We start from the raw sequence: 56,112 nt of genomic DNA, 5'->3' as shown, positions 1-56,112 counted from the left end.
CATCGCCCGCTGGGGCGGTGCACAGCGGCAGGCCGCCGCCTGGAAGTTCATCCTCTTCACCCTGCTCGGTTCGGTCGTGATGCTGCTGGGCCTGCTCCTGATCGGAATCAAGGCGGGCACGTTCGACATGGTGGCACTCGCCACTGACAACGGCCGGTCGCTGACCACGTCCGTGCAGGTCATCGCCGTTTTGGCGATCGGTGTCGGGCTCGCGGTCAAGACCCCGATGTGGCCGCTGCACAGCTGGCTGCCGGACGCGCACACCGCCGCGCCCACCGTCGGCTCGGTGCTGCTGGCCGGCGTGCTGCTGAAGATGGGTACGTACGGTTTCGTCCGGATTCTGCTGCCCATCGCGCCGGAGGGCCTCCACACCTTCGCCCCCTACCTCGCCGCCTTCGCCGTGGTCGGGATCATCTACGGGTCCCTGGCCTGCCTGGCCCTCGTCAGACAGGGGGCGAAGGGCGATCTCAAACGGCTCATCGCCTATTCCTCCGTCGGCCACATGGGCTTCGTCCTGCTCGGCATCGCCACGATGACCCCGACCGGCGTCAACGGCGCGCTGTTCGCCAACATCGCCCACGGCCTCATCACCGGCCTGCTCTTCTTCCTCGTCGGGGCGCTGAAGGACCGTACGGGCACGACCGACCTCGACACCCTCGCCGAGGAGACCGGAGCCGCGCTGTACGGCAAGGCCCCGCGTCTCGGCGGGCTGCTCGCCTTCGCCGCCGTCGCCTCGCTCGGACTCCCGGGCCTCGCCGGGTTCTGGGGCGAGATGCTGGCGCTGTTCGGCGCGTTCAAGCCCGCCGACGACCTCAGCCGCCCGGCGTTCCTGACCTTCATGGCCGTCGCCGCCCTCGGCACCCTCCTCACCGCCGCGTACATGCTCCTCGTCGTACGCCGGGTCTGCATGGGCGCGACACCGAGGCCGGAGACCCCGAAGCTCGCCGACGTCCGCAGCTACGAGTTCGCGGCCTGGACACCGCTCGTCGTCCTCACCGTCGTCGCCGGCCTGTGGCCGAAGGCCCTCCTCGGGCTGACCGACCCGGCCGTACAGCAGCTCCTCGCAGGAGGCACCCGATGAGCTCCATGGTCCAGTCCGTCGACTGGCTCGCGATCGCGCCACCCACCATCACCGCGGTCGCCGGACTCGTCGTGCTCGTCGCGGACCTCTTCGTGGGAGCCGCCCGGAAGGCACTCCTCGGCTGGGTCTCGGTCGCCGGCCTCGCCGCGTCCGCGGCCATGCTGCTGCCCCTCCTGGACGGCGACCGGGCCACCTTCTGCCTCACGGGCGACACCGGCCTGTGCAGCTACCGGGCGGACCGCTTCACGCTCGTCGTCCAGCTCCTCGTCCTCGGCGGAGCGCTCCTCGCCGCCCTGCTGTCGGTCACCGCCCTGAAGGACGCGGACAAGGGACTACCCGAAGGGGAGTACTGGTTCCTGCTGCTGTCCTCGGCCGCGGGCGCCGCCCTGCTGCCCGCCTCGCGCGACCTGGCGACCCTCATCGTCGCCCTGGAAGTCGCCTCACTGCCCGCCTTCGCACTCGTCGGCATCAAACACGGCGACAGGAAGTCCTCCGAAGCGGCCCTGAAGTTCTTCCTGTCCTCGGTCACCGCCACCGCCGTGAGCCTCATGGGCGTCAGCTTCGTCTACGCCACGACCGGCACCCTCTACCTGACCCGGATCGCGGACAGGATCCAGCACGTCGACGCGCAGTTCCACACGCTCGCCCAGGCCGGCGTCGTCCTCACCCTCGTCGGCTTCGCCTTCAAGACGGCCGCCGTGCCCTTCCACTTCTGGGTGCCCGACACCTACGTGGGGGCACCCCTGCCGATCGCCGCCTACCTGTCGGTCGTCGGCAAGGCGGTCGGCTTCTCCGGGCTGATCCTCGTCACCGTCGTCGCCTTCCCGTCCTACGCGGACGTCTGGGGCCCGGCACTCGCCGCGCTGGCCGCCCTCACCATGACCGTCGGCAACGTCGGCGCCCTGCGGCAGCGGGCCACGCGCGCGCACAGCGCGGTACGGCTGCTCGCCTGGTCCTCCGTCGGCCAGGCCGGCTACCTCCTGGTGCCGATCGCGTCCGCCGCCTACTCCAAGGACGCCGAGAAGGCCATCGGCTCCACCGTCGCGTACGCCCTGATGTACGCGGCCGTGAACCTCGGCGCCTTCGCCGTGGCCGCCCTCGTCGCCCGCACCAGCCCCCTGAACCGCATCAGCGACTACCGCGCTCTGTACGCGAGGAGCCCCCTCTCGGCCCTGCTCCTCGGTTTCTTCCTGCTCTGCCTCGCAGGACTGCCGCCAGGCGTCATCGGGCTCTTCGCGAAGGTCACCGTCTTCTCGGCGGCCGTCGACGCGGGACTCGGCTGGCTCGCCGTGGTCATGGCGATCAACGTCGTGATCGCGCTCTTCTACTACCTCCAGTGGACGACCCTGCTCTTCCGCTCCCCCGAGGGCGAGACCGAGAGGCATCCGGTACCGGCCCCGCTCACCGCGGCGCTCGCCCTGACGGCGGTCCTGAGCATCGCCCTCTCCGGGGCGCCCCAGCTGATCCTGCGGTTCTCGGCGACCGGCCTGTTCTGACGCCCGCCGGGCACCCGCGCGTGGCCTCCGCGGTCCCCCGCGCGTGGGACGACGCCGCCGGTCACCCGAACGGCCGACACGCGCCGCCGCGCGCACAAGGGAACTAGTGCTCCCCGCCTGGCGTTGACCAGTACGGGAGGGTCCACTGAAGAGTGGAAGCAGAGCATCAGCAGGCAAAGGGTTCCCCTGCCGCACCACTTGGAGGGCGTACCGTGCACCGCCGGCACAACGGGCTCAGGACAGCCGTACTCCTCGGGGGACTGTCCGCGCTCATCATCGTCATCGGCAGCTTCTTCGGGCGTACCGGCCTCGTCGTCGCGCTGTTCATCGCGATCGGCACGAACGCGTACGCGTACTGGAACAGCGACAAACTGGCTCTACGCGCGATGCGCGCGCGCCCCGTGAGCGAGTTCGAGGCCCCGGAGCTGTACCGCATGGTCCGCGAGCTCTCGACGCAGGCCCGCCAGCCCATGCCGCGCCTGTACATCTCGCCGACGGAGGCGCCCAACGCGTTCGCGACGGGCCGCAACCCCCGCAACGCGGCGGTCTGCTGCACCGAAGGGATTCTGCGCCTCCTGGACGAGCGCGAGCTGCGCGGCGTCATCGGCCACGAACTCAGCCACGTCTACAACCGCGACATCCTGATCTCGTCGGTCGCGGGCGCCCTCGCCTCCGTGATCATGTTCCTCGTCAATTTCGCGTGGCTGATCCCCATCGGACGCTCGAACGACGACGAGGGCCCCGGCATCCTCGGCATGCTGCTGATCATGATCCTGGGCCCGCTCGCAGCGTCCCTCATCCAGCTCGCCATCAGCCGCTCCAGGGAGTACGAGGCGGACGCCTCCGGCGCCCAGCTCACCGGTGACCCCCTCGCTCTCGCGAGCGCCCTGCGCAAGCTCGACGCCGGCACGAAGCAACTGCCCCTGCCGCCGGAGCCGCGCATCGAGACCGCGAGCCACATGATGATCGCGAACCCCTTCCGCCCGGGGCAGGGAATGTCGAAGATGTTCTCCACGCACCCGCCCATGGCGGAGCGCATCTCCCGGCTCGAGCAGATGGCAGGTCGCCAGCGATGAAGACAATTCTGAACGTCATTTGGCTCGTCCTGAGCGGCTTCTGGCTGTTCCTCGCCTACCTCGCCGCGGGCGTGCTCCTGTGCATCACGATCATCGGCATCCCCTTCGGCATCGCAGCTTTCCGTATCGGCGTCTACGCCCTGTGGCCCTTCGGCTATACGACGGTGGAGCGCCAGGACGCGGGCGCGCCCTCCTGCGTCGGCAACGTCCTGTGGCTGGTCCTCGCGGGCTGGTGGCTCGCCCTCGCCCACATCGTCACCGGCGTCCTGCTGTGCGTCACGATCATCGGCATCCCCTTCGGCATCGCCAACTTCAAGCTCATCCCCGTGTCGCTGCTCCCCCTGGGACGCGAGATCGTGCGCACGGACCAGCCGTTCGCGACGCGTTAGCCCTCTTTCCGGCGCGCGGCGAGGAGCGCGTCGGCGTCCGGCCCACCCGAAGGCGGTCCGCCCCCGTCCGGGGGTTTTCCACAGGCTGCCCGAATGTCGGTGGGGCGCTGCATCATGAATCCATGACCGAAATCGAGCAGTTGCTGGCGAGCGTCGGCGCGGAGGCCCGCAACACCCGGCCGTGGGGCTGGCCTTCGCTCCCCGAGCCGGTGGACGCGGCGTCGGTCGTCCGTGCCGAGGCCGCTCTGGGCTTCGCGCTGCCACCCTTGCTCGCCACGCTCTATCTGCGGATAGGGGACGGCGGGTTCGGTCCGGAGTACGGCCTGCTGCCGCTGCTCGACGGCTCCCCGTCCGGTGAGCCCGCCGCGGTCCCGCAGTACCTCGCCCACCGCGAGAGCGGCCGCAAGGACCCGGACTGGCCGTGGCCGGAGGGCGTCCTGCCGATATCCCACTGGGGCTGCGGGATGTACGCGTGCGTGGACTGCCGCAGCCCCGAAGGCACGGTCCTGCTCTTCGAGCCGAACGCCGACGAGGCCGACCACGCGTGGTACGTGGACGCGCCCGGCCTCGAGGCCTGGCTCCGTGTCTGGCTGGAGGGCACCGGCTGGTACGAGGAGTCCAACGACGACGCGGACCTGGCCCCCTGGCCCGACTTCCGCACCCGTACGGCGGCGACCCCGGCGGCCCCGTAGCGGACCGCGCCGTCACGAGCCGGGCGTCGCCGTTTCCCAGCCCCGTTCTGTGCCGGAGCCACCTCCGGCCGCCCGGAGCCGGGGGTACCGCACCGGAAGCGGGGCCCCGGACCGGAGCCGGACTGTGGCGTGGGCCGCACCCGTTGATCATTGCAACCACCCGCCCCCGACCAGGCGTCCTTCCTGGCAACGCGCCACGAACACCGGTATCCACCACCGACTGCCCGAACCGGAAGGCATGGACACGGCCAGGCCGGAGCATGAGGACAGCACAGGCACAGCGCGGAGAGGCAGGGGCAGGGCATGAGCATCATCAGCTGGATCATTCTGGGACTGTTGGCCGGAGCCATCGCCAAATTCCTGCTGCCGGGTCGTGACCCGGGCGGTTTCATCGGCACGACCCTCATCGGGGTCACGGGGGCCTTCCTGGGCGGCTGGATATCCGCGCGCTGGCTGGACCACCCGGTCAGCAAACACTTCTACGACGGCGCCACGTGGGCGGCGGCGATCGGCGGCTCGCTCGTCCTGCTGATCCTCTACCGCATCCTGTTCGGCGACTCGCGCCGCTGACCGCGCGGTCCCGGGGCGGCGGCCGACACGCGAGAAGGGCGAGCGCTCGGGGCGCCCGCCCTTCTCACGTGGACACGGTCGTACGCGCCGCAGGCGCAACGGACCGACGGCTACCGGTAGTTCACGTACTGCAGCGCGAAGTCGAAGTCCTTGCCCTTGAGCAGGGCCTGCACGGCCTGGAGGTCGTCACGGCTCTTCGAGCTGACGCGCAGCTCCTCGCCCTGGACCTGAGCCTTCACGCCCTTCGGGCCCTCATCGCGAATGATCTTCGCCACCTTCTTCGCGTTCTCCTGGGAGATGCCCTCCTCGATCGACGCGAAGATCTTGTACTCCTTGCCGGAGAGCTGCGGCTCACCCGCGTCCAGCGACTTCAGCGAGATACCGCGCTTGATCAGCTTGGTCTGGAACACGTCGAGGATGGCCTTCACCCGCTCCTCGGAGTTCGCCTCCATGAGGATCTTCTCGCCGGACCAGGAGATGGCGGCACCGACGTTCTTGAAGTCGTAGCGCTGCGAGATCTCCTTGGCGGTCTGGTTGAGGGCGTTGTCGACCTCCTGCCGCTCGACCTTCGAGACGATGTCGAAACTGGAGTCGGCCATGTCCTGTGGCTCCTTGTATCGGGGTGCGTAGGGGCGGCCGTCGAGCCCGGCATAGGTCCCCGGCCGTATCCGCATAAGCCTAGTCACCCGCTCCCCTTCGAGCGCAGATCAATCGGGTGGCGGAGCACCCCTGGGCATCAGGTATCGTTTACGTCGTTGCCAGAGAGCACCGCCGAAAAGCGGTCTCAGGGCAGCGACCCCGGCGGTGTGCCCGAGCGGCCAAAGGGAGCAGACTGTAAATCTGCCGGCTCAGCCTTCCCAGGTTCGAATCCTGGCGCCGCCACATGAAGGTAAACCCTCTCCGACCTGTCCTAACCGCAGGTCGGAGGGGGTTTCTTCGTTTTGGGCGGGTGGGCTCCGGGGTGGGGCAGCGCAACGACCGGTGAGGGTCTCGTGGGGGAGGTCGGGGCGGGTGCCGTGAGGGCACACTGATCCCATGTCATCGCGTCGCAGGAACTGCCCCGAGTGCCGTCGGGAGATCGCCGTTGTCGCGGGACGCTTCGCCCGGCACGATCCGCCGGGTGCGCGGGGCAGCGGGGAGCTGGTCTCGTGTCCCGGGTCCCGCAGGCAGGCGGAGTTGGGGGCCGCGCAGCCCGCGCTGGACGGGTACGCCGTTCCGGAGTTCCCCGGTCAGCTCCCGCTGTTCTGAGCGGGCTCCGGGCCCCCGCCGACACCACGACGGCGACCTCAGGCGACCCCCGTTGGGCCCCCGCGCCCGGCCCCTTGCAGCCCGCTGCCCCGGCTCCCCGCCTCGCCCTGGTCCCGGTCCCGGTTCTCCGTTCTGATTCCCCGCGTCGCGTCAGTTCCCCGCCACCGACTTGACCGCCACCGAGACGGGGGTCGAACCGCTGATCAGTTCCAAGGTCAGCCCGGCTGTCGCCGAGGTGTCCACCAGCTCCGCGATCACGGCCGCGACGTCGTCGCGCGTGACCGTGCCGCGGCCGGTCGAGGCCTCCAGACGGACGAGGCCGGTTCCGGCGTCGTTGATCAGGCCGCCGGGGCGCAGGATCGTCCAGTCCAGGGCCGTACGCCCGCGTACGTACTCGTCGGCCGCGCCCTTGGCGCGCAGGTACACGTCGAACACGTCGTCGCCCTGGTGGGAGGGGTCCGCGCGCATGGCGGACACGACCACGTAACGCCGTACCCCCGCCTGCTCCGCCGCGTCCGCGAACAGGACCGCGGCGCCCCGGTCCACGGTGTCCTTGCGGGCCGTGCCGCTGCCCGGGCCCGCACCCGCCGCGAAGACGGCCGCGTCCGCACCCCGCAGATGTGCGGCGACCTCCTCCACCGACGCCGACTCCAGATCGCACAGAACCGGTTCGGCACCGGCCGCCCGCAGATCGTCGCCCTGCTCGGCGCGGCGGATGATCCCCGCGACCTCGTCACCGCGTGCGGCGAGCAGGCGCTCCAGCCGCAGCGCGATCTGACCATGACCTCCAGCGATGACAATGCGCATGTTTCCGACCGTACGCCCGGACGCACGCGTTCGCCGCACGACCTGTGGACAACTCGCGGGTCACGAGAGTGATCCTGCGAACGAGTGATCGGAAGAGGCGGCGCGGGAGGAGGAACGAGGGGCGGGGGACGGGAGGGCGGCGAGGCGGCGGACCTTCTTCCGTTTATCGGCTCCCGGCTCCCGGCTCCCGCACCCCGGTTCCGGAATCCCGCATCCCGGTTCCCGACTCCCGGCTCTCAACGTCCCCCGTGCGGACCGCTCCTGAGGGTCATGAAGACGGGAAACCCTCAGGAGGGATCGCCGCTTCCCTGTCGCGGCAGGTCCAGGCCGGCCGCCGCGTCGCAGTACTCACGCACGGCGCTGGTCCGCGCCACCACGCGCCCCCGGTGCACCACGATCCGGCTGTACGCGAGCGACAGTGCTCCCGCGAGCCCGTCCCCGCGCACCGCGAGCAACTCGGCCGGGAATCCCGCCTCCACGCGTACCTCGGGCAGCCCGAGAGCGGACCGTGCCCCGGAACTCACGGCGTAGTACGCGTCCTCGGGGCGCAGTCCGTACCGCGAGGCCAGCAGGTACGCCGCGTCCAGGGGGTCCCCGCGGCCCACCGGGTTCGCCACGTCCCGCAGGGCGCCGCCGCCGGCCACGACCCGTACCCCGGCAGCTCGTAACAGCCGTACCGGGGCCGTCCCGCGACGCTCCGAAGCGCCGCAGCCGCCCTGCGGCAGGCACACCACGGTGACGCCCGCGGCGGCGAGTTGGTCCGCCGCCAGGGCGGCCGCCTCGGCGTGCAGCCGGCCGAGCCCGGCGCACGGGCTCAGCGTCACCCCGGACCGCAGTCCGCCCGCCATCGCGGCGAGCCGCCCGAGCCGGGCGGGGTCGGTGGCGTCCGTGTGCAGGTCGACCGGGCAGCCGTGCTCGGAGGCGAGTTCCAGGACCGCTTCCACGTACCCGGTGGGATCGGGGTCGGCGTCCGGGCAGCCGCCCACCACCGAGGCGCCCATCTTCACGGCGTCCCGCAGCATCGCCAGACCGTCGGCCCCGGCGATCCCGCTGAGCACTCGCGGCATCGCCACCACCGACAGTTCGGTGAGCCCTCGCAGCGCCCGCCGGGCCTGGAGCACCGCGTCCAGTGCGCCGAGCCCCTGTACGTCGCCGACGCGCACGTGAGAGCGCAGTGCGGTCGCCCCGTGCGCGAGCTGCAGCAACGCGGCCTCGGTGGCCCGGCGCTGGATCTCGTGGGGGTCGTACGGGACGGGGCCGTCGTCCTCGGCCGTCAGAGCCGTGTCGCCGTGTGCGTGGGGTTCGGCGGGGGCCGGCAGGAGCAGGTAGCCGCCGAGGTCCACCTTCGGGGTCCGTGCTCCGGAGGACTCCGTCGCCAGGCTGCCCGCCGTGCCGACCGCCTCGATACGCCCACCGCCGAGCCGTACGTCCACGGTCCGGCCGTCGGTGAGCCGCGCCCCGCACAGCAGCAGGGTGGCCGTGTCGGCCCCTCCCGACGGGACGGACGGGACGGACGAGGGGGACGAGGGGGACGAGGGAGACGAGGCGAATGGGGACGAGGGGGAGGACGGGGACGACGGGGACGACGGGGAGTGGGGCGGCTGCGACTCGCTGTCGGGCATCGCGCTCCTGGAGCTCGGGGGCGACTGGGAGGGGAGGGGGAAGTCGGTTGCGGAGAGTGCCGATGCGGACGGTTGAGTGACGGAGAGACAGGTGGTCAAGATCACGCAGCGTGAGTCGAGCCTAGGGTGGCGAGCCGCCCTCGTCGGGGAGGAGCGCAATAGTCGTACTGGTGTGGTCCGTCGCTCGGGAGAGGCCCCGGACCTGCGATGGGTCCGTGGTCCACGGGGTGCGAGCGTCGCGTGTCGCGGCCGGTGCGCACGCTCCCGGAGGGGGGCGGGGAACGGGTGGGAGGCGGGCCGGTGAGCGGCGGGGAAGCGGCCGGGAACAGGCCGGGGCGGGTGCCGCGAAACGGATTTGGGCGATCGGCGGAGGACCGTGTAATGTCTTCATCGCTCGCCCCAATAGCTCAGTCGGTAGAGCGTCTCCATGGTAAGGAGAAGGTCTACGGTTCGATTCCGTATTGGGGCTCTGGTGTGGGAGGTCCCCGTCGCGAGACGGGGTCCGATCACATCAAAGCGGTGTAGCTCAGTCGGTAGAGCAAGCGGCTCATAATCGCTGTGTCACCGGTTCAAGTCCGGTCACCGCTACTGACGGTAGCCGATTGTGGGGTCGGTCCTTCGATCGGCTACTCTTCTATGCGTTAAACGTCTTAATGTCCCATCCGTTCGTCAAGGAGCACTCCTGTGGCTGCCACCGACGTCCGCCCGAAGATCACGCTGGCCTGCGTGGAGTGCAAGGAGCGGAACTACATCACCAAGAAGAACCGGCGTAACGACCCGGACCGACTGGAGATGAAGAAGCACTGCCCGCGTTGCAACGCGCACACCGCGCACCGCGAAACGCGATAATTTCAGGCTCGTACACGAGGCCGTCCCCAGTAACGGGGGCGGCCTCGCGTCGTTCACCGGTCGGGTGCCGCGCGTGTCGATCGCCGGGCGCCGGCCACCGGCCTCCGGCCAGGACCGAGTGCCGCAGCGAGGGCACCGGACCCCGGCCGGGATCCGCTCCACCGCGGCATCCGCCGCACCGGCTGAAGACCAGGAGGTTCCGGGCCCATGGCGCTCGACCAGTCCTTCGTGGGGCGGTCCTACCCGCCCACCGACCCGTATGAGGTGGGCCGGGAGAAGATCCGCGAATTCGCGGAGGCCGTGGGGGACGCCAATCCGGCGTACACCGACCCGGAGGCCGCCAAGGCGCTCGGGCACGCCGATGTGATCGCCCCGCCCACCTTCGTGTTCGCCATCACCTTCAAGGCCGCGGGACAGGTCATCGAGGACCCCCAACTGGGTCTCGACTACAGCCGCGTGGTGCACGGCGACCAGAAGTTCGCCTACACACGCCCGGTGCGCGCGGGCGACCGGCTCACGGTCACCTCGACCATCGAGGCGATCAAGTCCATGGCCGGCAACGACATCCTGGACATCCGCGGCGAGGTCCACGACGAGACGGGCGAGCACGTGGTGACGGCCATCACCAAACTCGTGTCCCGGGCAGGGGGCTGATCATGGCGGCGAAGATTACGTACGGTGATGTCGAGGTCGGTACGGAGCTGCCGACCCAGACCTTTCCCGTGACACGCGCCACACTCGTGCAGTACGCGGGCGCCTCGGGGGACTTCAACCCGATCCACTGGAACGAGAAGTTCGCGGTCGAGGTCGGTCTCCCCGACGTCATCGCGCACGGCATGTTCACCATGGCCGAGGCGATCCGCGTGGTCACCGACTGGGTCGGCGACCCGGGCGCGGTGGTCGAGTACGGGGTGCGGTTCACGAAGCCCGTCATCGTCCCGAACGACGACAAGGGGGCGACCGTCGAGGTCAGCGCCAAGGTCGCGGCCAAGCTGGACGACAACACCGTCCGCGTCGACCTCACCGCCACGAGCGCGGGGCAGAAGGTCCTGGGCATGTCACGAGCGGTCGTGCGACTGGCCTGATCGCGGGCCGTGCGCCGGGCCGACGGTGGACGACGGTCGCACCGCGGGCCGACGGTGGACGACGGGTCGTGCCGCGGGCCGACGGGCGGCTCGTAGGCCCGGTCGGCCGTCGACAGGCGAGCGGCGACCGTCGGCGGTAAGGGGCGCCCGCCCTTGGCGGGCGCCCCTTACCCGTCCTCGCCGGTCCGGTCCCGGGCCTCCTCCTCACGCGCCCCATGCACCTCATGCGACACGCGACGCCCCATTTCCCGGACCCTCTTGACTTAGTTAGTGATTGAGTACTAACTTTCTCGCATGGTCAGGATGAGCGCAGAGGACAGGCGCGAAAGCGTCATCCGCGCGGCGATCGGCGAGTTCGCCCGCGGCGGCTACTACGGCACCTCCACCGAGGCGATCGCCAAGCGCGTGGGCGTCTCGCAGCCGTACCTCTTCCGGCTCTTCCCGGGCAAGAGGGCGATCTTCCTCGCGGCGGCCGAACGCTGCCTGGAGGACATCCGCCGCACCTTCGAGGAGGCCTCCGAGGGGCTGGAGGGCGAGGAAGCCCTGTACGCCATGGCGACCGCGTACGCACGGGTCATCGCGGAGCACCCGGAGCGACTGCTCATGCAGATGCAGACGTACACCGCGGTGGCGGCGGCCGAGGAGGCCGGCGACCGGGAGTTCGGCGAGGCGGTACGGGGCGGCTGGACGCGGATGTGGGACACGGTCCATCTGCCGCTCGGTGCCGACGTGGGGGAGACGACGAACTTCCTGGCGTACGGCATGCTCATCAACTGCTTCGTGGCCATGGGGTTTCCGGCCGGCCACCGGGTCTGGGAAGGGATCTATCCGGAGGTGCGGGTGGCCGGGCGCGCCGGGGTTTCGGGCGGATAGGCGTTCATCGGGAAGGCGGCGGGTGCCGCCTTTTTCATGGGCGTGAAAGTTAGTCATCAATAACTAATCACCATGGGTGAATCACTCATAGGGGGAGCGATGTCACAGCAGACAGCACGGCGCGGGGGAGCCACCTGGGCCCTCGTCATCACCAGCGTCGCCGGATTCATGGCGGCCCTCGACAACCTCGTCGTCACGACCGCCCTGCCCTCCATCCGCAAGGACCTCGGGGGAGCGCTGGACGACCTGGAATGGACCGTGAGCGCGTACACGCTCACCTTCGCCGTCCTGCTGATGTTCGGCGCGGCGCTGGGCGACCGCTTCGGCCGCCGCCGGCTCTTCCTCGTCGGCCTCTCCGTCTTCACCGGCGCCTCCGCGGCCGCGGCCATGGCACCCGGAATCGACTCCCTGATCGCGGCCCGCGCGGTCCAGGGCGTCGGCGCCGCCATCATGATGCCGCTGACGCTGACCCTGCTGACGGCCGCGGTGCCGGCCGCCAGGCGCGGGATGGCGTACGGGATCTGGGGCGCCGTGAACGGACTCGCGGTCGCCTCCGGGCCCCTGATCGGCGGCAGCCTCACCGAACACGTGTCCTGGCACTGGATCTTCTGGCTGAACGTTCCGCTGGGCCTCGCCCTCCTCCCGCTCGCCCGGCTGCGTCTGGCCGAGTCCCACGGCGCCGGTGCCCGGCTCGACATCCCCGGCACCCTGCTCGCCAGCGGCGGCCTCTTCGGAATCGTGTACGGCCTGGTCCGCGGGCCCGCCGACGGCTGGACCAGCCCGGTCGTACTGACCGGCCTGCTCGCCGGCGCCGCGCTGCTCGCCGCCTTCGTCCTGCACGGCATCCGGGCGAAGAACCCGATGCTGCCGATGCGGCTCTTCCGCTCCCGCGCCTTCGCCGGGATCAACGCCGCGAGCCTGCTGATGTTCCTCGGGATGTTCGGCTCGATCTTCCTGCTCAGCCAGTACATGCAGGGCGTCCTCGGCTACTCGCCCACCGAGGCGGGTCTGCGGATGCTGCCCTGGACCGGTATGCCGATGCTCGTCGCGCCGATCGCCGGCTACCTCTCCGACCGCGTCGGCGGACGCCCGGTGGTCGCCACCGGGCTCTTCCTCCAGGCCGTTGGACTCGCCTACTACGCCGTGGTGCTCGCCGCCGACGTCTCGTACGCCGAGCAGTTGCCCGCCCTGATCATCAGCGGTATCGGAATGTCCCTGTACTTCGCCCCGGCGTCCAACCTGGTCATGTCCAGCGTCCGTCCGCAGGAGCAGGGCATCGCCTCCGGAGCCAACAACGCGCTGCGTGAGGTGGGCGGCGCGCTCGGCATCGCGGTGATGTCGTCGATCTTCTCGGCGCAGGGCGGCTACGAGACCGCGAAGACCTTCGTGGACGGTCTGCGGCCCGCGCTGGTGGTGGGCTCCGCGATGGTCGCCCTGGCGGGAGTCGCGGTGCTGCTCATCCCCTCGGCACGGCGTGCGGCGCGGTCGGAGACCGTGGCCGGGGGCCCGGCCCCCGCTCTCACCCCGGTCCCGGCCCTGGAGACGGCCTCCCGCTGAGCCGCCTGACCGCCTCCCGTACGACACGGAACGGCCCCGCCACCGCGGCGGGGCCGTTCGCACGCCGCCGGCCGCCGGCCGCCGACCGCCAGCAGCGAGGGGGCAGTCACCCGCGGTACCGCGGGCCGGGAGCCCCGGGCCTTCTCGTAGTCTTGGGCCCGTGCAGGAACTCCACGACGCCCCGCTCGCCCCGTTGACCACCTTCCGGCTCGGTGGGCCCGCGACCCGGCTGATCACCGCCACGACCGACGCCGAGGTGATCGCCGCCGTCCGCGAGGCCGACGACACCGGTACCCCACTGCTGCTGATCGGCGGCGGATCGAACCTGGTCATCGGCGACAAGGGCTTCGCCGGAACGGCCCTGCGCATCGCGACGAGCGGATTCGCGCTCGACGGGACGAGGCTGGAGCTCGCCGCGGGAGAGGTGTGGAGCGACGCGGTCGCCCGCACCGTCGAGGCGGGACTCGCGGGCATCGAGTGCCTCGCCGGCATCCCGGGTTCCGCGGGCGCGACCCCGATCCAGAACGTGGGCGCGTACGGCCAGGAAGTGTCGTCGACCATCACCGAAGTGGTCGCGTACGACCGGAAGACGCGCGAGACGGTCACGCTCACCAACACCGACTGTGCCTTCTCCTACCGCCACAGCCGCTTCAAGTCCGACCCCGAACGTCATGTCGTGCTGCGCGTCCGTTTCGAGCTGGAGGACGCGGGGGGGCTGTCGGCGCCGGTCAAGTACGCCGAGACGGCCCGCGCGCTGGGCGTGGAGGCCGGGGACCGTGTACCCCTCGCCGCCGCCCGCGAGACCGTCCTGAAGCTGCGCTCCGGCAAGGGCATGGTGCTCGACCCCGAGGACCACGACACCTGGTCCGCAGGCTCGTTCTTCACCAACCCGATCCTCACGGACGAGGAGTTCGCCGCGTTCCACGCGCGCGTGGCGCGGCGGCTCGGCTCCGACGTCGTGCCGCCCGCCTATCCGGCGGGCGAAGGACACACCAAGACGTCCGCGGCCTGGCTGATCGACAAGTCCGGGTTCACCAAGGGGTACGGCTCCGGGCCCGCGCGGATCTCCACCAAGCACACGCTGGCTCTCACCAACCGCGGCCGGGCCACCACCGAGGACCTCCTCGCGCTGGCTCGGGAGGTCGTCACCGGGGTGCGTGACGCCTTCGGGATCACCCTGGTCAACGAACCGGTGACGGTCGGCGTGCGCCTCTAGAGACGCACGCTTCCAGAGGCACGCGCCTCCGCGGCTGCGGCTGCGGGCGCCGAGCCCGGAGAGGACCGGGCGGAATCTCCGTTGCCGACGAGCCCTCGTGACGGTCACCCTGAAGCCATGAGGCTTTCCGCATGACCTTCCCGGAGTGGTGTCCGTGCGACTGAGGTTGACCGAGCACGCACCCCGTGTCGGCCCCCGCACGCACCGGATCGTCCAGCCACGGCCGGCCCTTCGGCACACCACGCTCAGTGACCCGTTCGAGGGCTGGGGCTACCTGGTGGGCGACCACGACGGGCTCTCCCGGCTCGCCGCCCTGTTCTCGTTCGCCGCGTTCTCCCCGCACACGATCGTGTACGTCCCGCTGCGGCGGAGCGTTCCCCGGCAGTACGCGCCCGGAGTGCCCGTCGACCTCGTCCTCGCCCACCGGTCACCCGGCCTGAGGGCCTCCGCCTGGCCGGAGCTGCGCCGTCGGCTGCGTACGGGCAGCCCGCTCACCGTCCGCACGGACGAGCGGCGCGTCGCGGCCCGCGCGGCCGCCTGGGAGGCGCGCTGGGAGCAGCGATGGGACCGCCCGGAGGCCCGGGACCGGATCAGCCCGGCCGTGCACGCGGGGACGCTCTTCCTGCTCGGCGCCCGTGACAGCTTCGCCTCGGCCGCCACGGGGCTGGAGACCGCCGCCGGTTTCGGTCCGCTCGGAAAGCGGGCCGCCAAGGGGCAGGACGTCCTGGTGGCTTCCCTCACCCGGCACCTGTCGCCGCGCGGGGGCGACCGCACGGAGCTGGACATCGGCTTCCAGGCCTATCCGCCCTACGGCCACTTCAGGCGCCCGGGGCGGTCAGCCAGTCGTCGATCCCGGCCAGCAGCTTCCCCTTGACGTCCTGGGGGGCCGCCGAGCCCCGTACGGACTGGCGGGCCAGTTCGGCCAGCTCGGCGTCCGTGAAGCCGTGGTGGTGGCGCGCCAGCTCGTACTGGGCGGCGAGCCGCGAGCCGAACAGGAGCGGGTCGTCGGCGCCGAGCGCCATCGGGACCCCGGCTTCGAAGAGTGTGCGCAGGGGGATGTCCTCCGCCTTCTCGTACACGCCCAGGGCCACGTTCGACGCCGGGCACACCTCACAGGTGATCCCACGCTCAGCGAGCCGCTTGAGCAGCCGCGGGTCCTCGGCTGCCCGCACTCCGTGCCCGACCCGGGTGGCGTGCAGGTCGTCGAGACAGTCGCGGACGGAGGCCGGGCCGGTCAGTTCGCCGCCGTGCGGCGCGGACAGCAGCCCGCCCTCGCGCGCGATCGCGAAGGCCCGGTCGAAGTCGCGCGCCATGCCGCGCCGTTCGTCGTTCGACAGCCCGAAGCCGACGACGCCCCGGTCCGCGTAGCGCACCGCGAGCCGGGCCAGTGTGCGGGCGTCCAGCGGGTGCTTCATACGGTTCGCGGCCACCAGGACCCGCATCCCGATGCCGGTCTCGCGCACGGCGGAGTCCACCGCGTCCAGGATGATCTCCAGCGCCGGGATGAGCCCGCCCAGGCGGGGCGCGTACGACGTCGGGTCGACCTGGATCTCCAGCCACCCGGAGCCGTCCCTGATGTCCTCCTCCGCGGCCTCGCGCACCAGTCGCCGGATGTCGTCGGGCTCTCTGAGGCAGGACCGTGCCGCGTCGTACAGCCGCTGGAAGCGGAACCAGCCGCGCTCGTCGGTGGCCCGCAGTTTCGGCGGTTCGCCGCTGGTCAGGGCGTCGGTCAGGGCTTCGGGCAACCGGACGCCGTACTTGTCGGCCAGTTCCAGCAGGGTGGTCGGCCGCATCGAACCGGTGAAGTGCAGGTGCAGATGGGCTTTCGGCAGTTCAGAGAGATCACGTACGCGCTCCATTCCAGGATCCTGCCGCACGTCCGGGCCGTCCCGGTAGCGCTTTCCCCTTTAGTGGTCTTGCTCGCACGAAGAAGCGGGCCGTCTCCCCGGGGGGAAACGGCCCGCACACGCGCGTGGAGCGCGAAAACTCTGGAACCAGTGGAACAGGCGACGCCGGTGACATCCCTGGAAGCGGCGGTGGCCGCCGCGACGCGCTCGGCGTCCCCGAGGACGCGCGAGAGCGTCCGGGAGGTCAGTCCTGCGCCTCGGCCAGCAGCTTCTGGATCCGGCTGACGCCCTCGACGAGGTCCTCGTCACCCAGGGCGTACGACAGCCGCAGATACCCCGGCGTGCCGAAGGCCTCGCCCGGGACGACCGCGACCTCGGCCTCCTCCAGGATGAGCGCGGCGAGCTCCACCGTGTCCCGGGGGCGCCTGCCGCGGATCTCCTTGCCGAGCACGGCCTTGACCGAGGGGTACGCGTAGAAGGCGCCCTCGGGCTCGGGGCACAGGACGCCCTCGATCTCGTTGAGCATCCGCACGATGGTCTTGCGGCGGCGGTCGAAGGCCTCGCGCATCTCGGCCACGGCCGTCAGGTCGCCGGAGACGGCGGCCAGGGCGGCGACCTGGGCCACGTTGGACACGTTCGAGGTGGCGTGCGACTGGAGGTTGGTCGCGGCCTTGATGACGTCCTTGGGGCCGATGACCCAGCCCACGCGCCAGCCGGTCATGGCGTACGTCTTCGCCACGCCGTTGACGACGATGCACTTGTCGGCGAGCTCGGGCACCACCACGGGCAGGGAGTGGAACTCGGCGTCGCCGTAGACCAGGTGCTCGTAGATCTCGTCGGTCAGGACCCAGAGGCCCTTGCCGGCGGCCCAGCGGCCGATCTCCTCGATCTGCTCGCGGGTGTAGACCGCGCCCGTCGGGTTGGACGGGGACACGAAGAGCAGCACCTTGGTGTGCTCGGTGCGGGCGGCCTCCAGCTGCTCGACCGACACGCGGTAGCCGGTGGTCTCGTCGGCGACCACCTCGACCGGGACACCGCCGGCGAGACGGATGGACTCCGGGTAGGTCGTCCAGTAGGGAGCCGGGACGATGACCTCGTCGCCCGGGTCGAGGATGGCGGCGAAGGCCTCGTAGATGGCCTGCTTGCCGCCGTTGGTCACCAGGACCTGGGCGGCCTCCACCTCGTAGCCGGAGTCGCGCAGGGTCTTGGCGGCGATGGCGGCCTTCAGCTCGGGGAGGCCGCCGGCCGGCGTGTAGCGGTGGTACTTCGGGTTGGAGCAGGCCTCGATGGCGGCCTGGACGATGTAGTCCGGGGTCGGGAAGTCGGGCTCACCGGCGCCGAAGCCGATCACCGGCCGCCCGGCGGCCTTGAGGGCCTTGGCCTTGGCGTCCACGGCGAGAGTGGCGGACTCGGAGATCGCGCCGACTCGGGCGGAGACCCGGCGCTCGGTGGGAGGGGTTGCAGCGCTCATGGGGCCCATCGTTTCAGACCGGAAACGCCCCCGGCACGCGGGTTTCACAGACTGAACAGCGTGGGAACACCAGTCCGGACGCGCGCGGCCCGGCAGTCGATCTCCGACGGACAAAGCCCGTACGGACACTTTCTGTTCGACGACCGGCCCCGGACCACGTACACTCTCACCTCGTTGGCCTTCACGGCCCGCACCCACCGTGCGCACAGCGAGCACTCGGTCGGATGCGGTACGTTGGGGGAAAACCAAAGGGTCGTAGCTCAATTGGTAGAGCACTGGTCTCCAAAACCAGCGGTTGGGGGTTCAAGTCCCTCCGGCCCTGCTACACACTCCTTCGCCAGGATGTGTGCACGCATGTACGTACTGCAATGCACCGCCGTGCGGCTCAACCGGGCGCGACGCGGCCACGACCCGGAATCAGGTGAGGACGAGTGACGGACGCCGTGGGCTCCATCGACATGCCTGATGCCGAGGCGCCTGAGTCCAAGAAGAAGGCTCGCAAGGGTGGTAAGCGTGCCAAGAAGGGCCCGCTGAAGCGCCTCGCCACCTTCTATCGCCAGATCGTCGCGGAGCTCCGCAAGGTCGTCTGGCCGACTCGCAATCAGCTGACGACGTACACCACAGTGGTGATCGTTTTCGTCGTCATCATGATCGGCCTGGTGACCGTGATTGACTACGGGCTCAACCACGCCGCCAAGTACGTCTTCGGCTGAGCCGAGAGCGAAGGGCGCCGTCACCGGCGCCCCTTTCGCGCGTTCCACCCCCATGTATCCAGGAAGAAGCAGCCACCGTGTCTGACCCGAACCTGAACGACGCCAGCGAGTCGGTCGAGTCCGTTGACGACGAGCTCGACATCGTCGAGGGAGCGGACGTCGTGGACGAGTTCGAGGCTGCCGATGCCGCCGCCGGCGAGCCCGCCGAGGAAACGGCCCTGCACGTCGAGGACGAGTCCGGTGAGGACGTCGAGGACGAGGACGTCCCCGAGGACGCTCTCGCCGAGGACGAGGACGCCGATGAGGCGGAGGCCGAGCCGGCCGAGCCCGTCGACCCCGTGCAGGCCCTCCGTGAGGAGCTCCGCACCCTCCCCGGCGAGTGGTACGTCATCCACACCTACGCCGGTTACGAGAACCGCGTGAAGACCAACCTCGAACAGCGTGCCGTCTCGCTGAACGTCGAGGACTTCATCTTCCAGGCCGAGGTGCCGCAGGAAGAGGTCGCGCAGATCAAGAACGGCGAGCGCAAGACCGTTCGCCAGAACAAGCTCCCCGGCTACGTGCTGGTGCGCATGGATCTGACGAACGAGTCCTGGGGCGTCGTCCGCAACACTCCAGGCGTGACCGGCTTCGTGGGCAACGCCTACGACCCGTACCCGCTGACCCTGGACGAGATCGTCAAGATGCTCGCTCCGGAGGCCGAGGAGAAGGCCGCGCGTGAGGCCGCCGAGGCCGAGGGCAAGCCCGCTCCGCAGCGCAAGCTCGAGGTCCAGGTGCTGGACTTCGAGGTCGGCGACTCGGTCACCGTCACCGACGGTCCGTTCGCCACGCTGCAGGCGACCATCAACGAGATCAACGCCGACTCGAAGAAGGTCAAGGGCCTCGTCGAGATCTTCGGCCGCGAGACCCCGGTCGAGCTTTCCTTCGACCAGATCCAGAAGAACTAGCGGCTTCTGGACGTACGTCTTCCGAACAGGTCAGACGGGCTCACGCAGCCCGTCTGACCTGCTCGGTTTTTGGCCCCGCATGGATACCCGTTATCGTTGTGCGGTATGCCTCCATCCGGATGAACCGGACGGAAGCTGAAAACTCTCACTAGGACCCGGAGAGAGCACATGCCTCCCAAGAAGAAGAAGGTCACGGGGCTCATCAAGCTCCAGATCAACGCCGGTGCGGCGAACCCGGCCCCGCCGGTCGGCCCCGCGCTCGGTCAGCACGGCGTCAACATCATGGAGTTCTGCAAGGCCTACAACGCCGCGACCGAGTCGCAGCGTGGCTGGGTGATCCCGGTGGAGATCACGGTCTACGAAGACCGTTCCTTCACCTTCATCACCAAGACTCCGCCGGCCGCCAAGATGATCCTCAAGGCCGCCGGTGTCGAGAAGGGCTCGGGCGAGCCGCACAAGACCAAGGTCGCCAAGATCACCCAGGCGCAGGTCCGTGAGATCGCCACGACCAAGCTTCCCGACCTGAACGCGAACGACCTGGACGCCGCGTCGAAGATCATCGCCGGCACCGCCCGTTCCATGGGCATCACGGTCGAGGGCTGACGCCCACCTTCGTAGGCCGCGCGGCGCGAGCCGCACATCGAGAACGACCGTGGCAGGGCCTGCTCGGCCCGTACCACGACTCCTCAGAACACATCAGGAGCAGTAGTGAGCAAGCGCAGCAAGTCTCTCCGCGCTGCGGACGCCAAGATCGACCGGGAGAAGCTCTACGCCCCGCTCGAGGCCGTCCGTCTCGCCAAGGAGACCTCCACGAGCAAGTACGACGGCACCGTCGAGGTCGCCTTCCGCCTGGGTGTCGACCCGCGCAAGGCCGACCAGATGGTCCGTGGCACCGTGAACCTGCCGCACGGCACCGGCAAGACTGCCCGGGTCCTGGTCTTCGCGACCGGTGACCGTGCTGCGGCCGCGGAGGCCGCGGGCGCCGACATCGTCGGCTCCGACGAACTGATCGACGAGGTCGCGAAGGGCCGTCTGGACTTCGACGCCGTCGTCGCCACCCCGGACCTCATGGGCAAGGTCGGCCGCCTCGGCCGCGTGCTCGGTCCCCGTGGTCTCATGCCGAACCCCAAGACCGGCACCGTGACCCCGGACGTCGCCAAGGCTGTCACCGAGATCAAGGGTGGCAAGATCGAGTTCCGCGTCGACAAGCACTCGAACCTGCACTTCATCATCGGCAAGGTGTCCTTCGACGACACCCAGCTGGTGGAGAACTACGGTGCGGCCCTCGACGAGATCCTCCGTCTGAAGCCGTCGGCCGCCAAGGGTCGCTACATCAAGAAGGCCGCCGTCAGCTCTTCGGTCGGCCCCGGCGTCCCCGTCGACCCCAACCGCACCCGCAACCTCCTCGTCGAGGAGGACCCGGCCGCCGTCTGAGCCCTCCGCTCACCCCGGTGACCGCGTCGCGTACGCGTTCTTGGTACGGGCCCCGCAACCTTTCGAGGTGCGGGGCCCGTCCTCATTCCTGGACACATATTCCGATACGGGTGTCAGTGGGCTGCGCTAGCGTGCAGCTCTCAGGATTCGCATAGGGGTGGGGACAGATGAAGAGCACGACCGTGCGCCGTGTGACCCTCGCGATCGCTCTGGTGAGCGCGCTGACGACAGTGGCCGCCTGCTCGCCGGGCTCGTCGGGGGGATCCGGCAAGGACGACAAGGCCGCTCACAAGAGCCCGACCCGTCTCAGCCCCGTAGCGGCGTTGCAGTCCGCCGAGAAGTCCACCGACGGCGCGGACTCGGCCAGGATCGAGTCGACGACGACCATGGGCACCCTGATGTCCATGAAGTCCGCCGGCGTCATGGGCTGGAGCGACGGCCTCACCGGCAATATGACGATCACCTACACCGGCGGCACGATGGCCGAGACCATGCGCAAGGTGGGCGCGACGTCCATGCAGGCCCGCTATCTGTCCGACGCCTACTACGCGAAGATGGGCGAGACCTTCGCCCGGCAGGCCGGCGGCAAGCACTGGATCAGGTACGCGTACGACGACCTGGCGCAGCTCGGGGGCGGCTCCGGAGCGTTCCTGAAGGACCAGATGCAGAACAACTCGCCGAACCAGTCGGTGAAGCTCCTGCTGGCCTCCGGTGACGTGAAGAAGGTCGGTGAGGAGAAGGTCCGCGGCAAGCAGACCACGCACTACGCGGGCACGGTGGACGCCTCGGACCTCGCCGCCAGGAGCTCTCACCTCTCCGCGGGCCAACTCGCCGACCTGAAGAAGCAGTTCACGCAGGCCGGCCTCACGACGGAGGACGTCGACATCTGGGTCGACGGCGACGACCTGCTCGTCAAGGCCGTCTCCAAGGGCGACCTCTCGACCGGCAGGATGTCCTCGACCACGTACTACAGCGACTACGGGGTGAAGGTCTCCAGCCAGGCGCCGCCGGCGAGCGACACGGCCGACTTCAAGGACCTGCTGAAGACGCGGGGCGCGGCCGGCTGAGGCAACGGGGATTCAAGAAAGCCAAAAGAATTGGCAAGACCACACGCACCCCCCTGGGCTACGCTCGCACCAAATCTGTAGATCGTTCATATGTTCCCTGGGGGGATCCTGATGCTTTCCGTGCGTGGTTCCGTGCGTCGTGGCGCGACGGGGGCGGCACTCGCCGCGCTCGTCCTCTCGGGCGGCGCCGTCGCCTGTGCGAAGGGTGACGAGTCGCCCGAGATGACGCCCGCGGCGGCCGTGGCCAAGGCGGCGAAGAACACGGAGGCCATCACCTCCGTCACCTACCGGATGACCGGCAAGGTCCCGGAGACCGGCCGCGTCGAGGCCGAGGCGGCGATGAGCATGAAGCCGCCGGCCATGAGCATGAAGATGAACGCTCTCGACAAGGGCGCCGACGGCAAGGTGGAGATCCGGGTCGTCGGCGGGGCGATGTATCTGGGCGGGGGAGAGGCCGCGGCCAAGGAGCTGGACGGCAAGAGCTGGATGAAGTTCGACGTCTCGGGCGCGACCAAGGACGCGTCCGCGGGTCCCGGCGCCGGCGGAGTGCCGAGCCAGGCCAACCAGGACCCGTCCCAGGAATCCACCTACCTGACCGGCTCCAAGGACGTGAAGAAGGTCGGCGCCGAGAAGGTCGACGGCGTACAGACCACGCACTACAAGGGCACGGTCACCCTCGACGCCCTCCGCGCCTCCTTCAAGAACGAGGACAAGGCGACGCGGGAGAAGCGCGAGAACAGCCTGAAGCAGTACGAGGACCTGGGGGCCGACAAGCTCACGATGGACATGTGGATCGGACCGGACGACCACACCAAGCAGGTACGGGTGCGCGCGGCCGCCGAAAAGGGTCCGCTCGACGTGACCGTGACCTTCCTGGACTACAACAAGCCGGTGACGGTGAAGGCCCCGCCGGCCAAGGACACCGTCGACCTGGCCGAGATGATGAAGGAGCTCAAGAAGAGCTGAACCCGGGCGCTGCCGAGCGGATTTGCTTGACAGCGCGCCCTTCACGTACTGTTCCCGAGAAGCCAAAGACCGCTGGTCGTCGCTTTGCGCTCGCAAGAGGGCAGGGCGGCCGAAGGATCCGCTGAAATTGCGGACGACCCGCGTAGGTGACCGTGGATGTGCTCCCGGAGTCCGCTTGCCCAGCTTGCGGACCAGCCGGTCGAGCTACGCCCCGTGCGCCTGCGCCGGGGCGTTTCGTTTGCCCAGCCCCTTCCGAGCGGTCCTCATCACCCGGAAGGAGGCCGACGCTCTATGGCAAGGCCCGACAAGGCTGCCGCGGTAGCCGAGCTCGCGGACCAGTTCCGCAGCTCGAACGCCGCCGTGCTGACCGAGTACCGGGGTCTCACCGTGGCGCAGCTCAAGACGCTGCGCCGTTCGCTCGGTGAAGACGCCCAGTACGCCGTGGTGAAGAACACGCTGACCAAGATTGCGGCCAACGAGGCCGGGATCTCCACGCTCGACGACCTGTTCAACGGTCCGACGGCGGTCGCCTTCATCACCGGTGACCCGGTGGTGTCGGCGAAGGGTCTTCGTGACTTCGCCAAGGACAACCCCAACCTCGTCATCAAGGGCGGTGTCCTTGACGGCAAGGCGCTGTCCGCCGACGAGATCAAGAAGCTTGCGGACCTCGAGTCCCGCGAGGTTCTGCTCGCCAAGCTGGCGGGTGCCTTCAAGGGCAAGCAGACGCAGACTGCTCGTCTCTTCCAGGCGCTGCCCTCGAAGTTCGTCCGCACCGCGGAGGCGCTTCGTGTCAAGCAGGCCGAGCAGGGCGGTGCCGAGTAATTCGGCTCGCGCATTGACCGCCGCCTGAGGCGACGGTCGCAGCGGGCCGAACGTACGCCCGCCTCACCAGTACATCCCGGCACCTGCCGAATGAGTGGAAGGACGCCATCATGGCGAAGCTGTCCCAGGAAGAGCTGCTCGCGCAGTTCGAGAACCTCACCCTCATCGAGCTCTCCGAGTTCGTGAAGGCCTTCGAGGAGAAGTTCGACGTCACCGCCGCCGCCGCGGTCGCCGTTGCCGGTCCGGCCGGCCCCGCCGCCGCTGAGGCCGTCGAGGAGCAGGACGAGTTCGACGTCATCCTCACGGGTGCCGGCGAGAAGAAGATCCAGGTCATCAAGGTCGTGCGTGAGCTCACCTCGCTGGGCCTGAAGGAGGCCAAGGACCTCGTCGACGGCGCTCCGAAGCCCGTCCTCGAGAAGGTCGCCAAGGAGGCCGCCGAGAAGGCCGCCGAGTCCCTCAAGGGCGCCGGCGCCTCCGTCGAGGTCAAGTAGTCCCAGGAGCCCGCTGAGGGCTCCCTCGCGAATCGCCGCAGTCGCCCGCGTGGCGCTGTAACGCTGACGCACCGAAGAGCGATCACCCAACTGGGTGGTCGCTCTTCGGCGTTCAGGGGGTCCGGCAGCGGCTGCCTTGCACTGCGGTTCGCGACGAGTATGGTGATCTTCGTTGTGCCTCCGGCCGAGCCCGTGACGGGCTGCAAGACGGGCTGCAAGACAGGGTGCACGTGACGATCGCGGCACTTGCTCATGGCATGGGGGGCCTTGACGAACCGCACGCAGCGCGCAATTCTCAGGACGCGTCGTCACAACGATCCGGATCCGAGGCATGGATCGGTGACGAAGAGGGCAGTATCGATGTGCATTGAGGGCGTGGCTTGCGGCAGGTGTTGAGAACGACGAAGAGGGTCTCAAGTAACCGGGACTGGACATCAGTGGGCCTAGTGGCTACACTGACCCTTTGCGCTGCCTGTTAGCTGCCTCCTGCCCGTCACCAGGGGCATGCCCTCGCTTGAGCACCGACGACCGGATTATCTCTGACCTGGCCTTTCAGGCCGAGTCGGGAACAGTCTGTCTCTGTGCCCCAGTGGGGGGCCGGTACGCGCGTAGTGAGTCCGAGCCCTCGGAAGGACCCCCTCTTGGCCGCCTCGCGCACTGCCTCGACCGCGAATACGAACAACGGCGCCAGCACCGCCCCGCTGCGCATCTCCTTTGCAAAGATCAAGGAGCCCCTCGAGGTTCCGAACCTTCTTGCGCTGCAAACCGAGAGCTTCGACTGGCTGCTCGGAAACGAAGCGTGGAAGGCTCGTGTCGAGGCGGCTCTGGACAGCGGACAGGACGTCCCCACGAAGTCCGGTCTGGAGGAGATCTTCGAGGAGATCTCCCCGATCGAGGACTTCTCCGGGTCGATGTCCCTGACGTTCCGCGACCACCGCTTCGAGCCCCCGAAGAACTCCATCGACGAGTGCAAGGACCGCGACTTCACGTACGCGGCCCCGCTCTTCGTCACCGCCGAGTTCACCAACAACGAGACCGGCGAGATCAAGTCCCAGACGGTCTTCATGGGCGACTTCCCGCTCATGACCAACAAGGGCACCTTCGTCATCAACGGCACCGAGCGTGTCGTGGTGTCCCAGCTGGTCCGCTCGCCGGGTGTCTACTTCGACTCCTCCATCGACAAGACGTCCGACAAGGACATCTTCTCCGCGAAGGTCATCCCCTCCCGGGGCGCCTGGCTGGAGATGGAGATCGACAAGCGCGACATGGTCGGTGTCCGCATCGACCGCAAGCGCAAGCAGTCCGTCACCGTTCTCCTGAAGGCTCTCGGCTGGACCACCGAGCAGATCCTCGAGGAGTTCGGCGAGTACGAGTCCATGCGCGCCACCCTGGAGAAGGACCACACCCAGGGCCAGGACGACGCGCTGCTCGACATCTACCGCAAGCTGCGTCCGGGTGAGCCCCCGACCCGTGAGGCCGCGCAGACGCTGCTCGAGAACCTCTACTTCAACCCGAAGCGCTACGACCTGGCCAAGGTCGGCCGCTACAAGGTCAACAAGAAGCTGGGCGGCGAGGCCCCGCTGGACGCCGGCATCCTGACCGTCGAGGACATCATCTCGTCGATCAAGTACCTGGTGAAGCTGCACGCCGGTGAGACCGAGACCGTTGGCGACAACGGCACCTCGATCGTCGTCGAGACCGACGACATCGACCACTTCGGCAACCGTCGTCTGCGCAACGTCGGCGAGCTCATCCAGAACCAGGTCCGCACGGGTCTGGCTCGTATGGAGCGCGTCGTGCGCGAGCGCATGACGACCCAGGACGTCGAGGCGATCACGCCGCAGACCCTGATCAACATCCGGCCGGTCGTCGCCTCCATCAAGGAGTTCTTCGGCACCAGCCAGCTGTCGCAGTTCATGGACCAGAACAACCCGCTGTCGGGTCTCACCCACAAGCGCCGTCTGTCGGCTCTTGGCCCGGGTGGTCTCTCCCGTGAGCGGGCCGGCTTCGAGGTCCGTGACGTGCACCCCTCGCACTACGGCCGCATGTGCCCGATCGAGACCCCTGAAGGCCCGAACATCGGTCTGATCGGCTCGCTCGCCTCCTACGGCCGGGTCAACGCGTTCGGTTTCGTCGAGACGCCGTACCGCAAGGTCACGGGCGGCATCGTCACCGACGACGTCGACTACCTGACGGCCGACGAAGAGGACCGGTTCGTCATCGCGCAGGCCAACGCGCCGCTGACCGACGAGCTCCGCTTCGAGGAGTCCCGCGTTCTGGTCCGCCGTCGTGGCGGAGAGGTCGACTACGTCCCCGGTGAGGACGTCGACTACATGGACGTCTCGCCGCGCCAGATGGTGTCGGTCGCGACCGCGATGATCCCGTTCCTGGAGCACGACGACGCCAACCGTGCCCTCATGGGCGCGAACATGATGCGCCAGGCCGTTCCGCTCATCAAGTCCGAGGCACCGCTCGTCGGCACCGGCATGGAGTACCGCTGCGCCGTCGACGCCGGCGACGTGCTCAAGTCGGAGAAGGACGGTGTGGTCCAGGAGGTCTCCGCGGACTACGTCACCACCGCCAACGACGACGGCACGTACACCACGTACCGCCTGCACAAGTTCTCCCGCTCCAACCAGGGCACGTCCGTCAACCAGAAGGTTGTCGTCGACGAGGGCGCCCGGGTCATCGCCGGCCAGGTTCTGGCCGACGGCCCGGCGACCGAGAACGGCGAGATGGCGCTCGGCAAGAACCTGCTCGTGGCGTTCATGCCGTGGGAGGGTCACAACTACGAGGACGCGATCATCCTGTCGCAGCGCCTCGTGCAGGACGACGTCCTCTCCTCGATCCACATCGAGGAGCACGAGGTCGACGCCCGTGACACCAAGCTCGGCCCCGAGGAGATCACCCGGGACATCCCGAACGTCTCCGAGGAGGTCCTCGCCGACCTCGACGAGCGCGGCATCATCCGTATCGGTGCCGAGGTCGTCGCCGGCGACATCCTCGTCGGCAAGGTCACGCCCAAGGGCGAGACCGAGCTGACCCCCGAGGAGCGTCTGCTCCGCGCGATCTTCGGTGAGAAGGCGCGCGAGGTGCGCGACACCTCGCTGAAGGTGCCGCACGGCGAGATCGGCAAGGTCATCGGCGTCCGCGTCTTCGACCGTGAAGAGGGCGACGAGCTGCCGCCGGGCGTGAACCAGCTGGTTCGTGTCTACGTGGCGCAGAAGCGCAAGATCACGGACGGTGACAAGCTCGCCGGCCGCCACGGCAACAAGGGCGTCATCTCGAAGATCCTGCCGATCGAGGACATGCCGTTCCTGGAGGACGGCACCCCGGTCGACATCATCCTCAACCCCCTCGGTGTCCCGTCCCGAATGAACCCGGGACAGGTCCTGGAGATCCACCTCGGCTGGCTCGCCAGCCGCGGCTGGGACGTCTCCGGACTCGGCGAGGAATGGGCGCAGCGCCTGCAGGCCATCGGCGCCGACCAGGTCGTCCCGGGCACCAACGTCGCCACCCCCGTCTTCGACGGTGCGCGTGAGGACGAGCTCGCGGGTCTGCTGCAGCACACGATCCCGAACCGTGACGGCGAGCGCATGGTGCTCCCGACCGGCAAGGCGCCGCTGTTCGACGGCCGCTCCGGCGAGCCGTTCCCGGAGCCGATCTCGGTCGGCTACATGTACATCCTCAAGCTCCACCACCTGGTCGACGACAAGCTGCACGCCCGCTCGACCGGTCCGTACTCGATGATCACCCAGCAGCCGCTGGGTGGTAAGGCCCAGTTCGGTGGCCAGCGCTTCGGTGAGATGGAGGTGTGGGCGCTGGAGGCGTACGGCGCCGCTTACGCCCTCCAGGAACTGCTGACCATCAAGTCCGACGACGTGACCGGCCGCGTGAAGGTCTACGAGGCCATCGTCAAGGGCGAGAACATCCCCGAGCCCGGCATCCCCGAGTCCTTCAAGGTGCTCATCAAGGAGATGCAGTCTCTCTGCCTCAACGTGGAGGTGCTGTCCAGCGACGGTATGTCCATCGAAATGCGTGACACCGACGAGGACGTCTTCCGCGCGGCGGAGGAGCTCGGCATCGACCTGTCCCGGCGCGAGCCGAGCAGCGTCGAAGAGGTCTGACGGGAGTCCGGATCCGGGGGCTCGACGACGAACGTCGATGAGCCCCCGGCCGGCCCCAGGACCCCCGTATCAGACCCCATGACTTACAACCCTGAGAGGGATTGACGCATAGTGCTCGACGTCAACTTCTTCGATGAGCTCCGGATCGGTCTGGCCACCGCTGACGACATCCGTCAGTGGAGCCACGGCGAGGTCAAGAAGCCCGAGACCATCAACTACCGCACCCTCAAGCCCGAAAAGGACGGACTCTTCTGCGAGAAGATCTTCGGTCCGACCCGGGACTGGGAGTGCTACTGCGGCAAGTACAAGCGCGTCCGCTTCAAGGGCATCATCTGTGAGCGCTGTGGCGTCGAGGTCACTCGCGCCAAGGTGCGCCGTGAGCGGATGGGCCACATCGAGCTGGCCGCTCCCGTCACCCACATCTGGTACTTCAAGGGCGTTCCGTCGCGTCTTGGCTACCTGCTCGACCTCGCCCCGAAGGACCTCGAGAAGGTCATCTACTTCGCGGCGTACATGATCACGTACGTCGACGACGAGCGCCGCACCCGCGACCTGCCCTCGCTGGAGGCCCACGTCTCCGTCGAGCGCCAGCAGATCGAGAACCGCCGCGACGCCGACCTCGAAGCCCGCGCCAAGAAGCTCGAGACCGACCTGGCCGAGCTGGAGGCCGAGGGCGCCAAGGCCGACGTGCGCCGCAAGGTGCGCGAGGGTGCCGAGCGTGAGATGAAGCAGCTGCGCGACCGTGCGCAGCGCGAGATCGACCGTCTCGACGAGGTGTGGACCCGCTTCAAGAACCTCAAGGTCCAGGACCTGGAGGGCGACGAGCTCCTCTACCGCGAGCTGCGTGACCGCTTCGGCACGTACTTCGACGGTTCGATGGGTGCCGCGGCGCTGCAGAAGCGCCTGGAGTCCTTCGACCTCGACGAGGAGGCCGAGCGCCTCCGCGAGATCATCCGCACCGGCAAGGGCCAGAAGAAGACCCGTGCGCTCAAGCGCCTCAAGGTCGTCTCCGCGTTCCTGCAGACCAGCAACAGCCCCAAGGGCATGGTGCTCGACTGCGTGCCGGTCATCCCGCCGGACCTGCGTCCGATGGTGCAGCTGGACGGTGGCCGCTTCGCGACCTCCGACCTGAACGACCTGTACCGCCGCGTGATCAACCGCAACAACCGCCTGAAGCGCCTTCTCGACCTCGGTGCCCCCGAGATCATCGTGAACAACGAGAAGCGCATGCTCCAGGAGGCCGTCGACGCGCTCTTCGACAACGGCCGTCGTGGTCGCCCGGTCACGGGCCCCGGCAACCGTCCGCTGAAGTCGCTGTCCGACATGCTCAAGGGCAAGCAGGGTCGATTCCGTCAGAACCTGCTCGGCAAGCGTGTGGACTACTCCGCGCGTTCCGTGATCGTCGTCGGTCCGCAGCTGAAGCTGCACCAGTGCGGTCTGCCGAAGGCCATGGCGCTGGAGCTCTTCAAGCCGTTCGTGATGAAGCGCCTGGTCGACCTGAACCACGCGCAGAACATCAAGAGCGCCAAGCGGATGGTCGAGCGCGGCCGCACGGTCGTGTACGACGTCCTGGAAGAGGTCATCGCCGAGCACCCGGTTCTGCTGAACCGTGCGCCGACGCTGCACCGCCTCGGCATCCAGGCCTTCGAGCCGCAGCTGGTCGAGGGCAAGGCCATCCAGATCCACCCGCTCGTCTGCACCGCGTTCAACGCGGACTTCGACGGTGACCAGATGGCCGTCCACCTGCCCCTGTCCGCAGAGGCGCAGGCCGAGGCCCGCATCCTGATGCTGTCCTCGAACAACATCCTCAAGCCCGCCGACGGCCGCCCGGTCACGATGCCGACCCAGGACATGGTCCTCGGTCTGTTCTTCCTGACCACGGACGGCGAGCTGCGGGACGTCAAGGGCGAGGGGCGCGCGTTCGGCTCCACGGCCGAGGCGACCATGGCGTTCGACGCCGGGGAGCTCGCGCTCCAGTCGGCCGTCGACATCCGCTTCCCGGTGGGCACCATCCCGCCGCGCGGCTGGACCCCGCCGGCGCAGGAGGAGGGCGAGCCCGAGTGGCAGCAGGGTGACACCTTCCGCCTCCGTACGACCCTGGGCCGCGCGCTCTTCAACGAGCTGCTGCCCGAGGACTACCCGTTCGTCGACTACTCGGTGGGCAAGAAGCAGCTCGGAGAGATCGTCAACGACCTCGCCGAGCGCTACCCCAAGGTCATCGTGGCGGCGACGCTCGACAACCTGAAGGCGGCCGGCTTCTACTGGGGCACCCGCTCCGGCGTCACCGTGGCCATCTCCGACATCGTCGTTCCCGAGGCGAAGAAGGAGATCGTCAAGGGCTACGAGGCGCAGGACGAGAAGGTCCAGAAGCAGTACGAGCGCGGTCTGATCACCAAGGACGAGCGCACGCAGGAGCTCATCGCGATCTGGACCAAGGCGACCAACGAGGTCGCCGAGGCGATGAACGCGAACTTCCCGAAGACGAACCCCATCTTCATGATGGTCGACTCGGGTGCCCGCGGAAACATGATGCAGATGCGTCAGATCGCCGGTATGCGTGGTCTGGTGTCGAACGCCAAGAACGAGACGATCCCGCGTCCGATCAAGGCCTCCTTCCGTGAGGGCCTGTCGGTGCTGGAGTACTTCATCTCGACCCACGGTGCTCGTAAGGGTCTGGCGGACACCGCTCTGCGTACCGCCGACTCGGGTTACCTCACCCGTCGTCTGGTCGACGTCTCCCAGGACGTCATCATCCGCGAGGAGGACTGCGGCACCGACCGCGGCCTCAAGCTGCACATCGCGGAGCGCGGCGCGGACGGCGTGCTGCGCAAGGCGGAGAACGTCGAGACCAGCGTGTACGCCCGTGCGCTGGCCGAGGACATCACCGTCGACGGCAAGGTGCTGGCCCCGGCCAACACCGACCTCGGCGACGTCCTCATCGACGAGCTGGTCAAGCACGGCATCGAGGAGGTCAAGACCCGTTCGGTCCTGACCTGCGAGTCCGCCGTCGGTACCTGCGCCATGTGCTACGGCCGTTCGCTGGCCACCGGCAAGCTGGTCGACATCGGTGAGGCGGTCGGCATCATCGCCGCCCAGTCCATCGGTGAGCCCGGTACCCAGCTGACGATGCGTACCTTCCACACCGGTGGTGTGGCCGGTGACGACATCACCCAGGGTCTGCCCCGTGTCGTCGAGCTCTTCGAGGCTCGTACGCCCAAGGGTGTCGCCCCGATCTCGGAGGCGGCCGGCCGCGTCCGTATCGAGGAGACCGAGAAGACCAAGAAGATCGTCGTCACCCCGGACGACGGCAGCGACGAGACGGCGTTCCCGATCTCGAAGCGTGCCAAGGTCATGGTGCGTGAGGGTGACCACGTCGAGGTGGGCCAGAAGCTCACCTTCGGTGCCACCAACCCGCACGACGTGCTGCGGATCCTCGGTCAGCGCGCGGTCCAGGTCCACCTGGTCGGCGAGGTCCAGAAGGTCTACAACTCGCAGGGTGTGTCGATCCACGACAAGCACATCGAGATCATCATCCGGCAGATGCTGCGCCGGGTGACGATCATCGAGTCGGGTGACGCGGAGCTGCTGCCCGGCGAGCTGGTCGAGCGTTCGAAGTTCGAGACCGAGAACCGTCGTGTGGTGCAGGAAGGCGGCCACCCGGCCTCCGGCCGTCCGCAGCTGATGGGTATCACCAAGGCCTCGCTGGCGACCGAGTCGTGGCTGTCGGCGGCGTCCTTCCAGGAGACGACCAGGGTTCTGACGGACGCGGCGATCAACGCCAAGTCCGACTCCCTGATCGGCCTCAAGGAGAACGTCATCATCGGTAAGCTCATCCCGGCCGGTACGGGCCTGTCCCGTTACCGCAACATCCGGGTCGAGCCGACCGAAGAGGCCAAGGCCGCGATGTACTCGGCCGTCGGCTACGACGACATCGACTACTCGCCGTTCGGCACGGGCTCCGGCCAGGCCGTTCCGCTGGAGGACTACGACTACGGTCCGTACAACCAGTAAGGCGTACGTCAACTGACGGGCGGTCACCCTTCGTGGGTGGCCGCCCGTCGGCGTTCTCCGGCCCGGTACGGCGGTACGGACCTCCTGCGGGAACCCGTGCCGGAAATGCCACGTTGGAGGATGATGGAGGGATCCGTCTGGGGGGAGGCATTCCGTGTCGTACCCGACGCCGTGGCAGCCGTGGCAGGGGCAGGGCGGGCCGTCGATGCTCGCGTCGCACGCCGACCGGGAGCGGGCGGTGGATGTACTCAGAGCGGGCTTCGGCGAAGGCCGCCTGGAGCAGGACGAGTTCGAGAAACGCGTCGCGCGGGCGTACGCGGCCCGGACGGTGGGTGAGCTGGCCGTGCTCGTCGGCGACCTGCCGCAGGGTCCCGTACCGCTGACGGCCGGCCCCGGGGTCCTCGTCCCGCAGACGTTCCTGCCGGCGCCGCGTCCGGCGACCAACGGGAAGGCGGTCGGCGCGATGGTCTGCGGGCTGCTCACCGTGGTGACGCTCGGCGCCACCGGCATTCCCGCGGTGGTCCTCGGCCACTCGGCGCGCTCCGAGATGCGCCGAACCGGCGAGAGCGGTGAGGGACTCGCGACGACCGGTCTCGTCCTGGGCTGGCTGTCGGTCGCGGGCTGGGCACTGTTCCTGATGCTTGCCATGATCGCCGCGGTGGCGTCCGGGGGCTGAACGGCGGGCCCCGTCCGCCGGGAGCCGGCGGGCGGGGGATCGGGTCGGACCCGGCGCTGGCGCCCGCCCCGATCCCGGCCGCGACGCTGGACCTGGACCTGGACGTGGTCCCGGTCCCGGTTGCGGTCCCGGCCCCGGTCTCCGCTGCGGCCCCGGACCTGGCTCCCGCTCCGATCTCAATCCCTGCCCCGATCCCTGCCCCGATCCCGGCCACGGGCCGTCAGCCGGGCGGCTGGAGATACGGCTGGCTGGAGGCGGCGCGGGGGCCTGGGTCCGGGGCGGGTGGTGCGGGGCCTTCAGCGGGTCTCCGCTCCGCGACTCCCGGTTCCTCGGGTGCGGGTGGTCGGGCCGGGGCTGTCGTACCCGCGGCGGCCGGCAGGCCCGGGGCCCCGGGCGCGACGGGTCCGGCCGGCGGGCCGGCGGGCCGGGAACGCCCGGGTGAGGGGCCGGAGGCGCCGGTGGGGGCATGAGCGGGGGCTCCGGGGTGTACGGCTGCGGGGACGGCCAGGTGGGGCCTCCAGGAGCCCCGTACGGGCCGCCCACCGGTCTTGGCCGGGGGCAGGTGTACGGAAGCCGTCGCCGGGCCTGTCCGCCCTGTTGTACGTCCCGTACGGCCCGTAGGACCGCGACGCGGCGGAACCTGCTGAGGGAGCGGGTGCCGGAGCGGGTATGGGGGCGGGCGTCGGTGCCGGGTGGCCGTCGGGGCCCGCGGCCCGCGCCGTGGGCTCGTGAAAGCGCAAGACCGCGAAGCCCGAAAGGACGCGATCCGGCCAGGACGCGCGGCCCGTGTCCCGGGTTCCGGCGGTCGCGGCGCGGTCCCCCGTGCGACGCCCGCGGTGCCCCGGACAGGTCGTAGCGGGCGTCGCGGGAGGGCCCGGCCGAGGGGGTGGGAAGTCCGGCGTGTCGCCCTGGACAGCATTTGTTTTGACCGAAGTCCGTGAGGTAGGTACGCTCAGACCTTGTGCCTGGGGTGTGCCCTGGCTCGCGTGCGTGCCTTCAAACCGCAAGGCGAGCCGTAACCGGCCACCGTAATCTGCGCCCTTTTCGCCTCGCGGCGGGAATCTGCAGTATTCGACACACCCGACCGCGTGGGTCGGTGGCGTTCCAGGTTAGCTTCACCATTCGGCACACAGAAACCGGAGAAGTAGTGCCTACGATCCAGCAGCTGGTCCGGAAGGGCCGGCAGGACAAGGTCGAGAAGAACAAGACGCCCGCACTCGAGGGTTCGCCCCAGCGTCGTGGCGTCTGCACGCGCGTGTTCACGACCACCCCGAAGAAGCCGAACTCGGCCCTGCGTAAGGTCGCGCGTGTGCGTCTGACCAGCGGGATCGAAGTCACCGCTTACATTCCGGGTGAGGGACACAACCTGCAGGAGCACTCCATCGTGCTCGTGCGCGGCGGCCGTGTGAAGGACCTGCCGGGTGTTCGCTACAAGATCATCCGAGGTTCGCTTGACACCCAGGGTGTCAAGAACCGCAAGCAGGCCCGCAGCCGCTACGGCGCCAAGAAGGAGAAGTAAGAATGCCTCGTAAGGGCCCCGCCCCGAAGCGCCCGGTCATCATCGACCCGGTCTACGGTTCTCCTCTTGTCACCTCGCTGATCAACAAGGTGCTGCTGAACGGCAAGCGCTCCACCGCCGAGCGCATCGTCTACGGCGCCATGGAGGGTCTGCGTGAGAAGACGGGCAACGACCCGATCATCACGCTGAAGCGCGCGCTTGAGAACATCAAGCCGACCCTCGAGGTCAAGTCCCGCCGCGTCGGTGGTGCGACGTACCAGGTTCCGATCGAGGTCAAGCCCGGTCGTGCCAACACGCTCGCGCTGCGCTGGCTCGTCGGTTACTCCCGCGCCCGTCGCGAGAAGACCATGACCGAGCGTCTGCTCAACGAACTTCTCGACGCGTCCAACGGCCTCGGCGCCGCTGTGAAGAAGCGCGAGGACACCCACAAGATGGCCGAGTCCAACAAGGCCTTCGCGCACTACCGCTGGTAGTCGCTACCCACATCGAGACCGAGAGAAGACCGAAGCCTTATGGCTACCACTTCACTTGACCTGGCCAGGGTCCGCAACATCGGGATCATGGCCCACATCGACGCGGGCAAGACGACCACCACCGAGCGGATCCTCTTCTACACCGGCGTCAGCTACAAGATCGGTGAGGTCCACGACGGCGCCGCCACCATGGACTGGATGGAGCAGGAGCAGGAGCGTGGCATCACGATCACCTCTGCTGCCACCACCTGTCACTGGCCGCTTGAGGACAACGACTACACGATCAACATCATCGACACCCCGGGTCACGTCGACTTCACGGTCGAGGTGGAGCGTTCGCTCCGCGTCCTCGACGGTGCCGTCACGGTGTTCGACGGTGTCGCCGGTGTCGAGCCGCAGTCCGAGACGGTGTGGCGTCAGGCCGACCGTTACGGCGTGCCGCGCATCTGCTTCGTGAACAAGCTGGACCGTACCGGCGCCGAGTTCCACCGCTGCGTGGACATGATCAAGGACCGGCTCGGTGCCGTTCCGATCATCATGCAGCTGCCGATCGGTGCCGAGATGGACTTCAAGGGCGTTGTGGACCTGGTCCGCATGAAGGCGCTCGTGTGGTCCGCCGAGGCTGCCAAGGGCGAGATGTACGACGTCGTCGACATCCCGGCCACGCACGCCGAGGCTGCCGAGGAGTACCGCGGCAAGCTGGTCGAGACCGTCGCCGAGCACGACGACGAGATCATGGAGCTGTTCCTGGAGGGCCAGGAGCCCACCGAGGAGCAGCTGTACGCCGCGATCCGTCGCATCACCATCGCGTCCGGCAAGGGTGACGGCGTCACCGTCACCCCGGTGTTCTGTGGCACCGCGTTCAAGAACAAGGGCGTCCAGCCCCTGCTCGACGCGGTCGTGCGCTACCTGCCGACCCCGCTTGACGTCGAGGCCATCGAGGGCCACGACGTGAAGGACCCCGAGGTCGTTGTCAAGCGCAAGCCGTCCGTGGACGAGCCGCTGTCCGCGCTCGCGTTCAAGATCATGAGCGACCCGCACCTGGGCAAGCTCACCTTCGTCCGGGTCTACTCGGGCCGCCTGGAGACTGGCACCGCGGTGCTGAACTCCGTCAAGGGCAAGAAGGAGCGCATCGGCAAGATCTACCGCATGCACGCGAACAAGCGTGAGGAGATCGAGGCGGTGGGCGCCGGCGACATCGTCGCCGTCATGGGCCTGAAGCAGACCACCACCGGTGAGACGCTGTCGGACGACAAGAACCCGGTCATCCTGGAGTCCATGGACTTCCCGGCGCCGGTCATTCAGGTCGCCATCGAGCCCAAGTCCAAGGGTGACCAGGAGAAGCTGGGTGTCGCCATCCAGCGTCTCGCGGAGGAGGACCCCTCCTTCCACGTTCACTCGGACGAGGAGACGGGCCAGACCATCCTCGGCGGTATGGGCGAGCTGCACCTCGAGGTGCTGGTCGACCGTATGAAGCGTGAGTTCAGGGTCGAGGCCAACGTCGGCAAGCCGCAGGTCGCCTACCGTGAGACGATCCGCAAGACCGTCGAGCGTCACGACTACACCCACAAGAAGCAGACCGGTGGTACCGGTCAGTTCGCCAAGGTGCAGATCGCGATCGAGCCCATCACCGAGACCGATGGTCCGGCGTACGAGTTCGTGAACAAGGTCACCGGTGGCCGTATCCCGCGGGAGTACATCCCCTCGGTGGACGCCGGTGCGCAGGAGGCCATGCAGTTCGGCATCCTGGCCGGCTACGAGATGACGGGCGTCCGCGTCACGCTTCTCGACGGCGGCTACCACGAGGTCGACTCCTCCGAGCTCGCGTTCAAGATCGCCGGTTCGCAGGCGTTCAAGGAGGCCGCGCGCAAGGCGTCCCCCGTGCTTCTCGAGCCGATGATGGCCGTCGAGGTCACCACGCCCGAGGAGTCGATGGGTGATGTCATCGGCGACCTCAACTCCCGCCGTGGCCAGATCCAGGCCATGGAGGAGCGCAGCGGCGCCCGTGTCGTGAAGGGCCTCGTGCCCCTCTCGGAGATGTTCGGCTACGTCGGCGACCTCCGCAGCAAGACGTCGGGTCGCGCAAGCTACTCGATGCAGTTCGACTCCTACGCCGAGGTTCCCCGGAACGTCGCCGAGGAGATCATCGCGAAGGCCAAGGGCGAGTAACACACCCCGTTTACACGCTTTAGGCTTGACACCGACCGCCGGGGCTCACCCGGGAGGGCACAACCCCGGCGGGCGGCATCCCAGCAAAGATCACCTGGCGCCGATGAGTAAGGCGTACCAGAACCACTCCACAGGAGGACCCAGTGGCGAAGGCGAAGTTCGAGCGGACTAAGCCGCACGTCAACATCGGCACCATCGGTCACATCGACCACGGTAAGACGACCCTCACGGCCGCCATTACCAAGGTGCTGCACGACGCGTTTCCGGACCTGAACGAGGCCTCGGCCTTCGACCAGATCGACAAGGCTCCTGAGGAGCGCCAGCGCGGTATCACCATCTCGATCGCGCACGTCGAGTACCAGACGGAGACCCGTCACTACGCCCACGTCGACTGCCCCGGTCACGCGGACTACATCAAGAACATGATCACGGGTGCGGCGCAGATGGACGGCGCCATCCTCGTCGTCGCCGCGACGGACGGCCCGATGCCGCAGACCAAGGAGCACGTGCTCCTGGCCCGCCAGGTCGGCGTTCCGTACATCGTCGTCGCCCTGAACAAGGCCGACATGGTGGACGACGAGGAGATCCTGGAGCTCGTCGAGCTCGAGGTCCGTGAGCTGCTCTCCGAGTACGAGTTCCCGGGCGACGACCTTCCGGTCGTCAAGGTCTCGGCGCTCAAGGCCCTTGAGGGCGACAAGGAGTGGGGCCAGTCCGTCCTCGACCTGATGAAGGCCGTCGACGAGAACATCCCGCAGCCCGAGCGTGACGTCGACAAGCCGTTCCTGATGCCGATCGAGGACGTCTTCACGATCACCGGTCGTGGCACCGTCGTCACCGGTCGTATCGAGCGTGGTGTCCTCAAGGTCAACGAGACCGTTGACATCGTGGGCATCAAGCAGGAGAAGACCACCACCACGGTCACCGGCATCGAGATGTTCCGCAAGCTGCTCGACGAGGGCCAGGCCGGTGAGAACGTCGGTCTGCTCCTCCGTGGCATCAAGCGCGAGGACGTCGAGCGCGGCCAGGTCATCATCAAGCCCGGTTCGGTCACGCCGCACACCGAGTTCGAGGCCCAGGCCTACATCCTGTCCAAGGACGAGGGCGGCCGTCACACGCCGTTCTTCAACAACTACCGTCCCCAGTTCTACTTCCGTACGACGGACGTGACGGGCGTTGTGACCCTCCCCGAGGGCACCGAGATGGTCATGCCGGGCGACAACACCGAGATGACGGTCTCCCTCATCCAGCCCGTCGCCATGGAGGAGGGCCTGAAGTTCGCCATCCGTGAGGGTGGCCGGACCGTGGGCGCCGGCCAGGTCATCAAGATCAACAAGTAGTCTTGTCGATCTGATCTCCTGGTAGCTCCTCGCGAGCTCCTTGAAGGGGCCCGTACGACTTCGGTCGTACGGGCCCTTTCGCGTTCCCGGAGACGGAAAGGGCGCCCCCGGAGACTTCCCGGGAGCGCCCGGCGAGACGTCACCTCGCCCTCACGTCACCTCACCAGGCGACGGGCAACGCCAGCGGGCCGCGGATCATCGTGCGCTGCCGGAAGGAGACCTGATCGGCCGGCACGGCGAGGCGCAGTCCGGGGAGGCGGTCCAGCAGCGTGTCGATCAGCAGCTCGATCTGCATACGGGAGAAGACGGCACCCGTGCAGAAGTGCGGACCGTTGCCGAACGCGACGTGCGCGCCGGCGTCCCGGTCGAGGTCGATCCGGTCGGGGTCGGGGAAGACCGCCGGGTCGCGGTTCGCGGCGAGGTACGAGACGTACACGGCGTCGCCCGCGCTGATACGGACACCCCCGAGGTCGACGTCCTCGGTGGCGATCCGGGGCAGGCCCACGGCAGCCCGGTGCGGGATGTAGCGCAGGAGTTCCTCGATGGCGGCGGGCCGTGACGCGGGGTCGGCGCGGAGGCGCTCCAGCAGGTCGGGACGGGTCAGCAGGAGATAGAACATCTGGCCGGAGTTGTTGGTGACGGCCTCTCCGCCGATCTGGAGCGGCCCGGCGACGCTGATCGCCTCCTCCTCACCGAGCTCGCCCCGCCGCACGGCGGCACCGAGCAGCGACAGGACGTCCTCGCTCTCGCCGTCACCCGCGCCCTCGGTGTCGCGGCGGTCACGGACGGCCTGCCCGATCCACCCGAACAGCCCCTTCTTGGCGAGTTCGGCGGCATCGGCGCCTCCGGCGGTGGAGATGATCTCGCGCGTCCAGGTGTGCAGCTTCCGCCGCTCGTCCAGGGGTACGCCCATGACCTCGCAGACGACCGAGATCGGGAAGGGTTCGAGGACCCGCGCGATGAGATCGGCGGGCGACCCGGCCCGCACCATGTCGTCGACCAGGGCGTCGAGCATCTCCTGAGCGCGGGGACGCAGCCGCTTGACCGCGCTCACCGTGTAGGCGGCCGAGACGGCGTGGCGCAGCCGGTTGTGGTCGGGCTGGTCGGCCCACGCCAGCGCGCCGGGCCTCGGCGCGAAGTGCGGCGCCAGCCGGGTGACCTGACGGACGGAGGCCTCCGCCCGGCTGAACCGGGGATCGTTCGTGATCAGCTTCACGTCGTCGTGACGCGTCGCCAGCCACGCCCAGCCCTCACCGTGCGGCAGCCGGATCCGTGTCAACGGCCCCTCCCGCATCAGCTCCGCGAGCACCGGTTCGAACTCGGTCCCCACCAACGGTCCGGCGGGCCAGTCACGGACGGGGGGAAGGGAGGGTTCGGGAGGGTGAGGTCCGGCCAGGGTGGTGGTCTCGTCTGCCATGGATCCACCTTCTGCCGCGCGGCGGGGGCTGTCGCGCGGGAGTGCTCCAGCCGGAGGGCGGCCTACGGGATCCCCGGCCTCGGGCGGCGCACGGCGCGTCCGAGGCCGGGTGGCACGCGATACCCATGTCGATACCGGTACGTATTCCACGGTGTGTACGTCGGCCGGTGGATCCGCGGTGGCGATCGTCCGCCATCATCCGCTCCGGGGGAGTCGTCCCGCGTCGCGTCGTCCGAGGCGCAGGTCATGGCGCGCGCTCGCCCCACGTCGTCCGTGCCCAGGGCGAGGATCCTCACGCTCACGCTAGGCGGCCTCCCGAGGAGCGTGATCGGTTCGGCGGTCGCGGCAGTCGCCCGGGGCGGGGGCCCTGAAGGCACGGTCGCAGGTAGGAGGGGGTGCCGGCGAGGGCATGGGTACGGGTCTGGAGGGCGAGGCCGGCCTCGGTGCGGAGGCCGGGACGGACTTGCCGCCTGGTACCCCCGGGGGACCGGCTCCGCCGGGGGTGGTCCCTTCGGGTGGTTGTACGACACGGTGTGCGTGACGATCCGGCCGCGCGGCAGACGCCCGCGGGCGCGGGACGGGTAGCCGAACGCCTCCAGCTCCCGCAGGGCCGACGCGATCCGGGTCTCGCCCTCGGAGAAACGGGCGGCGAGCGTCTTGATGTCGACGCGTGCTCCGGCGGGCAGCGACTGGATGTGGGTCGCCAGGCCGATCGCGGTGAGGGACAGTTCGCGATGCTGGGCGAGGTGGTTGCCGATGATCGTGTAGCGGGAGGTGTGCCGGACGTTGACGTGGGGCACACCGCCGGGTCCGGTGCGGGCGCCCGACGGGACCGAAGGGTGTGTCACGGTCGGGTCAATCGCACCGGCCGGTGCCCAGCCGGGTACGGGGCCGGCTGGGGCCAGGGGATCTCGCGCGGGACGGGCTAGGGCGCCACACCCCGGCGGTCGGCGAGGGCGTCCACGAGCAGGCGGACCGCGACCGGCCCGGACGTCGGACACTGCCGCACCGACCCGGGAGAACCAGCCACTCCGGGTGCGCCGACGACGTACAGCGAGAACCGGAAGCCGCTGCCGAGTAGGCGCCCCTGGGTCGCCGCGTCGGCCGCCGCCCCGGCCTACCGCCTCTCCGGCCACCCGCGTCCTCTCACCTGAGTACGCGCACTCATGTGCGGTGTGGGAGCGGGGGGTTGAGTGGAACCGTGCTCCCCGACGACGTCAACGCCCCCGACAGCTCAATGCCCACGAGGATGGCCTGTTGTGATCGCTCCCCGCGATGGAGCGCCTCCGGACTGTCACTGCCGGTAGTTAGAGTTGCTGGTGCGGCTTCGACTGTTTCGGTGTGACGGGGGAGGATGTTGTGCTGCCAGGTGAGAGCGGACCGGCCTCGGGGACGACGTCTTCGTGGGCGACCGGCATGTTGGACGCGGCGCGGGAGGCGGCCGGTGACGTGGTCACCGAGCTGTCGTCGTTCACGAAGTTCCGGAAGCGGGTGGACGACCTGATCCGGGACCTGAGGGGTTCGGCGGCCGGTCCGGGCGAGGTGGGCCAGGAGCAGCTGGTCCGGCACCAGTTCGGCGGTGGAGCGGGCGCGTGGACGGAGGCGTCCGGCCTGTTCAGCTCGTACGAGACGGTGATCACCGAGCTGGAGGGCATGTCGAAGCTGCTGTCCGACTCGATGGAGGGCATGAACATCGCGGTGCTCGCCGCGCACAAGGGCTACCAGAACGTCGACCTGGACATCCGCGACCGCATGCGGGCGATCGCCGTGGAGACCTCGCACCACTACGGCGGGGAGTACGACCCCGCCCTTCCGGAGAAGAGCCACCCCGGCGGCAGCGACGCGCAACCCGACCGGACGGCGGCGGGCGGCGACTCGGGTGGCAGCATCTGATGGATCCGATCGAGGAGTTGTGATGTCCGGCAAGGGGACCGGCAGCACGTCGTTCGAGGACATGAGCCACGAACAGATGCTGGCGTGGCTCGACCAGGCGAACGCCGGTACGGTGCAGGCCGCCGCCACCCGGCTGGCCGCGGCCGCCAAGGAGATCCGCAAGATTGCGGAGGAGCTCAAGGTCCGCCCGCAGTGGGTGGAATGGAAGGGCGAGGGAGCGGACGCGTTCCGCACCTGGACCGGCGACCTCGCCAACGCGACGCTGCGCCTCGGTGACTTCGGCCAGGACTCCGCGACCTGGCTGGGCCATGCCTCCGACGCGATCGCCCAGGCCCAGCTGTCGATCCCCCGCGACAAGGCCGGCGCCCGGGCGAACCTGGACGCGGCGACAGCGGCCCACAACGACCCGGACGCGACGGCGGTGAGCCACAGGTCCACGACCGAACTCGCCGCCCTCGCCGCCGACAAGGAGAAGGTCCGCCAGGAGGCCGCCGCCCAGATGACGAAGCTGGGGCAGGCGTACCGGTTGTCCGCGACGCAGCTGGACGACTTGGAGAGACCGAGGTTTCCTCCACCGCCGAAGGCGATTCAGCCGGCGCCAGGTCATCTCAACGAGAACGAGGTCGTGTCCACTCGTGACAGCCGCGTTCGCTCATCGTCCGGCAGCGGCGCTGCGGCCATTTCGTCCTCTGACGGATCACATCGAACCGTGGCCGGGTCGACGGCCGGCAGCAGCGCGGCCGACGGCGGACACGACTCGGGCGGCCGGACCCGGCGGCTCTTGCCCGACGCCTCGAACAGCGTGAGCGTCCACGTCGACGGGGCGGGCGTGTCGCAGCAAACGCCTTCGGCACCTTCCGTGAGCCCTGCGGGCCCGCCGAACGCGGGCAGGGTCGACGGGGGCGTAGCACTGCCCACGGGGCCGGTCCCGCCGGTGACAAGTGGCGTGCCGCGCCCGGCCGCGAACGCCCAGGGGCGGGGGCGCGCACCGGTCGGAGATCGCCCGTCGGCTCAGCCGGGACGGGGGCAGACAGGTCCGGTTTCCAGAGGCGTGCCGGGCGCCGGTGGTACGACCGGTCCGGAGGGCCCGACAGGTACGGCGCGGCAGGTGATCGGTGGTCGCCCAGCGGTGGCTCCAGGCCAAGGAACCACGGGTGCAGCCCCCGGGCGTGTGCCGGGTGGCAACAACGGCATCGTCGGTGGCCGCCCCATGTCATCGGCCCCGGGATCGCCCGTCGGCCGGCCGGCCAACGGGTTGCCGCGAGGCAATGTCGTCGGCGCTGAAGGCCGCGGCTCGGCCGGTGGTCGTGGCCCGACTGCTCAGAGGACACCTGCCACTACAGGGAGAGCGGGCATCGGGCGGAGCGCGGCACCGGTGGACCGTCGGGGCACGGGCGCAGCCGCGGACCGTGGAGTCGTCGGCGGCCAGCCACAGCAGCGGCAGCGTTCGGGAACCCGGCCGCTCGCCTCCGGTGGCTCGGGACCGGTCCGGAATCAGGGCTTTGCTGAAGGTATGCGCGTCTCAAGCGCCGATGGACGGCCGGGTGGCGGGGGACCGAGCGGTACTCAGCCATCGAATTCGCGACAGAAGAACAAGCCTGGCGGAAGTGCAGGCGACCGAAGCGACGAGTGGGAGACCGAGCAGCGGAACGACGGCCCGACCACCTAGCACCGGCCACCGACGGGCCCCGCACAGACTATGAGGAAGCAGATGCCTGCCGACACGATGAGGAATGCCCGCTACAGGAGCGTTGTCTCCGGAGCCTTGGGGCTGTCATTGGTCGGCATCGCGGCCATTCCCGCGTACGCGGAGTCGATCCGTGAGAGGGAGTGGCACCTCACGGCCATGAAGGCCGAGCAGATGTGGCGGACCAGTACGGGCAAGGGCGTCACCGTGACCGTCATCGACTCGGGGGTGAACGCCGATCTGCCCGATCTCGTGGGGCAGGTACTCCCTGGCAAGGACGAGGCACCGGACGCCCCCGGCGACGAGCGCACGGACCCCAACGGCCATGGCACGCTGATGGCCCTCCTGATCGCCGGTACCGGCAAAACCCACGGAAGCGCCGGTACCTTCGGCCTCGCGCCCGGAGTCAAGATCCTTCCCGTGCGGACACCTGACAGAGGGTTGGACAGCGGCCGCCATATCAAGGAGTTCAGCGAGACCGTGAGCCGTGGGATCCGCTACGCCGTCGATTCCGGTTCACGGGTGATCAACATCTCGATGGGGGTGCCTGAAGGAACGGAACAGCTCAGAGCCGCTGTGAAGTACGCGCTGAACAAGGGATCGCTGGTCTTTGCGGCGGTGGGAAACAGCGGCGGCAAAGACGACGGAAACCCAGTTGAGTACCCCGCGGCCACTCCGGGCGCGGTCGGCGTGGCGGCGGTAGGCAAGAACCTTCGCAGGACCACCGAGTCCGAGTACGGCTCTCAAGTCGACATCGCCGCCCCCGGCGAGGAGATGTACCACGCCTGCCCGCATGGCAGCGGTCTCTGCCGCTCCCACGGCACCAGCGACGCCACCGCCCTCGCCTCCGCCAGCGCCGCCCTGATCTGGTCCGAGCACCCCACCTGGACCAACAACCAGGTCCTCCGGGTCCTGCTCAACACCGCCGGCGGCCCCACGGACGGCTCGAAGCGCAACGACTCCATCGGCTATGGCATCGTCCGTCCCCGCATCGCCTTGTCGAACCCTGGTGCCCCGGGCCCAGCAGGCGAGTACCCGCTCCCGGATCTGGCGGCTGCGGCCCCGGCATCCTCGTCCACGACCGAGCATGCGACCAAGGGCACCGTTACTCCGGCAAGGGGTGGAGAGTCGGCAGCTGACGCATCCCCCAAGGGCGGCGGCCACAGCGTCTTGTGGATCGCGCTGGGTGTGGGCTCCGCCTTGCTGGTGACGGGAGTTGCCGGGGCAGTCGTCGGTATGCGCCGTCGCTCCGCCGCGTAGCCGTCAGCGTCTATGACTCGGGGACCTCGAACTGCCCACCAGGGTGCGTTGTTCGGGGCATCGGCGAGCGCGCAGTGGGGCGTGCGCAGCTCTCTTTTGCGAGTGCCGGTTGGCAGGCGCACCACCTTCCGACGGCCGCAGGAGTGCTGGCGATTGTCGCCCTCCAGGCTGAGGACAAGAGCGTCGCCCAGGTGGCTCCGTCGACCACAGGCGCTGTACGAGTCGCTCTCACGACGCCCGCCGTGCGCGTGGATTCCGCGAACGACTGAGGAGCACACACCCAGGGATGCCCTCGCTGCCTTACCCGTGGCGCCGTCACTGTTGTGGACTGCGAGGTGCGTATCTCGCCGTTTCGTGGCGCCGTGCGAGCCGCCCGAGTGCTGAGGGAGGTGTACTCATCCGATTCGTGTGTACGCGCTCAGGCAGGATGATCCGATGGGCTTCATCGACAGACTGACCGGTACCGTCGGCGACCCGAATGGTTTCGCCGGTTCCAACCGATCGTGTCGCACCCCCTCGCCTTCTGGAAGCTCTGGTCGGCCGCAGGGCACCCTGTGGCACGCCTGACGGCACCGTTGGCCGCAGTCCGCAGTGGCCGGGCCGTACTCCGGCGCGACCCCGTCCATCGGCACTCTCCGCACCGGCGCGAGGCTACGTCCCGCGGAATGCGAAGACAGGCCGGTGCACGGACTGGTCCGTGCGGCGGCCTTGCCGGAGCGGGGGGTGCCCGGCTGCGAGAGCAGAAGCAACAGGCCAGGCGCCTGGGTGAACTGAGTCCGCGCCCATGAGCATTCCAGCGACGAGCGGGTGGGTACCACGGCCATGGCACGGGGATGGCCGGGCTCATCGTCGACACGGGTGCGTACGGAGGGGGAGGCGACGTTCCAGGTTCGTACCCGGGGCGGAGATCCTCCGGGCCCGTATGCCGTTGACGTCAGCTCCTTCACGGTGGTCGAGCGGGGCAAGGGCCTGCGTTTCGTCGTTCAGCCGCCGACGCCAGTCACTCCTAAGCGTCATTTTCCCCGTGGACGAGTGCCGGTACTCAAGGCTTCTGGCCGTTTGCGCGGATGGGGCACTCGATCAGAGCCGCTAGCGTCGGCTCGGTCGCTGCACATGACGGGCGCCATTTCCCTGCGCCACTGCCCTTGCGGGATACGTCTGCCGAGGTAGCGCACAACGCGACACGGGGAGGAGCCACGGATGGCGTGGGCGGAGTGGGAGCAGCTCAAGAGCGCGGCGGCAGGGCAGCACTCAGCCCTGACGCAGCTGAACCACGCGGATCCTGGCGGTGGTGGCGGCACGCTGGTGTCGAACAAACGCGCCTGGGCCAAAGCAGGGGAGGACGTCGGTTCACTCCGTGAGGGCGTGGGCAAGGCGTTGGGGAAGCTGGAGGACGGTCAGAAGGGGGTCGGCGAGGACGCCGGCTGCTTGACCGCGGGGGCCCAGAAGGGTGTCCATGACTCGTGGGAGCGCTACGTCAAGGATGTGAGCGGGCGCTGCGGGAAACTCTCGGGCCTGCTGGAGAAAGTGGGTAGCGACCTGCTGAAGACCGACGAGGCGGTCGGCGCCGAGATCGGCAACCTGGAGGCTGCCTGCTCGGACACTCCTGCTATCGGCGGACAGGACAAGAGGCGGTAACGAGACGTCATGGACCTCGCAACGCTCAAAGCCCTCAAGCCGACGGAGTTCTCGGAAGCGGCTGACGGCTACCGCAGTACCTCTGACATGGGGAGCGCGGCCAAAGACCGTATCGACAACCAGATCGTCGTGGCCATGAGGAACTCCCTCAAGAGCAAGGCCGCGACCGCAGCGATCAAGCAACTGGCCGAACTGGGAAAGAATTTCCACTACATCCAGGTCGAATGTGGCCTCGTGAGCGCGGCTCTCGAAGCCTTCTCCTATGAAGTGGGAGCGGCCAAGAGCAAGCTCGACGCGGCGCTCGAAGGCGCGCGGGCGGCGAAGCTCACCGTGAACGGCGACGGCTCGATCACCTACCCAGCGGGTGGGGAAGAGAGCGAGGACGGCAAGACCCCCGAGGGCGGCACGGTGAGCGGCCTGACGGATGGCACGGCTTCCGCGGTGGGTCGCCAGGCGGCCAACTTCGACCCGAACCCCAACCATCGCCTCGCACAGGACTATGCGGACCAGATCGCCGGCGCGCTCCGAGAGGCGACGGAGGCCGACGAGAAGTGGGCGCCGAAACTGCGCGCGCTGAAGGCGGACGACGATCTGACCGTCTCGGACAAGGACTGGGCCGACGCTTCCTCGGACACGAAGGGTGTGAGCGAGGCAGGCAGGAAGTATCTCGACTCGCTCTCCCAGCCACCCGAGAACGGCAGTCCGAAGGACAACGCGGCGTGGTGGGACGGACTGAGCGCACAGGAGAGGGCAGCGTGGATCTCCCTGCAACCCGACTTCGTGGGCGCGCTCGACGGGCTGCCTGCAGAGGTTCGGGACGAGGCCAACCGCATCGTGTTCGACGAGACGCGCGGCATGATGCAGACGGAGCTGAATTCGCTGCCGGCGCCACCGCCCAACGAGTGGACCTGGACCAGTGCCGGGGGGTACGCGTCGAAGGTGCATACCGATGATTGGATGGAGTGGTACAACAAGTACGGAAATCGGTATGACCATCTCACCGCATCCCTCAAGGGTATGGAGTCGATCCAGACCCGTTTCGACGCGACGGGCAATGGTGGACTGCCCGAGGCGTATCTGTTGGGGTTCAATGCGGACGGCAATGGGCGAGTGATTGTCGCCAACGGGAATCCCGACACCGCTGATCACCAGGCAATTTATGTGCCGGGCACCACAGCGAATCTAGGAAAATCCGACGGCGATATCGGTCGGATGGCCGACTTGTGGCGCGTTGCCAATACCGAGGCGCATGGCGATTCTGTTTCCACGATCACCTGGCTCGGCTACGACGCACCCCAGAATCTCGTCGAAGACTCGCCGTTCGAACACTATGCATATGACGGCGCTCCGGCATTTCGTGGCTTCATGGACGGCCTTGACGCTTCGCATTCCGGCGATTCGGATCCGCACCGAACTGTCATCGCGCACTCCTACGGAACGACCCTTGTCGGTGCTGCGGCCCAGACAGGGCACCTCAACGCTGACGATGTCGTCCTCGCGGGCAGCCCCGGTGTCAAGGTCTCGCATGCAACGGACCTGGACGTCCCCACGGGGCACGTGTGGAACGAGGAGGCGGACGGAGACCCTGTTCCGGACATCGGCCGCTTCGGTCACGGCGGGACTCGCTGGGTCGTCCCCAGTGATCCGAGCTTCGGTGCCCACCAGATGACCACGGACACCGACGGCCACAGCGGCTACTGGGATGCGGGTTCGGACAGCCTGCGGAACCAGGCCCGGGTCGCGGTCGGCAAAGGTGGCAACGTACATCTGAAGCCGCCGCCGGACCCCTGGGCGCATGTGAAGTAGGAAGCGTGGTTTGCCCGACCGGCCGACCGACGATCCGCTCCGTGTCCGGTTCGATCAGACAAGGTCCCCGACTTGAAGACGAAACTGTGCGCCATCGCGTTCACCCTGCCCATCGCCCTCACTACCCTCATCGGATGCGGCATGACTGACAACAAGAAATCCGACGACATGCCGTCTTCCGGCGTCAGCACCTCGAGTGAAGCCGCCGGGGATGCGAAGAGGACTTCCAGTGAGTTGTACAACTTGATCGGCATCAAAGGGAAGGCAACCGACACTGGGCCGGGCGTAAAGGAGTGCGGAAAGAAGGACCCGGAGAAGTACTTCCAGATGTTCCATTCCTGGTCCTTCATCCCAGATTCGTCCGAGCAGCTGAGCGGTGTCATGGAACAACTGAAGGTCAAACTCCCCAGGCACGGCTGGGAGGTCGTCGAGTACGGGCCTGACAGCAGCCGGAACAAGAACCTCAGCCTCACGGCCGACAATGACACGAAGAAATTCAGTGTCAACATCACCTATCAGGCCAAGGACAATCTGCCGAACCTCAACTTCTTCGTCGTATCCGGCTGCTATCAGGTTCCGGACGGCCAGAAGATCGAGCGATTCTGATGCGGTTCGGACAGGTGGCACGGCCGTGGGCGGTTGCCGGGGGAACGCCGCACACACGTGGTGGGTGAACGGTGGTTCATCCAGCGCGTCCGCGGCACCGGAGCGGAGGTGGCGCTCAAGAACCCCCTGAGTGGCACCGTCCTCGGCGCGGGGTGGATCTGGCGCGGCGAGGCCACCGGCAGGCTGTGAAGCCGGGGAGCCCCTGAGCGGAGAGCTTCTTTGAGTACCGACCCGAGTACTCACGCTCACGCGCTCGCACACGTGCCCGCGGCACGCTGTCGCCATGAGCATCACGCAAGGTCCCGTACGCGTCGCCAAGCCCCGCGATCTCGCCGACTGGCCCGTCTTCGTCACGCTCGCCCGGCTCTTCTGGGGATGCGCCGCACTGCTGACGGCCGACATGGCCGGCCTCATCTTCTTCGCGCACGTTCTGGCCTCGGCGGACTCGGGCGGGCGGCGTTCGCCCTGGCCGTCTCTGTGGACACCGGCCCTGCAGATCGCGGTGGGTGCTGTCGTACTGCTCGGGCTCTACTTCGCCCCGGGCTTCCGCCGTCTGTCGCGAATGGCTCGGCTCGCCCTGCTCGGGCCTCTGGCCTGTGCCGTACCCGTCTTCGCCGTCCTGTGGGCCTACGCCACCGCCGCATGACCCGGAGACCGGCTCCTCACGCACCCGTCGTGTGCGGACGTCACTCCACAGTCGGTGCGCGTCCGTACCGATCGCCCCGCCGCCGCCGGCCGGGGAGCGGCCTCCGCCCGGGGGCGCGCGCACCCAGGGTTTGACCCACGTCACCCAAGGGGTACGATCTCCGGCTCGATTGGCCAGCCCCCCGCCCCGTATGGCAGACTAGCGGGGTTGCTCGGTCGAGTGCCGATGCTGCGCGCCTCCCGTCGGGGGGACCGGAAGCGAGTCCCACAGTACTCGTCGCCCCATCTGCCGCGAGGCAGCGCTGGAGCGGACGTACGGGAATCTTCCGGGAAGTGTCAGCGGGGTGCAGACCAGGCGCCCGGTGGGTGTTCAGCCCCCGGTCCCGCGGTTGTCTTTTGGGCTGAGCCGCGTCCCTGAGCAGGGAAATCCATTGCGGATATCTGTGCGGCAGGAGCGCGACACACCCGACCGCGTGGGTCGGAGACAGGAACGCGAACCCCCGGGTTCCAGAGCGTTTCACGAGACAAAGGACTACTGAGTAGCCATGGCGGGACAGAAGATCCGCATCCGGCTCAAGGCCTACGACCACGAGGTCATCGACTCCTCGGCGAAGAAGATCGTCGAGACGGTGACGCGCACTGGTGCGTCGGTCGCGGGCCCGGTGCCGCTGCCCACTGAGAAGAACGTGTACTGCGTCATCAAGTCGCCGCACAAGTACAAGGACTCGCGCGAGCACTTCGAGATGCGCACGCACAAGCGCCTGATCGACATCCTCGATCCCACGCCCAAGACCGTTGACTCTCTGATGCGACTCGACCTCCCGGCCGGTGTCGACATCGAGATCAAGCTCTAAGGGCCGGTGATCTGAGAATGGGTAAGCAGATCAAGGGCATCCTGGGCGAGAAGCTCGGCATGACGCAGGTGTGGGACGAGAACAACCGCGTTGTTCCCGTCACCGTCGTCAAGGCCGGGCCGAATGTCGTGACCCAGGTCCGTACGAATGACTCCGACGGCTACGAGTCGGTCCAGATCGCCTTCGGCGAGATCGACCCGCGCAAGGTGAACAAGCCCCTCAAGGGTCACTTCGCCAAGGCCGACGTCACCCCCCGCCGTCACCTCGTCGAGATCCGCACCGCGGATGCCTCCGAGTACACCCTCGGCCAGGAGATCTCCGCCGAGGTGTTCGAGGCGGGCGTGAAGGTCGACGTCACCGGCAAGAGCAAGGGCAAGGGCTTCGCCGGTGTCATGAAGCGTCACAACTTCAAGGGCCTCGGCGCCGGCCACGGTGTCCAGCGCAAGCACCGCTCTCCCGGCTCCATCGGTGGCTGTGCCACCCCGGGCCGTGTGTTCAAGGGCGTCCGCATGGCGGGCCGCATGGGCAACGAGCGGGTCACCACCCAGAACCTGACCGTTCACGCCGTTGACGCGGAGAAGGGCCTGCTCCTCATCAAGGGAGCGATCCCTGGTCCGAACGGCGGCCTCGTCCTGGTCCGTACCGCGGCCAAGGGGGCCTGAGGACATGAGCACCATTGACATTCTGTCGCCCTCCGGCGACACCGCCGGGACTGTTGAGCTCCCGGCCGAGATCTTCGACGTAGAGAAGATCAGCATCCCGCTGCTTCACCAGGTCGTCGTCGCACAGCTGGCCGCCGCCCGTCAGGGCACGCACAAGGTCAAGCGTCGTGGCGAGGTCCGCGGTGGTGGCCGCAAGCCTTACCGCCAGAAGGGCACCGGCCGCGCGCGCCAGGGTTCGACCCGTGCGCCGCAGTTCGCCGGCGGTGGCGTCGTCCACGGCCCCACGCCGCGTGACTACTCGCAGCGGACCCCGAAGAAGATGAAGGCCGCGGCCCTGCGCCACGCCCTCACCGACCGGGCCCGCAACGCTCGCATCCACGTCATCACCGGCGTGATCGAGGGCGAGACCCCCTCCACCAAGGCCGCGAAGAGCTTCCTCGGCAAGGTCAGCGAGCGCAAGAACGTGCTCCTGGTCATCGAGCGCTCCGACGAGGCCGCGCTGCTTTCCGCGCGCAACCTGCCCCAGGTCCACATCCTGGAGCCGGGCCAGCTGAACACGTACGACGTTCTCGTCTCGGACGACGTGGTCTTCACCCAGGCCGCTTTCGAGTCCTTCGTGTCTGGCCCCCAGGCCGCTGACACCGAAGGGAGCGAAGCCTGATGGCTACGCGTCACCCGAGCATTGCCTCCAAGGCGGCCAAGGCCGCCAAGGCCGCGCGCGTCGCCAAGGCGAAGCGCCACGAGGCCGAGGGCAAGAACACCGTCGAGACGCCGCTGAGCAAGAGCTTCACGGACCCCCGTGACGTTCTCATCAAGCCGGTCGTCTCCGAGAAGAGCTACGCGCTGCTCGACGAGGGCAAGTACACCTTCGTCGTCGCGCCGGGCGCCAACAAGACCCAGATCAAGCAGGCCGTCCAGGCGGTCTTCTCGGTCAAGGTCACCGGGGTCAACACGATCAACCGCCAGGGTAAGCGCAAGCGCACCAAGAGCGGTTTCGGTAAGCGTGCTGACACCAAGCGCGCCATCGTGACCCTCGCTGAGGGCGACCGTATCGACATCTTCGGCCAGGCCTCCTAACGGAGCGCCCTGGTCCGATATCGGACGAGGACTGAGAAATGGGAATCCGCAAGTACAAGCCGACTACGCCGGGCCGTCGTGGCTCCAGCGTCGCCGACTTCGTCGAGGTCACGCGGTCCACGCCGGAGAAGTCGCTGGTCCGCCCGCTGCACAGCAAGGGCGGCCGTAACAATTCCGGTCGTGTGACCGTTCGCCACCAGGGTGGCGGACACAAGCGCGCCTACCGAGTGATCGACTTCCGTCGTCACGACAAGGACGGCGTGCCGGCGAAGGTCGCGCACATCGAGTACGACCCCAACCGCACCGCGCGCATCGCGCTGCTGCACTACGCGGACGGCGAGAAGCGCTACATCCTCGCCCCGCGCAACCTGTCGCAGGGTGACCGCGTCGAGAACGGTCCTGGGGCCGACATCAAGCCGGGCAACAACCTGGCGCTCCGCAACATCCCGGTCGGTACCACGATCCACGCGATCGAGATCCGTCCCGGTGGCGGCGCCAAGTTCGCCCGCTCCGCCGGTGCCTCGGTGCAGCTGCTCGCGAAGGAGGGCACCATGGCCCACCTCCGCATGCCCTCCGGTGAGATCCGCCTGGTCGACCAGCGCTGCCGCGCCACGGTCGGCGAGGTCGGCAACGCCGAGCAGAGCAACATCAACTGGGGTAAGGCCGGCCGTAAGCGCTGGCTGGGCGTTCGCCCGTCCGTCCGCGGTGTGGCGATGAACCCGGTTGACCACCCGCACGGTGGTGGTGAGGGCAAGACCTCCGGTGGTCGCCACCCGGTCTCCCCGTGGGGTCAGAAGGAGGGTCGTACTCGTTCGCCGAAGAAGGCTTCGAACAAGTACATCGTCCGCCGCCGCAAGACGAACAAGAAGCGCTAGGAGCGGGTTTAGATGCCGCGCAGTCTCAAGAAGGGGCCCTTCGTCGACGACCACCTGATCAAGAAGGTGGACGTACAGAACGAAGCCGGCACCAAGAACGTCATCAAGACCTGGTCCCGTCGCTCGATGATCATCCCGGCCATGCTCGGCCACACGATCGCGGTGCACAACGGCAAGACCCACATTCCGGTGTTTGTCACCGAGTCGATGGTCGGCCACAAGCTCGGCGAGTTCTCGCCGACGCGCACCTTCCGGGGTCACGTCAAGGACGACCGGAAGTCGAAGCGCCGCTAACGCGGGGTGGAATGACCATGACAGACACTGGAAGGACAACCATGGAAGCCAGGGCCCAGGCGCGGTACATCCGCGTTACGCCCATGAAGGCCCGCCGCGTGGTGGACCTTATCCGTGGCATGGATGCCACGGAGGCTCAGGCGGTCCTGCGTTTCGCCCCGCAGGCCGCGAGCGTGCCGGTCGGCAAGGTGCTCGACAGCGCCATTGCCAACGCCGCACACAACTACGACCACACCGACGCCGGCAGCCTCGTCATCTCCGAGGCGTATGTCGACGAGGGTCCGACCCTGAAGCGGTTCCGTCCGCGTGCCCAGGGCCGCGCCTACCGGATCCGCAAGCGGACCAGCCACATCACCGTGGTCGTCAGCAGCAAGGAAGGAACCCGGTAATGGGCCAGAAGGTTAACCCGCATGGGTTCCGGCTCGGCATCACCACGGACTTCAAGTCCCGCTGGTACGCCGACAAGCTGTACAAGGACTACGTCAAGGAAGACGTCGCCATCCGTCGGATGATGACGTCCGGCATGGAGCGCGCCGGCATCTCGAAGGTTGAGATCGAGCGCACCCGTGACCGTGTGCGGGTGGACATCCACACCGCGCGTCCGGGCATCGTCATCGGCCGCCGTGGCGCCGAGGCCGACCGCATCCGCGGTGACCTCGAGAAGCTCACGGGCAAGCAGGTCCAGCTGAACATCCTCGAGGTCAAGAGCCCCGAGACCGACGCTCAGCTGGTTGCCCAGGCCGTTGCCGAGCAGCTGTCCTCCCGCGTCTCCTTCCGTCGCGCCATGCGTAAGAGCATGCAGGGCACGATGAAGGCCGGCGCCAAGGGCATCAAGATCCAGTGCGGTGGCCGCCTCGGCGGCGCCGAGATGTCCCGCTCGGAGTTCTACCGCGAGGGCCGTGTGCCCCTGCACACGCTCCGCGCGAACGTCGACTACGGCTTCTTCGAGGCCAAGACGACCTTCGGCCGTATCGGTGTGAAGGTCTGGATCTACAAGGGCGACGTCAAGAACATCGCCGAGGTCCGCGCCGAGAACGCCGCTGCCCGCGCCGGCAACCGCCCGGCCCGTGGCGGCGGCAACGACCGCCCGGCCGGCCGTGGTGGCCGCGGTGGCGAGCGTGGCGGTCGCGGTCGTAAGCCGCAGCAGGCTCCCGCTGCCGAGGCCCCCAAGGCCGAGGCTCCGGCGGCTGCCGCTCCGGCTGAGAGCACCGGAACGGAGGCCTGACCGACATGCTGATCCCCCGTAGGGTCAAGCACCGCAAGCAGCACCACCCGAAGCGTCGTGGTCAGGCCAAGGGCGGCACGCAGGTTTCGTTCGGCGAGTACGGCATTCAGGCCCTCTCGCCGGCGTACGTGACGAACCGCCAGATCGAGGCCGCTCGTATCGCCATGACCCGTCACATCAAGCGTGGCGGCAAGGTCTGGATCAACATCTACCCGGACCGCCCGCTGACCAAGAAGCCTGCCGAGACCCGCATGGGTTCCGGTAAGGGTTCTCCCGAGTGGTGGGTCGCGAACGTGCACCCGGGCCGGGTCATGTTCGAACTGTCCTACCCCAACGAGAAGATCGCTCGTGAGGCCCTCACTCGCGCAGCCCACAAGCTGCCGATGAAGTGCCGGATCGTCAAGCGCGAGGCAGGTGAAGCGTGATGTCGGCCGGTACCAAGGCGTCCGAGCTGCGCGAACTGGGTGACGAGGAGCTTCTCGCGAAGCTTCGCGAAGCCAAGGAAGAGCTGTTCAACCTCCGCTTCCAGGCGGCGACCGGTCAGCTCGAGAACCACGGTCGGCTCAAGGCCGTCCGCAAGGACATCGCGCGGATCTACACCCTGATGCGTGAGCGCGAGCTGGGCATCGAAACGGTGGAGAGCGCCTGATGAGCGAGAGCAACGTGACTGAGACCAACGAGCAGCGCGGTTTCCGCAAGACCCGTGAGGGTCTGGTCGTCAGCGACAAGATGGACAAGACCGTCGTCGTCGCCGTCGAGGACCGCGTCAAGCACGCCCTGTACGGCAAGGTCATCCGCCGTACGAGCAAGCTCAAGGCACACGACGAGCAGAACGCCGCGGGTATCGGCGACCGCGTCCTCCTCATGGAGACGCGTCCGCTGTCCGCGACGAAGCGCTGGCGCATCGTCGAGATCCTCGAGAAGGCCAAGTAATTACCTGAGGGGTTTCCCTCAGGTTCGTTCCGCCAGGCTCGGGGCGGGGCCGCCGTAAGGTCGGCCCCGCCCCGGGAACCGGCAGACAAATCAGGAGATAGACGTGATCCAGCAGGAGTCGCGACTGCGTGTCGCCGACAACACTGGTGCGAAGGAGATCCTTTGCATCCGTGTGCTCGGTGGCTCCGGTCGCCGCTACGCGGGCATCGGTGACGTGATCGTCGCCACCGTCAAGGACGCGATCCCCGGTGGCAACGTGAAGAAGGGTGACGTCATCAAGGCCGTCATCGTTCGCACCGTCAAGGAGCGCCGCCGTCCGGACGGCTCGTACATCCGCTTCGACGAGAACGCCGCCGTCATTCTGAAGAACGACGGCGACCCTCGCGGCACCCGTATCTTCGGCCCTGTCGGCCGTGAGCTGCGCGAGAAGAAGTTCATGAAGATCATCTCGCTCGCGCCGGAGGTGCTGTAAGCATGAAGATCAAGAAGGGTGACACGGTTCAGGTCATCACCGGCAAGGACAAGGGCAAGCAGGGCAAGGTCATTGCCGCTTACCCGCGCGACGAGCGCGTCCTGGTCGAGGGTGTCAACCGGGTCAAGAAGCACACC

The 56,112-nt window shown here is 68.4% G+C and carries 56 protein-coding genes and 4 tRNA genes (2 of these 60 cut by a window edge); 54 read left to right on the top strand and 6 right to left on the bottom strand.

What is annotated here, in order from left to right; genetic code table 11:
* From GFH48_RS17450 to GFH48_RS17425, 6 genes are all read left to right on the top strand, one after another.
* Positions 1-1,081, top strand: partial view of an NADH-quinone oxidoreductase subunit M gene (locus GFH48_RS17450; protein ID WP_153289155.1) — the 3' portion only. Its footprint begins 497 nt before the window's first position; only the last 1,081 of its 1,578 coding nucleotides appear in the window; the start codon falls outside the window, past its left edge; the stop codon is at positions 1,079-1,081.
* Positions 1,078-2,577 carry an NADH-quinone oxidoreductase subunit N gene (locus GFH48_RS17445; protein ID WP_153289154.1) on the top strand — a complete coding sequence of 500 codons (1,500 nt, stop codon included), beginning with the start codon at positions 1,078-1,080 and terminating at the stop codon, positions 2,575-2,577. Before GFH48_RS17450 ends, GFH48_RS17445 begins: the two co-directional genes overlap by 4 nt.
* A gap of 212 nt (positions 2,578-2,789) precedes the next feature.
* On the top strand, positions 2,790-3,653 hold the full coding sequence (htpX, locus tag GFH48_RS17440; RefSeq protein ID WP_153289153.1) for a zinc metalloprotease HtpX: 864 nt from the start codon (positions 2,790-2,792) through the stop codon (positions 3,651-3,653).
* Positions 3,650-4,042, top strand: a complete 393-nt coding sequence (locus GFH48_RS17435; RefSeq protein WP_153289152.1) for a YccF domain-containing protein — start codon at positions 3,650-3,652, stop codon at positions 4,040-4,042. Before htpX ends, GFH48_RS17435 begins: the two co-directional genes overlap by 4 nt.
* Before the next feature lie 122 nt (positions 4,043-4,164).
* Positions 4,165-4,734 carry an SMI1/KNR4 family protein gene (locus GFH48_RS17430; RefSeq protein ID WP_153289151.1) on the top strand — a complete coding sequence of 190 codons (570 nt, stop codon included), beginning with the start codon at positions 4,165-4,167 and terminating at the stop codon, positions 4,732-4,734.
* 303 nt (positions 4,735-5,037) lie between these two features.
* On the top strand, positions 5,038-5,304 hold the full coding sequence (locus tag GFH48_RS17425; RefSeq protein ID WP_153289150.1) for a GlsB/YeaQ/YmgE family stress response membrane protein: 267 nt from the start codon (positions 5,038-5,040) through the stop codon (positions 5,302-5,304).
* Between the two features lie 110 nt (positions 5,305-5,414).
* Here the strand turns inward: GFH48_RS17425 and GFH48_RS17420 are convergent, their stop codons facing one another.
* Positions 5,415-5,903 (bottom strand): YajQ family cyclic di-GMP-binding protein, encoded by a 489-nt coding sequence (locus GFH48_RS17420; protein WP_153289149.1) that lies wholly within the window; start codon positions 5,901-5,903, stop codon positions 5,415-5,417.
* A gap of 201 nt (positions 5,904-6,104) precedes the next feature.
* Between GFH48_RS17420 and GFH48_RS17415 the strand changes: the two genes are divergently transcribed.
* Positions 6,105-6,186, top strand: a tRNA-Tyr gene (locus tag GFH48_RS17415).
* A 153-nt stretch (positions 6,187-6,339) separates the two neighbouring features.
* Positions 6,340-6,552, top strand: coding sequence for a hypothetical protein (locus GFH48_RS17410; protein WP_153289148.1), 213 nt, complete (start codon positions 6,340-6,342; stop codon positions 6,550-6,552).
* A gap of 150 nt (positions 6,553-6,702) precedes the next feature.
* Here the strand turns inward: GFH48_RS17410 and GFH48_RS17405 are convergent, their stop codons facing one another.
* Both GFH48_RS17405 and GFH48_RS17400 read right to left on the bottom strand, forming a co-directional pair.
* Entirely contained in the window at positions 6,703-7,359 is a 657-nt protein-coding gene (locus GFH48_RS17405; protein WP_194280605.1) for an SDR family oxidoreductase, read from the bottom strand.
* 287 nt (positions 7,360-7,646) lie between these two features.
* Complete coding sequence (locus GFH48_RS17400; protein ID WP_153289146.1) at positions 7,647-8,981, bottom strand: amidohydrolase family protein; 1,335 nt, start codon at positions 8,979-8,981, stop codon at positions 7,647-7,649.
* A 396-nt stretch (positions 8,982-9,377) separates the two neighbouring features.
* On the opposite strand from GFH48_RS17400, the gene GFH48_RS17395 reads away from it, so the two are divergent.
* The 9 genes from GFH48_RS17395 (at position 9,378) to GFH48_RS17355 (ending at position 15,435) form a co-directional block, all read left to right on the top strand.
* Positions 9,378-9,450: transfer RNA gene (locus GFH48_RS17395), tRNA-Thr, on the top strand.
* A gap of 46 nt (positions 9,451-9,496) precedes the next feature.
* Positions 9,497-9,569, top strand: a tRNA-Met gene (locus GFH48_RS17390).
* Positions 9,570-9,665: 96 nt separating this feature from the next.
* The gene (gene rpmG, locus GFH48_RS17385; protein WP_004571794.1) at positions 9,666-9,830 is read left to right on the top strand and encodes a 50S ribosomal protein L33; all 165 of its coding nucleotides are present in this window, start codon (positions 9,666-9,668) and stop codon (positions 9,828-9,830) included.
* A 207-nt stretch (positions 9,831-10,037) separates the two neighbouring features.
* Positions 10,038-10,484, top strand: a complete 447-nt coding sequence (locus GFH48_RS17380) for a MaoC family dehydratase N-terminal domain-containing protein (protein WP_153289145.1) — start codon at positions 10,038-10,040, stop codon at positions 10,482-10,484.
* Between the two features lie 2 nt (positions 10,485-10,486).
* Positions 10,487-10,915 (top strand): MaoC family dehydratase, encoded by a 429-nt coding sequence (locus tag GFH48_RS17375; RefSeq protein WP_153289144.1) that lies wholly within the window; start codon positions 10,487-10,489, stop codon positions 10,913-10,915.
* Between the two features lie 294 nt (positions 10,916-11,209).
* On the top strand, positions 11,210-11,788 hold the full coding sequence (locus tag GFH48_RS17370; protein WP_194280604.1) for a TetR/AcrR family transcriptional regulator: 579 nt from the start codon (positions 11,210-11,212) through the stop codon (positions 11,786-11,788).
* Between the two features lie 99 nt (positions 11,789-11,887).
* Positions 11,888-13,345 carry a DHA2 family efflux MFS transporter permease subunit gene (locus GFH48_RS17365; RefSeq protein WP_153289142.1) on the top strand — a complete coding sequence of 486 codons (1,458 nt, stop codon included), beginning with the start codon at positions 11,888-11,890 and terminating at the stop codon, positions 13,343-13,345.
* A gap of 160 nt (positions 13,346-13,505) precedes the next feature.
* Positions 13,506-14,561 carry a UDP-N-acetylmuramate dehydrogenase gene (locus tag GFH48_RS17360; RefSeq protein ID WP_153289141.1) on the top strand — a complete coding sequence of 352 codons (1,056 nt, stop codon included), beginning with the start codon at positions 13,506-13,508 and terminating at the stop codon, positions 14,559-14,561.
* 154 nt (positions 14,562-14,715) lie between these two features.
* Positions 14,716-15,435 carry a hypothetical protein gene (locus tag GFH48_RS17355; RefSeq protein WP_153289140.1) on the top strand — a complete coding sequence of 240 codons (720 nt, stop codon included), beginning with the start codon at positions 14,716-14,718 and terminating at the stop codon, positions 15,433-15,435.
* On the opposite strand, the gene GFH48_RS17350 is transcribed toward GFH48_RS17355, so the two are convergent.
* Both GFH48_RS17350 and GFH48_RS17345 read right to left on the bottom strand, forming a co-directional pair.
* Entirely contained in the window at positions 15,380-16,420 is a 1,041-nt protein-coding gene (locus GFH48_RS17350; protein WP_153289139.1) for an adenosine deaminase, read from the bottom strand. The genes GFH48_RS17355 and GFH48_RS17350 overlap by 56 nt on opposite strands.
* Before the next feature lie 232 nt (positions 16,421-16,652).
* Positions 16,653-17,879: a pyridoxal phosphate-dependent aminotransferase gene (locus tag GFH48_RS17345; RefSeq protein ID WP_153289138.1), complete on the bottom strand. Its 1,227-nt coding sequence runs from the start codon at positions 17,877-17,879 to the stop codon at positions 16,653-16,655.
* A gap of 249 nt (positions 17,880-18,128) precedes the next feature.
* On the opposite strand from GFH48_RS17345, the gene GFH48_RS17340 reads away from it, so the two are divergent.
* The 16 genes from GFH48_RS17340 (at position 18,129) to tuf (ending at position 38,631) form a co-directional block, all read left to right on the top strand.
* A tRNA-Trp gene (locus GFH48_RS17340) sits at positions 18,129-18,201 on the top strand.
* A 109-nt stretch (positions 18,202-18,310) separates the two neighbouring features.
* Complete coding sequence (gene secE / locus GFH48_RS17335; protein WP_153289137.1) at positions 18,311-18,592, top strand: preprotein translocase subunit SecE; 282 nt, start codon at positions 18,311-18,313, stop codon at positions 18,590-18,592.
* 77 nt (positions 18,593-18,669) lie between these two features.
* On the top strand, positions 18,670-19,539 hold the full coding sequence (nusG, locus tag GFH48_RS17330; RefSeq protein ID WP_153289136.1) for a transcription termination/antitermination protein NusG: 870 nt from the start codon (positions 18,670-18,672) through the stop codon (positions 19,537-19,539).
* Positions 19,540-19,707: 168 nt separating this feature from the next.
* A complete protein-coding gene (gene rplK / locus GFH48_RS17325; protein ID WP_006383482.1) occupies positions 19,708-20,142 on the top strand; it encodes a 50S ribosomal protein L11 in 435 nt (144 codons plus the stop codon).
* Positions 20,143-20,247: 105 nt separating this feature from the next.
* Positions 20,248-20,973 carry a 50S ribosomal protein L1 gene (gene rplA, locus GFH48_RS17320; RefSeq protein WP_153289135.1) on the top strand — a complete coding sequence of 242 codons (726 nt, stop codon included), beginning with the start codon at positions 20,248-20,250 and terminating at the stop codon, positions 20,971-20,973.
* A 167-nt stretch (positions 20,974-21,140) separates the two neighbouring features.
* Complete coding sequence (locus GFH48_RS17315; protein WP_153289134.1) at positions 21,141-22,040, top strand: LolA-like protein; 900 nt, start codon at positions 21,141-21,143, stop codon at positions 22,038-22,040.
* A 120-nt stretch (positions 22,041-22,160) separates the two neighbouring features.
* Positions 22,161-23,006, top strand: coding sequence for a LolA-like protein (locus GFH48_RS17310; RefSeq protein WP_194280603.1), 846 nt, complete (start codon positions 22,161-22,163; stop codon positions 23,004-23,006).
* A gap of 291 nt (positions 23,007-23,297) precedes the next feature.
* Positions 23,298-23,828 carry a 50S ribosomal protein L10 gene (rplJ, locus tag GFH48_RS17305; protein WP_153289132.1) on the top strand — a complete coding sequence of 177 codons (531 nt, stop codon included), beginning with the start codon at positions 23,298-23,300 and terminating at the stop codon, positions 23,826-23,828.
* Between the two features lie 110 nt (positions 23,829-23,938).
* The gene (rplL, locus tag GFH48_RS17300; RefSeq protein WP_153289131.1) at positions 23,939-24,319 is read left to right on the top strand and encodes a 50S ribosomal protein L7/L12; all 381 of its coding nucleotides are present in this window, start codon (positions 23,939-23,941) and stop codon (positions 24,317-24,319) included.
* Positions 24,320-24,960: 641 nt separating this feature from the next.
* A complete protein-coding gene (gene rpoB, locus GFH48_RS17295; protein ID WP_153289130.1) occupies positions 24,961-28,446 on the top strand; it encodes a DNA-directed RNA polymerase subunit beta in 3,486 nt (1,161 codons plus the stop codon).
* A 111-nt stretch (positions 28,447-28,557) separates the two neighbouring features.
* Positions 28,558-32,457: a DNA-directed RNA polymerase subunit beta' gene (locus tag GFH48_RS17290; RefSeq protein ID WP_153289129.1), complete on the top strand. Its 3,900-nt coding sequence runs from the start codon at positions 28,558-28,560 to the stop codon at positions 32,455-32,457.
* A 154-nt stretch (positions 32,458-32,611) separates the two neighbouring features.
* Positions 32,612-33,133: a DUF1707 and DUF4190 domain-containing protein gene (locus tag GFH48_RS17285; RefSeq protein WP_228120651.1), complete on the top strand. Its 522-nt coding sequence runs from the start codon at positions 32,612-32,614 to the stop codon at positions 33,131-33,133.
* Positions 33,134-34,280: 1,147 nt separating this feature from the next.
* Complete coding sequence (rpsL, locus tag GFH48_RS17280) at positions 34,281-34,652, top strand: 30S ribosomal protein S12 (protein WP_003948652.1); 372 nt, start codon at positions 34,281-34,283, stop codon at positions 34,650-34,652.
* A 2-nt stretch (positions 34,653-34,654) separates the two neighbouring features.
* Positions 34,655-35,125 carry a 30S ribosomal protein S7 gene (rpsG, locus tag GFH48_RS17275; protein ID WP_003992340.1) on the top strand — a complete coding sequence of 157 codons (471 nt, stop codon included), beginning with the start codon at positions 34,655-34,657 and terminating at the stop codon, positions 35,123-35,125.
* A gap of 39 nt (positions 35,126-35,164) precedes the next feature.
* Positions 35,165-37,294: an elongation factor G gene (fusA, locus tag GFH48_RS17270; RefSeq protein ID WP_153289128.1), complete on the top strand. Its 2,130-nt coding sequence runs from the start codon at positions 35,165-35,167 to the stop codon at positions 37,292-37,294.
* 143 nt (positions 37,295-37,437) lie between these two features.
* Complete coding sequence (gene tuf / locus GFH48_RS17265) at positions 37,438-38,631, top strand: elongation factor Tu (protein ID WP_153289127.1); 1,194 nt, start codon at positions 37,438-37,440, stop codon at positions 38,629-38,631.
* Between the two features lie 160 nt (positions 38,632-38,791).
* Here the strand turns inward: tuf and GFH48_RS17260 are convergent, their stop codons facing one another.
* Positions 38,792-40,048: a cytochrome P450 gene (locus GFH48_RS17260; RefSeq protein ID WP_153289126.1), complete on the bottom strand. Its 1,257-nt coding sequence runs from the start codon at positions 40,046-40,048 to the stop codon at positions 38,792-38,794.
* 1,416 nt (positions 40,049-41,464) lie between these two features.
* Here GFH48_RS17260 and GFH48_RS17255 point away from each other — a divergent pair.
* The 21 genes from GFH48_RS17255 to rplX all read left to right on the top strand — a co-directional run.
* Positions 41,465-41,941 (top strand): hypothetical protein, encoded by a 477-nt coding sequence (locus GFH48_RS17255; protein WP_153289125.1) that lies wholly within the window; start codon positions 41,465-41,467, stop codon positions 41,939-41,941.
* A 22-nt stretch (positions 41,942-41,963) separates the two neighbouring features.
* Entirely contained in the window at positions 41,964-43,610 is a 1,647-nt protein-coding gene (locus tag GFH48_RS17250; protein ID WP_153289124.1) for a mediator complex subunit 15 domain-containing protein, read from the top strand.
* Positions 43,611-43,652: 42 nt separating this feature from the next.
* A complete protein-coding gene (mycP, locus tag GFH48_RS17245) occupies positions 43,653-44,888 on the top strand; it encodes a type VII secretion-associated serine protease mycosin (protein ID WP_153289123.1) in 1,236 nt (411 codons plus the stop codon).
* Between the two features lie 1,200 nt (positions 44,889-46,088).
* Positions 46,089-46,526: a hypothetical protein gene (locus GFH48_RS17240; RefSeq protein ID WP_153289122.1), complete on the top strand. Its 438-nt coding sequence runs from the start codon at positions 46,089-46,091 to the stop codon at positions 46,524-46,526.
* Between the two features lie 9 nt (positions 46,527-46,535).
* A complete protein-coding gene (locus tag GFH48_RS17235; RefSeq protein ID WP_153289121.1) occupies positions 46,536-48,332 on the top strand; it encodes an alpha/beta hydrolase in 1,797 nt (598 codons plus the stop codon).
* Between the two features lie 72 nt (positions 48,333-48,404).
* A complete protein-coding gene (locus tag GFH48_RS17230) occupies positions 48,405-48,938 on the top strand; it encodes a hypothetical protein (protein WP_153289120.1) in 534 nt (177 codons plus the stop codon).
* Positions 48,939-48,995: 57 nt separating this feature from the next.
* Positions 48,996-49,127, top strand: coding sequence for a hypothetical protein (locus GFH48_RS39735; RefSeq protein WP_265590175.1), 132 nt, complete (start codon positions 48,996-48,998; stop codon positions 49,125-49,127).
* 94 nt (positions 49,128-49,221) lie between these two features.
* Positions 49,222-49,584 carry a hypothetical protein gene (locus tag GFH48_RS17225; RefSeq protein WP_153289119.1) on the top strand — a complete coding sequence of 121 codons (363 nt, stop codon included), beginning with the start codon at positions 49,222-49,224 and terminating at the stop codon, positions 49,582-49,584.
* Positions 49,585-50,128: 544 nt separating this feature from the next.
* On the top strand, positions 50,129-50,437 hold the full coding sequence (gene rpsJ / locus GFH48_RS17220) for a 30S ribosomal protein S10 (protein WP_003948644.1): 309 nt from the start codon (positions 50,129-50,131) through the stop codon (positions 50,435-50,437).
* Positions 50,438-50,454: 17 nt separating this feature from the next.
* On the top strand, positions 50,455-51,099 hold the full coding sequence (gene rplC, locus GFH48_RS17215) for a 50S ribosomal protein L3 (RefSeq protein ID WP_153289118.1): 645 nt from the start codon (positions 50,455-50,457) through the stop codon (positions 51,097-51,099).
* 4 nt (positions 51,100-51,103) lie between these two features.
* Entirely contained in the window at positions 51,104-51,760 is a 657-nt protein-coding gene (rplD, locus tag GFH48_RS17210) for a 50S ribosomal protein L4 (protein ID WP_037627000.1), read from the top strand.
* On the top strand, positions 51,760-52,176 hold the full coding sequence (gene rplW / locus GFH48_RS17205) for a 50S ribosomal protein L23 (RefSeq protein ID WP_153289117.1): 417 nt from the start codon (positions 51,760-51,762) through the stop codon (positions 52,174-52,176). The genes rplD and rplW overlap by 1 nt, the downstream gene beginning before the upstream one ends.
* Positions 52,177-52,214: 38 nt before the next feature.
* On the top strand, positions 52,215-53,051 hold the full coding sequence (gene rplB, locus GFH48_RS17200; protein WP_153289116.1) for a 50S ribosomal protein L2: 837 nt from the start codon (positions 52,215-52,217) through the stop codon (positions 53,049-53,051).
* 12 nt (positions 53,052-53,063) lie between these two features.
* On the top strand, positions 53,064-53,345 hold the full coding sequence (gene rpsS, locus GFH48_RS17195; protein ID WP_005481224.1) for a 30S ribosomal protein S19: 282 nt from the start codon (positions 53,064-53,066) through the stop codon (positions 53,343-53,345).
* Between the two features lie 41 nt (positions 53,346-53,386).
* Complete coding sequence (gene rplV, locus GFH48_RS17190; RefSeq protein WP_006604878.1) at positions 53,387-53,734, top strand: 50S ribosomal protein L22; 348 nt, start codon at positions 53,387-53,389, stop codon at positions 53,732-53,734.
* Positions 53,734-54,570, top strand: a complete 837-nt coding sequence (gene rpsC, locus GFH48_RS17185; protein ID WP_153289115.1) for a 30S ribosomal protein S3 — start codon at positions 53,734-53,736, stop codon at positions 54,568-54,570. Before rplV ends, rpsC begins: the two co-directional genes overlap by 1 nt.
* Positions 54,571-54,575: 5 nt before the next feature.
* Positions 54,576-54,995, top strand: a complete 420-nt coding sequence (gene rplP, locus GFH48_RS17180; RefSeq protein ID WP_153289114.1) for a 50S ribosomal protein L16 — start codon at positions 54,576-54,578, stop codon at positions 54,993-54,995.
* Positions 54,995-55,219 carry a 50S ribosomal protein L29 gene (gene rpmC, locus GFH48_RS17175; RefSeq protein WP_003998824.1) on the top strand — a complete coding sequence of 75 codons (225 nt, stop codon included), beginning with the start codon at positions 54,995-54,997 and terminating at the stop codon, positions 55,217-55,219. Before rplP ends, rpmC begins: the two co-directional genes overlap by 1 nt.
* Complete coding sequence (gene rpsQ, locus GFH48_RS17170) at positions 55,219-55,503, top strand: 30S ribosomal protein S17 (RefSeq protein ID WP_148010025.1); 285 nt, start codon at positions 55,219-55,221, stop codon at positions 55,501-55,503. The genes rpmC and rpsQ overlap by 1 nt, the downstream gene beginning before the upstream one ends.
* A 103-nt stretch (positions 55,504-55,606) precedes the next feature.
* Entirely contained in the window at positions 55,607-55,975 is a 369-nt protein-coding gene (gene rplN, locus GFH48_RS17165; RefSeq protein ID WP_003992364.1) for a 50S ribosomal protein L14, read from the top strand.
* Positions 55,976-55,977: 2 nt separating this feature from the next.
* Positions 55,978-56,112, top strand: the beginning of a protein-coding gene (gene rplX / locus GFH48_RS17160; protein ID WP_153289113.1) for a 50S ribosomal protein L24. The gene runs 189 nt beyond the window's last position; only the first 135 of its 324 coding nucleotides appear in the window; it begins with the start codon at positions 55,978-55,980; its stop codon lies off the right edge, out of view.

The sequence above is a fragment of the Streptomyces fagopyri genome (assembly GCF_009498275.1).
Classification (GTDB): domain Bacteria; phylum Actinomycetota; class Actinomycetes; order Streptomycetales; family Streptomycetaceae; genus Streptomyces; species Streptomyces fagopyri.
This window is presented reverse-complemented; position numbering and strand designations above follow the sequence as displayed.

What these genes read in the sequence shown, in the direction of transcription:
- GFH48_RS17445 (WP_153289154.1), top strand. Translation starts at nt 1,078, where the DNA reads ATGAGCTCCATGGTCCAGTCCGTCGACTGGCTCGCGATCGCGCCACCC.
- GFH48_RS17435 (WP_153289152.1), top strand. Translation starts at nt 3,650, where the DNA reads ATGAAGACAATTCTGAACGTCATTTGGCTCGTCCTGAGCGGCTTCTGG.
- GFH48_RS17430 (WP_153289151.1), top strand. Translation starts at nt 4,165, where the DNA reads ATGACCGAAATCGAGCAGTTGCTGGCGAGCGTCGGCGCGGAGGCCCGC.
- GFH48_RS17425 (WP_153289150.1), top strand. Translation starts at nt 5,038, where the DNA reads ATGAGCATCATCAGCTGGATCATTCTGGGACTGTTGGCCGGAGCCATC.
- GFH48_RS17420 (WP_153289149.1), bottom strand. Translation starts at nt 5,903, where the DNA reads ATGGCCGACTCCAGTTTCGACATCGTCTCGAAGGTCGAGCGGCAGGAG.
- GFH48_RS17410 (WP_153289148.1), top strand. Translation starts at nt 6,340, where the DNA reads ATGTCATCGCGTCGCAGGAACTGCCCCGAGTGCCGTCGGGAGATCGCC.
- GFH48_RS17405 (WP_194280605.1), bottom strand. Translation starts at nt 7,359, where the DNA reads ATGCGCATTGTCATCGCTGGAGGTCATGGTCAGATCGCGCTGCGGCTG.
- GFH48_RS17400 (WP_153289146.1), bottom strand. Translation starts at nt 8,981, where the DNA reads ATGCCCGACAGCGAGTCGCAGCCGCCCCACTCCCCGTCGTCCCCGTCG.
- GFH48_RS17380 (WP_153289145.1), top strand. Translation starts at nt 10,038, where the DNA reads ATGGCGCTCGACCAGTCCTTCGTGGGGCGGTCCTACCCGCCCACCGAC.
- GFH48_RS17375 (WP_153289144.1), top strand. Translation starts at nt 10,487, where the DNA reads ATGGCGGCGAAGATTACGTACGGTGATGTCGAGGTCGGTACGGAGCTG.
- GFH48_RS17370 (WP_194280604.1), top strand. Translation starts at nt 11,210, where the DNA reads ATGGTCAGGATGAGCGCAGAGGACAGGCGCGAAAGCGTCATCCGCGCG.
- GFH48_RS17365 (WP_153289142.1), top strand. Translation starts at nt 11,888, where the DNA reads ATGTCACAGCAGACAGCACGGCGCGGGGGAGCCACCTGGGCCCTCGTC.
- GFH48_RS17350 (WP_153289139.1), bottom strand. Translation starts at nt 16,420, where the DNA reads ATGGAGCGCGTACGTGATCTCTCTGAACTGCCGAAAGCCCATCTGCAC.
- GFH48_RS17345 (WP_153289138.1), bottom strand. Translation starts at nt 17,879, where the DNA reads ATGAGCGCTGCAACCCCTCCCACCGAGCGCCGGGTCTCCGCCCGAGTC.
- rplK (WP_006383482.1), top strand. Translation starts at nt 19,708, where the DNA reads ATGCCTCCCAAGAAGAAGAAGGTCACGGGGCTCATCAAGCTCCAGATC.
- GFH48_RS17315 (WP_153289134.1), top strand. Translation starts at nt 21,141, where the DNA reads ATGAAGAGCACGACCGTGCGCCGTGTGACCCTCGCGATCGCTCTGGTG.
- rplJ (WP_153289132.1), top strand. Translation starts at nt 23,298, where the DNA reads ATGGCAAGGCCCGACAAGGCTGCCGCGGTAGCCGAGCTCGCGGACCAG.
- rplL (WP_153289131.1), top strand. Translation starts at nt 23,939, where the DNA reads ATGGCGAAGCTGTCCCAGGAAGAGCTGCTCGCGCAGTTCGAGAACCTC.
- rpsG (WP_003992340.1), top strand. Translation starts at nt 34,655, where the DNA reads ATGCCTCGTAAGGGCCCCGCCCCGAAGCGCCCGGTCATCATCGACCCG.
- fusA (WP_153289128.1), top strand. Translation starts at nt 35,165, where the DNA reads ATGGCTACCACTTCACTTGACCTGGCCAGGGTCCGCAACATCGGGATC.
- GFH48_RS17260 (WP_153289126.1), bottom strand. Translation starts at nt 40,048, where the DNA reads ATGGCAGACGAGACCACCACCCTGGCCGGACCTCACCCTCCCGAACCC.
- GFH48_RS17255 (WP_153289125.1), top strand. Translation starts at nt 41,465, where the DNA reads ATGTTGGACGCGGCGCGGGAGGCGGCCGGTGACGTGGTCACCGAGCTG.
- GFH48_RS17250 (WP_153289124.1), top strand. Translation starts at nt 41,964, where the DNA reads ATGTCCGGCAAGGGGACCGGCAGCACGTCGTTCGAGGACATGAGCCAC.
- mycP (WP_153289123.1), top strand. Translation starts at nt 43,653, where the DNA reads ATGCCTGCCGACACGATGAGGAATGCCCGCTACAGGAGCGTTGTCTCC.
- GFH48_RS17240 (WP_153289122.1), top strand. Translation starts at nt 46,089, where the DNA reads ATGGCGTGGGCGGAGTGGGAGCAGCTCAAGAGCGCGGCGGCAGGGCAG.
- GFH48_RS17235 (WP_153289121.1), top strand. Translation starts at nt 46,536, where the DNA reads ATGGACCTCGCAACGCTCAAAGCCCTCAAGCCGACGGAGTTCTCGGAA.
- GFH48_RS17225 (WP_153289119.1), top strand. Translation starts at nt 49,222, where the DNA reads ATGAGCATCACGCAAGGTCCCGTACGCGTCGCCAAGCCCCGCGATCTC.
- rpsJ (WP_003948644.1), top strand. Translation starts at nt 50,129, where the DNA reads ATGGCGGGACAGAAGATCCGCATCCGGCTCAAGGCCTACGACCACGAG.
- rplC (WP_153289118.1), top strand. Translation starts at nt 50,455, where the DNA reads ATGGGTAAGCAGATCAAGGGCATCCTGGGCGAGAAGCTCGGCATGACG.
- rplD (WP_037627000.1), top strand. Translation starts at nt 51,104, where the DNA reads ATGAGCACCATTGACATTCTGTCGCCCTCCGGCGACACCGCCGGGACT.
- rplW (WP_153289117.1), top strand. Translation starts at nt 51,760, where the DNA reads ATGGCTACGCGTCACCCGAGCATTGCCTCCAAGGCGGCCAAGGCCGCC.
- rplB (WP_153289116.1), top strand. Translation starts at nt 52,215, where the DNA reads ATGGGAATCCGCAAGTACAAGCCGACTACGCCGGGCCGTCGTGGCTCC.
- rpsS (WP_005481224.1), top strand. Translation starts at nt 53,064, where the DNA reads ATGCCGCGCAGTCTCAAGAAGGGGCCCTTCGTCGACGACCACCTGATC.
- rplV (WP_006604878.1), top strand. Translation starts at nt 53,387, where the DNA reads ATGGAAGCCAGGGCCCAGGCGCGGTACATCCGCGTTACGCCCATGAAG.
- rpsC (WP_153289115.1), top strand. Translation starts at nt 53,734, where the DNA reads ATGGGCCAGAAGGTTAACCCGCATGGGTTCCGGCTCGGCATCACCACG.
- rplP (WP_153289114.1), top strand. Translation starts at nt 54,576, where the DNA reads ATGCTGATCCCCCGTAGGGTCAAGCACCGCAAGCAGCACCACCCGAAG.
- rpmC (WP_003998824.1), top strand. Translation starts at nt 54,995, where the DNA reads ATGTCGGCCGGTACCAAGGCGTCCGAGCTGCGCGAACTGGGTGACGAG.
- rpsQ (WP_148010025.1), top strand. Translation starts at nt 55,219, where the DNA reads ATGAGCGAGAGCAACGTGACTGAGACCAACGAGCAGCGCGGTTTCCGC.